General features: G+C 67.9%; 48 protein-coding genes, 1 tRNA gene and 1 pseudogene (1 of these 50 only partly in view). 19 read left to right on the forward strand and 31 right to left on the reverse strand.

Translation table 11 applies throughout. From position 1 onward, the window contains the following. Nucleotides 1-75: 75 nt before the first annotated feature. Nucleotides 76-282: a hypothetical protein gene (locus tag QTI51_RS12235; RefSeq protein ID WP_116907133.1), complete on the forward strand. Its 207-nt coding sequence runs from the start codon at nt 76-78 to the stop codon at nt 280-282. Nucleotides 283-351: 69 nt separating this feature from the next. Here QTI51_RS12235 and QTI51_RS12240 read toward each other — a convergent pair whose 3' ends face one another. The 10 genes and pseudogenes from QTI51_RS12240 to QTI51_RS12285 all read right to left on the reverse strand — a co-directional run bounded on the left by QTI51_RS12240 (nt 352) and on the right by QTI51_RS12285 (nt 18,775). Continuing rightward, the gene (locus QTI51_RS12240; protein WP_116907132.1) at nt 352-675 is read right to left on the reverse strand and encodes a cell envelope biogenesis protein TolA; all 324 of its coding nucleotides are present in this window, start codon (nt 673-675) and stop codon (nt 352-354) included. A gap of 153 nt (nt 676-828) precedes the next feature. Continuing rightward, nucleotides 829-6,054, reverse strand: a complete 5,226-nt coding sequence (locus QTI51_RS12245; RefSeq protein ID WP_503011503.1) for a malto-oligosyltrehalose synthase — start codon at nt 6,052-6,054, stop codon at nt 829-831. A 1-nt stretch (nt 6,055) separates the two neighbouring features. Continuing rightward, nucleotides 6,056-7,975 carry a malto-oligosyltrehalose trehalohydrolase gene (gene treZ, locus QTI51_RS12250; RefSeq protein ID WP_503011504.1) on the reverse strand — a complete coding sequence of 640 codons (1,920 nt, stop codon included), beginning with the start codon at nt 7,973-7,975 and terminating at the stop codon, nt 6,056-6,058. Continuing rightward, nucleotides 7,972-9,834, reverse strand: a complete 1,863-nt coding sequence (gene glgX, locus QTI51_RS12255; protein WP_503011505.1) for a glycogen debranching protein GlgX — start codon at nt 9,832-9,834, stop codon at nt 7,972-7,974. The genes treZ and glgX overlap by 4 nt, the downstream gene beginning before the upstream one ends. 100 nt (nt 9,835-9,934) lie before the next feature. Further along, nucleotides 9,935-10,135 (reverse strand): annotated as a pseudogene (locus QTI51_RS39075) (hypothetical protein); the annotation flags it as partial. 60 nt (nt 10,136-10,195) lie between these two features. Then, nucleotides 10,196-10,966: a mechanosensitive ion channel family protein gene (locus QTI51_RS12265; RefSeq protein ID WP_116907129.1), complete on the reverse strand. Its 771-nt coding sequence runs from the start codon at nt 10,964-10,966 to the stop codon at nt 10,196-10,198. Between the two features lie 27 nt (nt 10,967-10,993). Next, nucleotides 10,994-14,359 carry a maltose alpha-D-glucosyltransferase gene (gene treS / locus QTI51_RS12270; RefSeq protein ID WP_116907128.1) on the reverse strand — a complete coding sequence of 1,122 codons (3,366 nt, stop codon included), beginning with the start codon at nt 14,357-14,359 and terminating at the stop codon, nt 10,994-10,996. Between the two features lie 14 nt (nt 14,360-14,373). Next, nucleotides 14,374-16,425, reverse strand: coding sequence for an alpha-1,4-glucan--maltose-1-phosphate maltosyltransferase (locus QTI51_RS12275; protein ID WP_286515770.1), 2,052 nt, complete (start codon nt 16,423-16,425; stop codon nt 14,374-14,376). Next, nucleotides 16,422-18,338: a 1,4-alpha-glucan branching protein GlgB gene (gene glgB / locus QTI51_RS12280; protein ID WP_286515769.1), complete on the reverse strand. Its 1,917-nt coding sequence runs from the start codon at nt 18,336-18,338 to the stop codon at nt 16,422-16,424. The genes QTI51_RS12275 and glgB overlap by 4 nt, the downstream gene beginning before the upstream one ends. 170 nt (nt 18,339-18,508) lie before the next feature. Then, entirely contained in the window at nt 18,509-18,775 is a 267-nt protein-coding gene (locus QTI51_RS12285) for a hypothetical protein (RefSeq protein ID WP_116907125.1), read from the reverse strand. 277 nt (nt 18,776-19,052) lie between these two features. On the opposite strand from QTI51_RS12285, the gene QTI51_RS12290 reads away from it, so the two are divergent. Together QTI51_RS12290 and QTI51_RS12295 are read left to right on the forward strand one after the other, a co-directional pair. After that, entirely contained in the window at nt 19,053-20,705 is a 1,653-nt protein-coding gene (locus QTI51_RS12290) for an alpha/beta hydrolase (RefSeq protein ID WP_286515767.1), read from the forward strand. Between the two features lie 133 nt (nt 20,706-20,838). After that, nucleotides 20,839-21,468: a LysE family translocator gene (locus QTI51_RS12295; RefSeq protein WP_116907123.1), complete on the forward strand. Its 630-nt coding sequence runs from the start codon at nt 20,839-20,841 to the stop codon at nt 21,466-21,468. Here the strand turns inward: QTI51_RS12295 and QTI51_RS12300 are convergent, their stop codons facing one another. Then, nucleotides 21,469-21,672: a hypothetical protein gene (locus QTI51_RS12300; protein ID WP_132748687.1), complete on the reverse strand. Its 204-nt coding sequence runs from the start codon at nt 21,670-21,672 to the stop codon at nt 21,469-21,471. 470 nt (nt 21,673-22,142) lie between these two features. Between QTI51_RS12300 and QTI51_RS12305 the strand changes: the two genes are divergently transcribed. Beyond that, nucleotides 22,143-22,643: a pyridoxamine 5'-phosphate oxidase family protein gene (locus QTI51_RS12305; RefSeq protein ID WP_116907121.1), complete on the forward strand. Its 501-nt coding sequence runs from the start codon at nt 22,143-22,145 to the stop codon at nt 22,641-22,643. Between the two features lie 17 nt (nt 22,644-22,660). Beyond that, nucleotides 22,661-24,967 carry a hypothetical protein gene (locus QTI51_RS12310; RefSeq protein WP_286515765.1) on the forward strand — a complete coding sequence of 769 codons (2,307 nt, stop codon included), beginning with the start codon at nt 22,661-22,663 and terminating at the stop codon, nt 24,965-24,967. Here QTI51_RS12310 and QTI51_RS12315 read toward each other — a convergent pair. Together QTI51_RS12315 and QTI51_RS12320 are read right to left on the reverse strand one after the other, a co-directional pair. Continuing rightward, the gene (locus QTI51_RS12315) at nt 24,927-25,145 is read right to left on the reverse strand and encodes a hypothetical protein (protein ID WP_116907120.1); all 219 of its coding nucleotides are present in this window, start codon (nt 25,143-25,145) and stop codon (nt 24,927-24,929) included. The genes QTI51_RS12310 and QTI51_RS12315 overlap by 41 nt on opposite strands. A 187-nt stretch (nt 25,146-25,332) precedes the next feature. Continuing rightward, on the reverse strand, nt 25,333-25,566 hold the full coding sequence (locus QTI51_RS12320; RefSeq protein WP_286515764.1) for a hypothetical protein: 234 nt from the start codon (nt 25,564-25,566) through the stop codon (nt 25,333-25,335). Nucleotides 25,567-25,798: 232 nt separating this feature from the next. Between QTI51_RS12320 and QTI51_RS12325 the strand changes: the two genes are divergently transcribed. The 6 genes from QTI51_RS12325 to QTI51_RS12350 all read left to right on the forward strand — a co-directional run bounded on the left by QTI51_RS12325 (nt 25,799) and on the right by QTI51_RS12350 (nt 29,956). Continuing rightward, nucleotides 25,799-26,071 carry a hypothetical protein gene (locus QTI51_RS12325; RefSeq protein ID WP_116907119.1) on the forward strand — a complete coding sequence of 91 codons (273 nt, stop codon included), beginning with the start codon at nt 25,799-25,801 and terminating at the stop codon, nt 26,069-26,071. A gap of 66 nt (nt 26,072-26,137) precedes the next feature. Beyond that, the gene (locus tag QTI51_RS12330) at nt 26,138-26,653 is read left to right on the forward strand and encodes a hypothetical protein (protein WP_132748684.1); all 516 of its coding nucleotides are present in this window, start codon (nt 26,138-26,140) and stop codon (nt 26,651-26,653) included. Nucleotides 26,654-26,711: 58 nt separating this feature from the next. Then, complete coding sequence (gene kdsA / locus QTI51_RS12335; RefSeq protein WP_116907117.1) at nt 26,712-27,557, forward strand: 3-deoxy-8-phosphooctulonate synthase; 846 nt, start codon at nt 26,712-26,714, stop codon at nt 27,555-27,557. A gap of 149 nt (nt 27,558-27,706) precedes the next feature. Beyond that, on the forward strand, nt 27,707-28,084 hold the full coding sequence (locus QTI51_RS12340; protein WP_116907116.1) for a hypothetical protein: 378 nt from the start codon (nt 27,707-27,709) through the stop codon (nt 28,082-28,084). Nucleotides 28,085-28,164: 80 nt separating this feature from the next. Beyond that, nucleotides 28,165-29,133: a S1C family serine protease gene (locus tag QTI51_RS12345; RefSeq protein ID WP_116907115.1), complete on the forward strand. Its 969-nt coding sequence runs from the start codon at nt 28,165-28,167 to the stop codon at nt 29,131-29,133. A gap of 193 nt (nt 29,134-29,326) precedes the next feature. After that, on the forward strand, nt 29,327-29,956 hold the full coding sequence (locus QTI51_RS12350) for a DUF4337 domain-containing protein (RefSeq protein ID WP_116907114.1): 630 nt from the start codon (nt 29,327-29,329) through the stop codon (nt 29,954-29,956). Nucleotides 29,957-30,003: 47 nt separating this feature from the next. On the opposite strand, the gene QTI51_RS12355 is transcribed toward QTI51_RS12350, so the two are convergent. Both QTI51_RS12355 and QTI51_RS12360 read right to left on the reverse strand, forming a co-directional pair. Beyond that, nucleotides 30,004-30,588 (reverse strand): lipocalin family protein, encoded by a 585-nt coding sequence (locus tag QTI51_RS12355; RefSeq protein ID WP_116907113.1) that lies wholly within the window; start codon nt 30,586-30,588, stop codon nt 30,004-30,006. 130 nt (nt 30,589-30,718) lie between these two features. After that, nucleotides 30,719-32,281: a diguanylate cyclase domain-containing protein gene (locus QTI51_RS12360; RefSeq protein WP_286515763.1), complete on the reverse strand. Its 1,563-nt coding sequence runs from the start codon at nt 32,279-32,281 to the stop codon at nt 30,719-30,721. Between the two features lie 285 nt (nt 32,282-32,566). Between QTI51_RS12360 and QTI51_RS12365 the strand changes: the two genes are divergently transcribed. After that, entirely contained in the window at nt 32,567-33,133 is a 567-nt protein-coding gene (locus tag QTI51_RS12365; protein ID WP_116907112.1) for a thioredoxin family protein, read from the forward strand. A 177-nt stretch (nt 33,134-33,310) separates the two neighbouring features. Here the strand turns inward: QTI51_RS12365 and QTI51_RS12370 are convergent, their stop codons facing one another. After that, complete coding sequence (locus tag QTI51_RS12370; RefSeq protein WP_116907111.1) at nt 33,311-34,051, reverse strand: response regulator; 741 nt, start codon at nt 34,049-34,051, stop codon at nt 33,311-33,313. Between the two features lie 256 nt (nt 34,052-34,307). Between QTI51_RS12370 and QTI51_RS12375 the strand changes: the two genes are divergently transcribed. After that, nucleotides 34,308-35,681, forward strand: coding sequence for an ATP-binding protein (locus QTI51_RS12375; protein WP_116907110.1), 1,374 nt, complete (start codon nt 34,308-34,310; stop codon nt 35,679-35,681). 142 nt (nt 35,682-35,823) lie between these two features. Next, nucleotides 35,824-37,611, forward strand: coding sequence for a cytochrome c biogenesis protein DipZ (locus QTI51_RS12380; protein ID WP_116907109.1), 1,788 nt, complete (start codon nt 35,824-35,826; stop codon nt 37,609-37,611). A 30-nt stretch (nt 37,612-37,641) separates the two neighbouring features. Here QTI51_RS12380 and QTI51_RS12385 read toward each other — a convergent pair whose 3' ends face one another. Beyond that, nucleotides 37,642-39,099 (reverse strand): HD domain-containing phosphohydrolase, encoded by a 1,458-nt coding sequence (locus QTI51_RS12385; protein WP_286515760.1) that lies wholly within the window; start codon nt 39,097-39,099, stop codon nt 37,642-37,644. A gap of 77 nt (nt 39,100-39,176) precedes the next feature. After that, complete coding sequence (locus QTI51_RS12390) at nt 39,177-39,956, reverse strand: alpha/beta fold hydrolase (protein WP_116907108.1); 780 nt, start codon at nt 39,954-39,956, stop codon at nt 39,177-39,179. A 245-nt stretch (nt 39,957-40,201) separates the two neighbouring features. On the opposite strand from QTI51_RS12390, the gene QTI51_RS12395 reads away from it, so the two are divergent. Continuing rightward, nucleotides 40,202-40,399 (forward strand): hypothetical protein, encoded by a 198-nt coding sequence (locus tag QTI51_RS12395; RefSeq protein ID WP_132748681.1) that lies wholly within the window; start codon nt 40,202-40,204, stop codon nt 40,397-40,399. Nucleotides 40,400-41,204: 805 nt separating this feature from the next. Here the strand turns inward: QTI51_RS12395 and QTI51_RS12400 are convergent. The 11 genes from QTI51_RS12400 to QTI51_RS12450 form a co-directional block, all read right to left on the reverse strand. After that, nucleotides 41,205-41,281: transfer RNA gene (locus QTI51_RS12400), tRNA-Pro, on the reverse strand. Nucleotides 41,282-41,301: 20 nt separating this feature from the next. After that, nucleotides 41,302-41,772, reverse strand: coding sequence for a MerR family transcriptional regulator (locus QTI51_RS12405; RefSeq protein ID WP_116907107.1), 471 nt, complete (start codon nt 41,770-41,772; stop codon nt 41,302-41,304). 64 nt (nt 41,773-41,836) lie between these two features. Further along, nucleotides 41,837-42,208 carry an integration host factor subunit alpha gene (locus tag QTI51_RS12410; protein WP_116907106.1) on the reverse strand — a complete coding sequence of 124 codons (372 nt, stop codon included), beginning with the start codon at nt 42,206-42,208 and terminating at the stop codon, nt 41,837-41,839. A gap of 5 nt (nt 42,209-42,213) precedes the next feature. Further along, entirely contained in the window at nt 42,214-44,655 is a 2,442-nt protein-coding gene (gene pheT, locus QTI51_RS12415) for a phenylalanine--tRNA ligase subunit beta (RefSeq protein ID WP_116907105.1), read from the reverse strand. A 38-nt stretch (nt 44,656-44,693) separates the two neighbouring features. Further along, a complete protein-coding gene (gene pheS / locus QTI51_RS12420) occupies nt 44,694-45,770 on the reverse strand; it encodes a phenylalanine--tRNA ligase subunit alpha (RefSeq protein ID WP_116907104.1) in 1,077 nt (358 codons plus the stop codon). Nucleotides 45,771-45,882: 112 nt separating this feature from the next. Beyond that, nucleotides 45,883-46,242 carry a 50S ribosomal protein L20 gene (gene rplT, locus QTI51_RS12425; protein ID WP_007832499.1) on the reverse strand — a complete coding sequence of 120 codons (360 nt, stop codon included), beginning with the start codon at nt 46,240-46,242 and terminating at the stop codon, nt 45,883-45,885. 24 nt (nt 46,243-46,266) lie between these two features. Next, nucleotides 46,267-46,470, reverse strand: coding sequence for a 50S ribosomal protein L35 (rpmI, locus tag QTI51_RS12430; protein WP_007832497.1), 204 nt, complete (start codon nt 46,468-46,470; stop codon nt 46,267-46,269). 155 nt (nt 46,471-46,625) lie between these two features. Next, entirely contained in the window at nt 46,626-47,249 is a 624-nt protein-coding gene (gene infC / locus QTI51_RS12435; RefSeq protein WP_116907103.1) for a translation initiation factor IF-3, read from the reverse strand. A 101-nt stretch (nt 47,250-47,350) separates the two neighbouring features. Then, nucleotides 47,351-49,258 (reverse strand): threonine--tRNA ligase, encoded by a 1,908-nt coding sequence (gene thrS / locus QTI51_RS12440; RefSeq protein ID WP_116907102.1) that lies wholly within the window; start codon nt 49,256-49,258, stop codon nt 47,351-47,353. A 358-nt stretch (nt 49,259-49,616) separates the two neighbouring features. After that, complete coding sequence (aceA, locus tag QTI51_RS12445; protein ID WP_116907807.1) at nt 49,617-50,948, reverse strand: isocitrate lyase; 1,332 nt, start codon at nt 50,946-50,948, stop codon at nt 49,617-49,619. 206 nt (nt 50,949-51,154) lie between these two features. After that, nucleotides 51,155-51,571: a gamma-glutamylcyclotransferase family protein gene (locus tag QTI51_RS12450; protein ID WP_116907101.1), complete on the reverse strand. Its 417-nt coding sequence runs from the start codon at nt 51,569-51,571 to the stop codon at nt 51,155-51,157. A gap of 39 nt (nt 51,572-51,610) precedes the next feature. On the opposite strand from QTI51_RS12450, the gene QTI51_RS12455 reads away from it, so the two are divergent. Continuing rightward, nucleotides 51,611-52,543, forward strand: coding sequence for a DMT family transporter (locus tag QTI51_RS12455; RefSeq protein WP_116907100.1), 933 nt, complete (start codon nt 51,611-51,613; stop codon nt 52,541-52,543). A gap of 155 nt (nt 52,544-52,698) precedes the next feature. Further along, nucleotides 52,699-53,166 carry an SWIB/MDM2 domain-containing protein gene (locus tag QTI51_RS12460; RefSeq protein ID WP_116907099.1) on the forward strand — a complete coding sequence of 156 codons (468 nt, stop codon included), beginning with the start codon at nt 52,699-52,701 and terminating at the stop codon, nt 53,164-53,166. Between the two features lie 76 nt (nt 53,167-53,242). Here QTI51_RS12460 and QTI51_RS12465 read toward each other — a convergent pair whose 3' ends face one another. Further along, the gene (locus tag QTI51_RS12465; RefSeq protein ID WP_116907098.1) at nt 53,243-53,986 is read right to left on the reverse strand and encodes an AraC family transcriptional regulator; all 744 of its coding nucleotides are present in this window, start codon (nt 53,984-53,986) and stop codon (nt 53,243-53,245) included. A gap of 103 nt (nt 53,987-54,089) precedes the next feature. Between QTI51_RS12465 and QTI51_RS12470 the strand changes: the two genes are divergently transcribed. Continuing rightward, nucleotides 54,090-54,371, forward strand: a complete 282-nt coding sequence (locus QTI51_RS12470; RefSeq protein ID WP_116907097.1) for a hypothetical protein — start codon at nt 54,090-54,092, stop codon at nt 54,369-54,371. On the opposite strand, the gene QTI51_RS12475 is transcribed toward QTI51_RS12470, so the two are convergent. Continuing rightward, entirely contained in the window at nt 54,349-56,088 is a 1,740-nt protein-coding gene (locus QTI51_RS12475; protein WP_116907096.1) for a thiamine pyrophosphate-binding protein, read from the reverse strand. The genes QTI51_RS12470 and QTI51_RS12475 overlap by 23 nt on opposite strands. Before the next feature lie 94 nt (nt 56,089-56,182). Between QTI51_RS12475 and QTI51_RS12480 the strand changes: the two genes are divergently transcribed. Next, nucleotides 56,183-56,778, forward strand: the 5' portion of a protein-coding gene (locus QTI51_RS12480; protein WP_116907095.1) for a TetR/AcrR family transcriptional regulator. The gene runs 97 nt beyond the window's last position; 596 of the gene's 693 nt are visible here — the first part of the coding sequence; it begins with the start codon at nt 56,183-56,185; its stop codon lies off the right edge, out of view.

Here is a 56,778-nt window from a genome sequence, read left to right on the forward strand (position 1 = left end):
AGAGGGAAGGCCACGGCAGCGTGCCGTCGCTGCGGGCCTACAGACAAGCGGCCCGCTTTGCGCCATGTTGAAGCCATGACACACCCCATCGAACTCACCATCGAGGAGCCGCTGCCGGGAGCCTTTGTCTGGCAGCTGCTCGAAACCGACGAACAGGGCACGCACCCGCGCGTGCTCAACAAGGCGTACGACGCAGCGGAGAGCTACGAGCTCGCGCTGTCGGCGGGCCAGCGCGCTTTGAAAAGCGCGATCCGCGACCGCGCCCCTTCCAACCGGGGCTGACGCCCGCGGCCCGCGCCGCGAACGTCCACCACCGTCAAAGCAGCGGAAGAGCGCCCGGAAGAGCCCCCATCACTTGGGCGTGCCGCCGGGCACCGGCTTCGGCTTGCCGGGGCGACGCTCGTCGCGCGTCTCGGCGCGGGCTTCGCCGGCGACGGCCGCGCGGTCGTTGCCGATGGCGCCGCCTTCAGGCGTCCTGCTTTCATCGCCGGCTTGGGGCTTCACCATGCCGGGTGCGCGGCGGTCCTTGCGGGCCTCGCCTGCGCGCTCGGACTTGCCGGTCGCGTAGCCCGGCGTGTTCGGCGGCACGTTGGCGCCGGGTGGGTTCGACTGGGCGAAGGCGCCGGTGGCGGCCATGAGGCCGGTGACGATCAGTGCGGGCACAAGTTTCTTCATCGAAAGCTCCTGGGTAAATAGAGAGGGGGTAGAGAGGGGGTAGGGAGGGGTGGGTTGGAGAAACGAAAGCAGACCCCGCAGGGTCACTGCGCCAACCCCCGCGCTGCGTAGGAGATCGTCGCGTCCGCATAGGCGCAAATCACGACGTCAGCTTCACGACGCAGGCTTCACCACGCTGAACGCGGCCCACGGCACATGGCGCAGCGCCGTGGCCAGTTCCAGCCCACCAGCGCCGGCGGTGAAGCGCTCGCCGGTCAGCACGTTCTCCAGCACCGCGCCTTCCAGCCCCGCGGGCAGGCGCACCGTGGTGCCGCGCCAGGCATCGCCTTGCGGCAGCACCGGAACCGGGCTCTCGCCCGGGCACAGGCCGACGAACAGCCGCCCCGCCACCACCACCAGCGTCTGGTCCTCGTGCTGCCGTGCAAAGGCCACCACGTGCCGCGCCAGCGCGCCTTCGGCCGCCAGCCCTTCGTAGCTGCCTTCGCGGAACAGCGCGGGCTGCGCGCGCCGCAGCGACAGCAGCCGCCAGATGAACCACAGCTTCGCGCGGCCGTCGTGCGGTGCCGCGGCCAGCGCGCGGACCTGCGCGGCAAGGCCTTCAGGACTACCATGGCCACCCTGGCCACTCTTTCCAGCCCGATCGGCCATGTGCTTCAACGCATGCAGCTGCCCCTGCCGCAGCGCGTAGTCCACCGGCCGCCGGTTGTCGGGGTCGACCAGGCTCAGCTCGATCAGCTCGCTGCCCTGGTACAGGTCGGGCACGCCCGGCGAGGCGTACTTCAGCAACGTGAGCGTGAGCCCGTTCCACGCACCGAACCAAGAGAGCCGGTCGGCCAGCCGCTGGATGTCCGACAGGCAGGCGCCCTCTTCCATGTTGGCGACGATGGCGCGCACGTAGCCTTCCAGCGCGGCCTCGTACTCCGCGTCGGGCTGGGTCCAGCGGGTGCGCAGCTTGGCCTCGCGCGCGGCCTTCTGCATGTACTCCCAGATGCGGTCGGCAAAGGCGGGGGCGGTGGCCTCGTCGAGCCCGCCTGAACCGCCGGAACCGTCGGACCCGGTGAAGGGCAGCGTGCCCAGCAACGTCTGGTACAGCAGGTACTCGTCGGCGCGCGAGGGCGCGTCGTCGCACTCCAGCTTGCGCCGTGTGTCGCGGCACAGGCCGTGCCAGCGCGTGAGCGCCAGCACCCATTCGTTGGGCATTTCGGAGAGCACGTCGATGCGGTTGCGCACGTCCTCCGAGCGCTTGTTGTCATGCGTCGAAGTCGCCAGCATGGTGTGCGGCCAGCGCAGCGCGCGGTCGGTGCTCAGCGCATGGAACTCGTCCACACCGATGCCGAAGCGGTCGGGCTCGCCGCCCACCTCGTTGAGCGAGCTGAGCGGAAAGTAGCGGTAGAAGGCCGTGTCTTCCACCCCCTTGGCCGTGACCGGCGCGCTGAACTGCTGGAAGCGCACCGCAAAGCGGCGCACCCGTTCGGCCAGCGCCGGCGGCGCGCCCTCCACCGCCACGCCGCGCAGCGCGCGCCGCAGGAAGCCGAAGACCGAGCGGTCGGCGTCGCTGCTCTGGCGCTCGGCGGCGGCCGTGGCCTCGTCGATGAAGCGCTCGTCCTGCGCGGAAGGCGCATCGATGATGTACGTGCGGTACACCGGCATGCAGGCCGCCACGTCGGCCAGCGCGCGGCGCAATGCATTCAGCGTGTAGTCGCGCGTGCGGCGGTCGGCGCGCGCAATGCGCAGCAGCTCGCTCGACAGCATGTTCAGCTCCGACGACAGCGCGTTGCGCATCACCTCGCGCCGCCCCGCCTGCGACAGCGCATGAAAGCTCTGCACCTCGCCCGTGAACCGCCGCCACGCATGGCCGATGGTTTCTTCGGCCGTGGTGTCGACCAGCACGCCGTTGGCCACGTTGGCGAAGCGGTAGCCGGTGGTGCCGTGCACATGCCAGCCCTCGGGCACCTCCTCGTCGTTGGCCGCGATTTTTTCGGCGACTACGTACAGCGGGCGCGCCGGCCGGCCCTGCGCGTCGTGCGCGGGCAGCACCAGCCCGGCGCGGCGCGCGTAGCCCTGCTGCAGCTTCTCGAAGTAGCGCGCGGGATCGTACAGGCCGTCGGGGTGGTCGATGCGCAGGCCGTCCACCTTGCCGGCGGCGGCCAGGTCGAGCGCGAACGACTGCGTGGCCTCGAACACGTCGTCGCGCTCCATGCGCACCGCCGCCAGGTCGTTGATGTCGAAGAAGCGCCGGTAGTTGATTTCGTCGGCCGCCACGCGCCAGTACGCCAGCCGGTAGGCCTGCGCCTCGACCAGCGCATGCAGTGCGTCCCGCGCCGCCGGCGTGGCCAGGTTGAACTCGGCCACGGCCGCGGCCAGCGCCGCGGCGACCGAGGGGTGCCGCTGCGCGAGCCGCGCCAGCCGGGCCTTGAGCAGCTCCTTGTCGCGCGCGCGCTCGGCCCGCGCCTCGGGCTCGGTGGCGTCGCGCCCCGGCAGGTGGCCGAAGGCGGTGGCCACGCTCGCGAGGCTGGCGGCGGCATCGGTCGATTCGTCGAGCTGCGCCAGTGCGCGCGCCAGCACCGCCGGATAGCGCTCGGGCGCCAGCGGAAAACGGTGGTCGAAGTACATCAGCGCGAAGCCACCGGCCTCGGGCTCGAAGTGCAGCACCAGCTCGCCGCTGGCCAGCACCTCGCCGTAGTGGCCGCCCAGCACGGGCAGCAGCACCTTGCCGGTGAGCTCGACGTTCAGCGGCTGCCAGTCGATGTCGAAGTGCTGCGCGTAGAGCGAGGCCGGGCCGTTTTCCAGCACGTCCATCCACCACGCGTTATCAGCGCCGAACACGCCCATGTGGTTGGGCACCATGTCCAGCAGCTGGCCCATGCCGTGCGACTGCAGCGCGTCGACGAAGCGCGCAAAGCCCTCTTCGCCGCCCAGCTCGGGGTTGACCTCGTCGTGCGCCACCACGTCGTAGCCGTGCATGCTGCCGGCGCGGGCGCGCTGGATGGGCGAGCAGTACACGTGGCTCACGCCCAGCTCGGCCAGGTAAGGGAGCACGCGAATGGCGTCGTCGAAGCCGAAGTCCTTGTGGAACTGCAGCCGGTAGGTGGCGCGCGGCACGGTGGCCTGCACGTCTTGCGGCGCGAGCACACCGGTGGCCGAACGCAGCCCCGGGCGCACCGCCCGCAGCTTCGCGGCGATGCCCTGCATGCGCTCGCCCTCGGCCAGCGCGCGCGACGCCACCGGCAGCTTGCGCCGCCAGTTGGGCTGCTCGCTCACAGTGCCGGGCATGTTGGCCTGCTCGACCACGCCGGCGGCGTCTTCGAGCTGCACCATCATCAGCGCCGAGGGCGCGGCGCCCAGGTAGGCGTGCACCGCTTCCACGATGCGGGTAGAAGGCAGCGCCTGCCCCGCGGCCGCGGCCACCTCCTCGCGGCTGAGCAGCCCGCCGCGCTCGGCCGCGAGCATCAGCTGGATGCGCTCCTGCGCGCGGTCGAGCAGCTGCTTGTCGAACACGCGCTCGTCGGGGAACAGGCCCAGCTCGAGCCGCACGCGCAGGTCGTGGCCGGCCCACCAGCCCGCGAAGGTGGCCAGGTCGTGCGTGCTCACCGCCACCAGCGCGGCCGGCGGGTAGGCCTCCGGCGGCTTGAAGCCGCCGGCGTGGTGCTCGTGGTGCTGGCCGTCGAACTTCTCGAAGTACAGCAACCGGTACGAGAGCACGTCGGCCTTGGCCAGCGCCTCGCGCACGGCGTCTTCCACCGTGCCCAGGTCTTCGCCCACCACCATGCAGCGGTGGCGGTGGCTCTCGATGGCGACGATGGCCAGCATCTCGTCCAGCGGGTAGTACACGTAGGCACCGTCGTGCGCGCCGCGGCCCGGCGGAATCCAGAACAGGCGCATGAGCCCCATCACGTGGTCGATGCGCAAGGCGCCCGCGCCGCGCATGCCGGCGCGCAGCGTGTGCATGAAGAAGCGGTAGCCGTCGGCACGCAGGCTGTCGGGCCGCAGCGGCGGCAGGCCCCAGTTCTGGCCGGCGGGGTTGAACTCGTCGGGCGGCGCGCCGATGCTGGCGCCCGGCGCGAGCACGCCTTGCGCGGTCCAGGCGTCGGAGCCGGCGCGGTCGACCGACACCGCCAGGTCCACGTACAGGCCGATGCCCATGCCCACCGCCTCGCAGCGCGCCGAGGCCTGCGCCAGCTGGCGCGCGGCCTGCCACTGCAGGAACTGGTGGAACTGCAGGCGCTGCGCATGCTGCACGGCAAAGGCCGTGACCTCGGCCGAGTCGGGGTCGCGGTACGCCACAGGCCACACGGGCCAGCCCCACAGGCCGCTGTCGGTGGCCAGGAAGTGCGCGTGCAGCGTTTCGAACAGCGCGTGCTGGCGCAGCCCCTCGCCGCGCTCGGCCACGAAGGCCAGGAACGCCAGGCCGTCTTCGTCGGGCGCGGCCAGCTCCGGCAGGTGCGCTTCGCGAAAGTGCTCGAAGAGCAGCTCCAGCACCTCGAACTTGGCCGCCGCCACGCCGGGCAGGTCGACCAGCGCCTCGGCGCGCAAAGCGGCCAGGCGCTCCTGGAACGCGGGCGAGCGCACCAGGTGGCGCGCGGGCTCGCAATCGGCGAAGCCGTCGACCGCTTCCACGTCGATGTACAGCACGTTGAGCTGCTCGCGCGACGACGGGCTGTACGGGCTCGCATGCGCCGGGTTGGCCGAGAACAGCGCATGCAGCGGGTTGAGCCCGACGATGTCCGCGCCCTGCGCGGCCATGAGCGTGACCAGTTCGTCGAGGTCGCCGAAGTCGCCGATGCCCCAGTTGCGCGGTGAGCGCAGGCTGTAGAGCTGCACCGCCGGGCCCCACACGCGGCGGCCGTCGCGCACGGCCGGCGGCCGGTAGCAATGCCCCGGCGTGGCCAGCACCAGCGTCTCGCCGGGCAGGCCGTCGATGCGCAGGCGGTGGTAGCCGGCGGCCAGCGGCAGGCTCATGGGCAGCGTGCGTTCGCACAGCCATGCGCCGCCGTGCTCGGTGCGCGCGGTTTCGTGCAACGCGTGCGCATCGGCCTCGCCCTGCTGCGTGAGGCCGGCTTCGTCGGTCAGTTGCCAGCGCAGCGTGCGCGTGGCCAGCGGCAGGCGCAACGGCACCTGCCAGTGCGTGGTGCCCGCGGGCACCACCGCCACCGGCGGCAATGCCTGCGCCCAGCGCGCGCGGTGCACGGCCTCGAGCGCGCGGTGCGCGTCGGCGGCGCTGTCGATGCGCACGCCGAACTCCGCCAGCAGCGCGCGCAGGCTCTGCGTGCTGGCCTCGCGGCGGGTGCCGAAGGCGTCGTTGTAGGCGGTGGCGATGCCGTGGTGCTCGCACAGCGCCACCAGCGCGCCGGCCGCGTCGCGCAGGAAGGTTTCGTTCACGTCATTCACCGCGCGCGTCCTCCAGCGTGACGAACACCGCGCCGTGGTCGAGGCGCAGCGAAGCATTGCCTGCATGGCCTTCCCCTGCACCGCTTTCTTCATGCACGCCGTGACGGTAGACCACAGCGCCCGGCGAACCGGCGAGCGGCGTGGTCTGCTGCCTGCCGAAATGCGCCAGCATGTGCAGGCGGGCCGAACCGGTCCCTCCGCCCTGCGGCCCCAGGTCCCAATGCACGCGCAGCGTGTCGTTCTCGCAGAAGAACACGCCCGCGCCGGTGGAGCCGGCCAGGTGCGGCACGATCATCTTGTGGCGCAGCGCCAGCAGCTGCTGCACCTCGCTGAACTGCTCGAAGTGCGCGCGCGCGCCGCGCTCGCGCCAGTTGAGCTTGGACGCGAGAAAGGTCGCCTCCGCGTTCGGGTCGGGGATGCGCGCACGCGCCGCCTCGTCCTTGAAGGCCGCGAAGCCGCCGAACTCCGAGCGCCGCCCGTTGGACACCGCCTCGGCCAGCTCGGGCCCGAAGTCGCAGAAGTACAGGAACGGGGTGGACGCCGCGAACTCGTCGCCCATGAACAGCATGGGCACGTGCGGCGACAGCAGCAGGCAGGCCATGGCCGCGCGCACGCGCACCGGGTCGCCCAGCGCATGGATGCGCTCGCCGAAGGCGCGGTTGCCCACTTGGTCGTGCGTCTGCAGGAAGGAGACGAAGGCCTGCGACGGCAGCCGCGTGCTGGGCTCGCCGCGCCGCTCGCCGTTGCGGAACGCCGAGGGCTGCCCCTGGTAGATGAAGCCTTCGGCCAGCGACAGCGCCAGGCTGCACACGGGGTTGTCGGCGTAGTCGGCGTAGTAGCCGTCGCGCTCGCCGGTGGCCAGCACGTGCACCGCGTGGTGCAGGTCGTCGTTCCATTGCGCGGTGCCCGCCACGGGCAGGCCGTGGCCGTCGCGCGCGAGCATCGAGGCCTGGTTGGTGTCGTTCTCCAGCACCAGGTGCACGTGGCGCTCGCGGCCCGGGCCGGCCAGCACGGCCTCGCGAATCTCCTGCACGATGTGCGGGTGCGAGCTGTCGCGAATGGCGTGGATGGCGTCCATGCGCAGGCCGTCGAAGCGGAACTCCTCGATCCAGTAGAGCGCGTTGTGCACGAAAAAGTCGCGCACCGTGCGCGCGCCCGGCCCGTCGAAGTTGATGGCCGCGCCCCAGGGCGTGCGGTGCTCCGGGTTGAAGAACTCGGGGCAGTAACCATGCAGGTAGTTGCCTTCGGGCCCGAAGTGGTTGTAGACCACGTCGACCAGCATCATCAGCCCCAGGCCGTGCGCCGCGTCGACCAGCGCCTTCAGCTCGTCGGGCGTGCCGTAGGACGCATCGGGCGCGAACTGCAGCACGCCGTCGTAGCCCCAGTTGCGCTTGCCCGGAAAGTCCGCGAGCGGCATCAGCTCCACGGCGGTCACGCCCAGCTCGGCCAGCTCGCCCAGCCGCTCGCGCGCGGCGTTGAAGGTGCCTTCGGCCGTGAAGGCGCCGATGTGCAGCTCGTACACCACCGCCTCTTCCCACGGGCGGCCGCGCCAGGCGGCGTCTTTCCATGCGTAGCGGCGCGGGTCGATGACCACGCTGGGGCCGTGCACGTCTTCGGGGTTGAAGCGCGAGGCCGGGTCGGGCACGGCGGAGCCGTCGGGCAGCTCGAAGCGGTAGCTGTCGCCGTGCGCCGCGCCGGCCAGGTCGAGGCGGTGCCAGCCTTCGGCGTCTCGCGCCATGCGGTGCGCGGCATGTTCGCCACCCGACGCGTTCAGCGGCCGGTGCGCGAGCAGCACCCGCTGCTGCGAGGGCGCCCACAGGGCGAAGGCGACGCCGCCGTCGTGCGCGGTGGCGCCGAAGGGCATCGAATGGGCGTGATGAGCGCGGGGATGGGGGTGGGTCGACATGGTCATGGCCGTACGTCCGGCCGACTCAGCACGACGAGCGAGCGGCATTGAAGCGGGTAAGTGGGCTCGGCCCATGCGGGCGCGAGTGCGGAGGCGTCTTCGGTGGTGGGCGGCGGCGAGGTGCTGGCGGTGTCCACCAGCAGGCGCCAGGCGCCGTGCGGCATCGGCGGCAGGGTGAACGCGATCTCGTCGTGGTGCGCGTTGAACAGCAGCAGAAAGTCGTCGTCGTGCTGCGTTTCGCCGCGCGGCCCGCGGTCGGCGATGCCGCCGCCGGGGATGTACATCGCCATGCAGCGGGCGTTGGTGTCGCTCCAGTCTTCGGTGCGCATTTCTTCGCCGTCGGGCTTGAGCCAGTGCACGTCGGTCACGGTCTCGCCCGCGGCCGGCTTGCCCGCGAAGAAGGTGCGCCGGCGGAACGACGGGTGCGCGCGGCGCAGCGCGATCATGCGTTCGACGAAGGTGGTGAGCGCCAGGCGCTCGGGCGTGGCCGACCAGTCGAGCCAGCCGAGCGCGTTGTCCTGGCAGTACACGTTGTTGTTGCCCTGCTGCGTGTGGCCGCGCTCGTCGCCGGCCAGCAGCATGGGCACGCCCTGCGACAGCAGCAGCGTGGCCAGCAGGTTGCGCTTCTGGCGCTCGCGCAGGGTGATGACTTCGGGGTCTTCGGTGGGGCCTTCCACGCCGCAGTTCCACGACACGTTGTGGCTGTTGCCGTCGCGGTTGTCCTCGCCGTTGGCCTCGTTGTGCTTGTCGTTGTAGGACACCAGGTCGTGCAGCGTGAAGCCGTCGTGCGCGGTGACGAAGTTGATGCTGGCGCTGGGCTGCTTGCCCGACCAGCCGTACAGGTCTTCGGAGCCGGTCACGCGCTTGGCCATTTCGCCGATGAGGCTGCCGTCGCCCTTCCAGAAGCCGCGCATGCCGTCGCGGTACTGGTCGTTCCACTCGGCCCAGCCCAGCGGAAAGTTGCCCACCTGGTAGCCGCCATGGCCCAGGTCCCACGGCTCGGCGATGAGCTTCACGCGGTTGAGCGTGGGGTCTTGCCGGATGGCGTCGAAGAAGCCGCCCAGGTTCTCCACCTTGCCGGCCTCGCGTGCCAGCGCGGAGGCCAGGTCGAAGCGGAAGCCGTCGACGTGCATTTCCTCGGCCCAGTAGCGCAGCGAGTCCATCACCAGCTGCAGCGCATGCGGGTGCTCCAGGTTCACGGTGTTGCCGCAGCCGGTGAAGTCGTCGTAGTAGCGGCGGTTGTCTGCGTTGGCGATGTAGTACGAGGCGTTGTCCACCCCGCGCATCGACAGCGTGGGCCCGAGCTGGTTGCCTTCGCAGGTGTGGTTGTAGACCACGTCCAGGATCACCTCGATGCCCGCGGAGTGCAGCGTCTTCACCATGGTCTTGAACTCCTTCACCTTGCCGGAGGCGCTGTAGCGCATCTCGGGGGCGAAGTAGGCCAGCGTGTTGTAGCCCCAGTAGTTCTGCAGCCCCTTCTCGGCCAGGTGGCGGTCGTTGAGGAAGCTGTGCACCGGCAGCAGCTCCACCGTGGTCACGCCCAAGCGCTTCAGGTAGTCGACCACCGGCGCGCAGCCCAGCGCGGCGTAGGTGCCGCGCAGCTCGGGCGGCACGTCGGGGTGGGTCATGGTGAAGCCGCGCACATGCATCTCGTAGATGACCATGTCCTGCCACGGCACCGAGGGGCGGCGGTCGTCGCCCCAGGTGAAGGCGGTCTCGAGCACGCGGCCCTTGGGCATCAGCGGGGCGCTGTCGCGGCGGTCGAACGACAGGTCTTCGCGCTTGCTGCCCACGGTGTAGCCGTACAGCGCGTCGCCCCAGCGCAGGTCGCCCACCAGGTCCTTCGCATACGGGTCGACCAGCAGCTTGTGCGGGTTGAAGCGGTGCCCCTCCTCGGGCTTGTAGGGGGCCGTGCACGCGGTAGCCGTAGGCCTGGCCGGGCCGGGCCTCGGGCAGGTAGCAGTGCCACACGCCGTCGGTGCGCTCGCGCAGCACGATACGCTGCAGCTCGTGGCGGCCGCGCTCGTCGAACAGGCACAGCTCCACCTTCTGGGCGTGCTGGGAAAACAGCGCGAAGTTGACGCCCTCCCCGTCCCAGGTGGCGCCGCGGGGGTAAGGCTTGCCGGGCCAGATGGCCGTGATCGTCGGATTGGTTTTTCGTGTCATTCAGTGGCCAGGGCAATCACAGGCAGGCAGGCAAGGCAATCGGGGCAGCGGTCGCCGCGCTCAGCGCGGCGGCCGGTCGTCGTAGCGCGGCGGTGGCGACACGGTGTTCGGCGCCACCGGGGGAACCACGGGCGTCTCCTTGACGACCCGCGTGTCCTTCACCACCACCTGGCGCGGCCACCAACGCTCGATCTGCGCCTTCGCCCAGTCCTTGCCGGCCAGGCCGAAGGCCAAAGCCAACGCAAAAACCACGCCCGCCAATATCACCAGGAAGCTTTCGCGCACGATGTCGCCGCCCACCTTGATCTGGTCGAGCGCAATGAGGATCACGAAGGCCATCACCGCGTACTGCGCCATCTTGGCGAACAGCATGGCGTCCTGCATCTTCACGCCGCGAAAGTAGCTGCCCACCGCGTCGCCCACGAACTTGGCGAAGTACGAGCCGAAGGCCAGCACCAGCAGGGCCACGGCCACGTTCGGCACGAACCACACGATGCGCCCCAGCAGGTCGGCGATGTAGCTCAGCCCCATGCCGTTGAAGGCGATGAGCAGCGACGCCAATATCACCAGCCAGTACGCCAGCACGCCGAACACGCTGCTGGTGTCGCCCTGCCAGCCGCCCTGGCGCAGGAAGTTGTCCAGCCCCGCGCGCTCGGTGAGCACGTTGAAGTTGATGGCGCGCAGCGCCTTGGTCACCGCGAAGCGCACCGCCTTGGCGATGACCCAGCCCACGACCACCACCACCAGCGCGATGAGCAGGCGCGGAATGAATGCCCCGACCTGGTAGAGGATGGCGCGCAGCGGCTCCAGGTGAATGCCGAAGTTTTCCATGATGAGTCTCTTCCGGTAAGTGGGGTATCAAGCGCGCGCGGGGCGAATCAGCGCCAGCACGCCGTGCAGCGGCACCTGCACCCAGTCGGTGCGGTTGTTCAGTTCGTAGCGCAGTTCGTACAGCGCCTTCTCCAGCTCGAACAGCGAGAGCAGCTCGGCGTCGAGCGGCAAGCCACCGGTCGCATCACCCGGCGCGGCGATGGCCTCGGCGTAGCCCTTCAGGAAGGCGTCGCGCGTGGCCTGCTCCCAGGCGATGGCCGGCGCGGCCAGCTTCTCGGCCTCGTCGGGGCTTTGCGCCACGCGCCGCAGCGCCGACCAGCGCGCGTAGTTGAACGAGCGCAGCATGCCCGCCACGTCGCGCAGCGGCGAGCTCTTGGCGCGCCGCTCCTCGAAGCTGCGCGCGGGCTCGCCCTCGAAGTCGATGATGATGAAGTCGTTGTCCTTCACCAGCACCTGGCCCAGGTGGTAGTCGCCGTGGTAGCGGCTCTTCAGCGCCGCCGCGCCACCGCCCTTGCCCTCGCCTTCCCCCACGAAGCGCCGCTCCGCGATGTTCGCGTGCAGCGCCTCGCCGGCCGCGAGCAGCGTGTGGGCATCGGCCTGCGCCCCTGCAGGCAGCACGTCGATGCGATCGCGCAGCAGCGCCAGCGTGGCCGTGGCGTCGGTGGTGGCGTGCGTGCGGTAGCCCGCCACGTCGGTGGCCGACAGCGGCTCGGGGTCGAAGGCGGCGGCACCGGTGCGGGTGGCCAGCGCGCGGTGCAGCTCGCCGGTGCGCCGGCCCAGCGTGGCCATCAGCGCGAGAAAGCCGCCGTGCACGGCCAGCACGTCGGGCGCCGCCGTGGCGCCGTCGGTGGTGGCCACGTCGCGCAAAAAGCGCTCCAGGTAGCCCAGCGTGTAGTCCCAGCCGTCGCCCTGGTTGGCAACGTAGCTCTGCACCATGGCCAGCGTCATGGTGCGGCCGTCGTTGCCGATGTACTCCAGCGCGCCCAGCACGGGCACGCAGTTGGGGTACTCCACCTCGGTGAGGAAGCGGCCCATTTCCAGCTCGGGGTTGATGCCCTGGCGCACATGGCGATAGCCCTTCAGGAACAGGGTTTCGTCGAGCGTCACGGCCGTGTTGCTGCTCACGCCGCTGGGGCGGCCGACCGGCAGTGCGTCGATGTCGATGTTCAGCGTGCCGAACGCGGCCGTGGGCTTGAACACCAGCTTGCCGTTGCCCGTGGCCAGCTCGGCCCCTTGCGAGATGGCGCGCACCAGCTCGCGGCAGAAGGCCTCGTCGTAGAAGGCGTCGCCCATCAGCCCGACCTGCGCCTGCTGGCGCACCTTGGCGAGCGCGGCCTGCGCCACGCCGGCCATGCGCTCTTCGTCGCGCTCTTCCCAGGCCAGCGCCAGCGGCATGAAGTACGTGGCGCCGCCGGGCGGGCCGTCGAGCGCCAGCAGCGGCAGCATCCAGCTCTGGCCGTTGGCCTCCCACACGGCGTGGTCGACCATGCGGGCCCGCGCGATCGGCACGCCCTTGGAGGCGTACCAGCGCTGGATCTCGATGTGGCGCGGCAGCGTGTCCAGCTCGAACTGGTTGCGCATGCGCTCGGCCATGCCGATGCGCCACGGCATCACGCGGTCGCGGAAGAAGCTGGTCCAGCCGTCGAACAGCACCAGCGTGGGCCAGTCCTGCAGCGCCACGCCCTGGTCGTGCCAGCTGGGCGCGTCGGCCTCGGCCGTGAGCTTGAACCAGTAGAAGCCGTACGAAGACAGCGTGAGCAGGTACGGGAGCTCGCCGATGGGCGGGAACGGCGCGCGCCCCAGCATCTCGATGGGCACATGGCCCTTGAACTCCGACAGGTCGAGCTCCACCGGCTGCGCGGCGCGCGACAGGTTGAACACCGCCAGGATCACGTCGCCGTCGTGCTCGCTCAGGTAGGCCAGGATCTTGCGGTTGCCCGGCTTCAGAAAGCGCCGCTTGCCGCGCCCGAAGGCGTGGCTGGTCTTGCGCACGGCCAGCATGCGCTTGGTCCAGTTCAGCAGCGAGCTGGCGTCGCGCGCCTGCGTTTCCACGTTGAGCGCCTCGTAGCCGTACATGGCGTCCATGATGGGCTGCAGGTACAGGCGCTGCGGGTCGGCGCGCGAGAAGCCGGCGTTGCGGTCGGGGCTCCACTGCATGGGCGTGCGCACGCCGTTGCGGTCGCCCACGAACACGTTGTCGCCCATGCCGATCTCGTCGCCGTAGTAGATGATGGGCGAGCCCGGCATCGACAGCAGCATGCCGTTCATGAGCTTCACGCGGTCGAGGTCGTTTTCCATCAGCGGCGCCAGCCGCCGCCGAATGCCCAGGTTGATGCGCGCGCGCGTGTCGGCCGCGTACATGGTGTACATGTAGTCGCGCTCCTTGCTGGTCACCATCTCGAGCGTGAGCTCGTCGTGGTTGCGCAGGAAGATGGCCCACTGGCAGCCTTCGGGAATGTCGGGCGTCTGCGCCATGATTTCCACGATGGGGTGGCGGTCTTCCTGCGCGATGGCCATGTACATGCGCGGCATGAGCGGAAAGTGATACGCCATGTGGCACTCGTCGCCGTCGCCGAAATACTCGCGCACGTCTTCGGGCCACATGTTGGCCTCGGCCAGCAGGAAGCGGTTCTTGTATTGCGCATCGATGGCCGCGCGCAGCCGCTTGATGACCGCGTGCGTTTCCGGCAGGTTCTCGTTGCTGGTGCCGTCGCGCTCCACCAGGTAGGGAATGGCGTCGAGCCGGAAGCCGTCCACGCCCATGTCGAGCCAGAACTTCATCGTCTTCAGGATGGCTTCCATCACCGCCGGGTTGTCGAAGTTCAGGTCGGGCTGGTGGCTGAAGAAGCGGTGCCAGTAGTACTGCTTGGCCACCGGGTCCCAGGTCCAGTTCGACGTCTCGGTGTCGGTGAAGATGATGCGCGTGCCCTGGTAGATCTGGTCGGTGTCGCTCCACACGTAGAAGTTGCGCTCCGGCGAGCCGGGCGGCGCCAGCCGCGCGGCCTTGAACCACGGGTGGTCGCTCGACGTGTGGTTGATGACCAGCTCGGTGATCACGCGCAGGCCGCGCTTGTGGGCCTCGGCCATCATTTCGCGGAAGTCGGCCAGCGTGCCGTACTGCGGGTGCACGTCTTCGTACTCGGCGATGTCGTAGCCGTCGTCGCGCAGCGGAGACGGGTAGAAGGGCATCAGCCAGATGGTGTTGACGCCCAGGTCCTTCACGTAGTCGAGCTTGGCGGTCACCCCCTGGAAGTCGCCCATGCCGTCGTTGTTGGAGTCGAAGAAGGCCTTGACGTTGAGCTGGTAGATCACCGCGTCGCGGTACCACAGCGGATCGTCGCTGTTGTCGATCTCGACGGTTTCAAGGGCAATGTGCGAGACGGGTGCATTCATGGGCGGGCGACCTCTCAAAGAAAGTAGTCGAAGTCGCGCTCGTCGCCATGGCGCCGACGGACCACGAAGATGTGCGCGGGTGCGGTGTGCGGGTCGAGCCGCACGTAGTGCCAGTCGCCCTGCCAGATGAAGCGTTGCCCGCTGAGCAGGTCGTGCATCTGGAAGGAGCGCGAAGCCGGGCTCACGCCCACGCTGCCGGGCTCCAGCCCGACCCAGCCCGACTGCGGCGTGTGCGGGTCGAGGTTGACCACCGTGACCACCACGTTGCTGCCGTCGGCCGAGGTCTTGGCGTAGGCCAGCAGCTGCGGGTTGTCCACGTGCAGGAAGCGCAGCGTGCGGTCCCACTGCAGCGCGGGGTTCTCGCGGCGAATGCGATTCACCCGCGCGATGAAGGGCGCCAGGCTCTCGGGGTCGTCGTGGTTCCAGTGGCGCAGCTGGTACTTCTCGGAGTCGAGGTACTCCTCGCTGCCGTGCTCGCGCGGCAGATGCTCGCGCAGCTCGTAGGCCGGCCCGTAGATCCCGTAGCTCGCCGACAGCGTGGCCGCCAGCACCAGCCGCGACATGTACACCGACGCCTCGCCGCCCTGCAGCTGCTCGTGCAGGATGTCGGGCGTGTTGGGCCACACGTTGGGGCGGAAGTAGTCGATGCCGGGCGTGGTCGACAGCTCGGTGAAGTACTCGACCAGTTCCTCTTTGGTGTTGCGCCAGGTGAAGTAGGTGTAGCTCTGCGAGAAGCCGCCCTTGGCCAGCCGGTGCATCACCTTGGGCCGCGTGAAGGCCTCGGCCAGGAAGATGACCTCGGGGTGCGTGCGCTTGATTTCGGCGATCACCCACTCCCAGAACGGAAAGGCCTTGGTGTGCGGGTTGTCCACGCGGAAGATGCGCACGCCCTCGCCCACCCAGTGCTCGAACACGCTCTTCAGCTCGTTCCAGAGCCCGCGCCAGTCGTCGCTCTCGAAGTTGAAGGGGTAGATGTCCTGGTACTTCTTGGGCGGGTTCTCGGCGTATTGCACGCTGCCGTCGGGCCGCCATCGGAACCAGTCGGGGTGTTCTTTCACATACGGGTGGTCGGGCGCGCACTGGAAAGCGATGTCCAGCGCGATCTCCAGGCCGTGCTCGGCCGCGCGCGCCAGCAGCTGGCGAAAGTCTTCGGGCGTGCCCAGCGCGGGCAGGATGTGCTTGTGGCCGCCTTCGGCCGCGCCGATGGCCCAGGGGCTGCCCACGTCGTCGGGCCCGCTCACCAGCTTGTTGTTCGGGCCCTTGCGCTGCACGCGGCCCACGGGGTGGATGGGCGGAAAGTACAGCACGTCGAAACCCATGGCGGCAATGGCCGGCAGGCGGGCTTCCACGTCCTTGAAGGTGCCGTGCACGCCGGGCTCGGTGCCGGCCGAGCGCGGAAACAGCTCGTACCAGGTGCTGAAGCGCGCGCGCTCGCGGTCGGCCACCAGCGGCAGCTCAACCGGGTAGTGCGCCTCGTGGCGCCGGTCGGGGTGGCGGCGCGCGGTGTCGGCCAGCTCTTCGTCGAGCGCCAGGGCCTTGAGCGCCACGGCGTCGGCGCCGGGCGTGGCGGCCACGGCGTCGAGCTCGGTGGCCCAGCGCTGCAGCGCGGTCTTGTCGACGCCGTCGGCACGGCCGGCGGCCGCGGCGATTTCGAGCGCACCCACCTGCGAGGCGATGCGCACGTCGTCGGGATCGACGCGGCGCGTCATCTCGCTGCGCCACGACTCGAAGGGGTCGACCCATGCCACCGCGGTGTACACGTAGCGCCCGAGCGCGGGCGGCGAAAAGGCGGCCTCCCACACGTCGTTGCGCAGCGGCTTCATGGGCACTTCGCGGAACTCGGGCTGGTCCTGCGCGCGCCAGCGCAGCTGCACGCGCAGCACGTCGTGGCCGTCGGTGAAGCAGTGCGCGCGCACGCGCACGCGCTCGCCGGCCACGCACTTCACGGGAAAGCGGCCGTTGTCCACGGCGGGCAGCACGGCGTCGATCACGGCGCGCACGTTGCCGTGGTTATCTGCGATGTCGGTCGCCACGGGGGCGTGGCGGGTGGCAAAGATGTTCTTCATGGTGTGGGCCGTTGCTCCAGGATCAGCGTCGAAAGGGGCGGCAGGGTCAGGCTCACCGACTGCATGCGGCCGTGCGATCGCACGGGAGCGGCCTCCACGCCGCCCAGGTTGCCCCAGCCCGCGCCACCGAATTCGGCCGCGTCGGTGTTGATGACTTCGCGCCAGAAGTTGCCGCCCAGCGTGCCTTTCGACCCACCGGGCACGCCCAGCACGTAGTTGGTGCGCGGCACCGGCGTCATGTTGCTCACCACCAGCAGCGGCGGGCTGCCGTCGGCGGACTTGCGCAGGAAGGCGAACACGCTCTTCTCTTCGTCGTCCGCGGTGAGCCACTCGAAGCCCGCCGCGGAAAAGTCGAGCTGGTGCAGCGCGGGCTGCTCGCGGTACACGCGGTTGAGCTGCGCCACCAGCCGCTGCAGGCCGCCATGGCCCGCCTGCTCGGTGACGAACCACTCGAGCTCGCCGTCGTGCGTCCACTCGCGCCGCTGGCCGAACTCGCCGCCCATGAACAGCAGCTTCTTGCCCGGGTGCGCCCACATGAAGCCGAACAGCGCGCGCAGGTTGGCGAACTGCTGCCAGTTGTCGCCCGGCATCTTGTTGACCAGCGAGCCCTTGCCGTGCACCACCTCGTCGTGCGAGAGCGGCAGCACGAAATTCTCGTGAAAGGCGTACACCAGCGAGAAGGTCAGCTTGTGGTGGTGGTACTTGCGATTGACCGGGTCTTCCTTCATGTAGGCCAGGGTGTCGTGCATCCAGCCCATGTTCCATTTCTCGCCGAAGCCCAGGCCGTCCATGTCGGTGGGGCGGGACACGCGCGGCCAGGCGGTCGACTCTTCGGCCACCGTGACGGTGTCGGGAAACTCGCGGTACACGGCGCGGTTGAGCGTCTGCAGGAAGTCGATGGCCTCCAGGTTCTCGCGCCCGCCGTGGCGGTTGGGAATCCACTCGCCGTGCTTGCGCGCGTAGTCGAGGTAGAGCATGGAGGCCACCGCGTCCACGCGCAGGCCGTCCAGGTGGTACAGGTCGAGCCAGAACAGGCCCGACGACACCAGGAAGCTGCGCACCTCGGGGCGGCCGTAGTTGAAGATGGCCGAGCTCCACTCGGGGTGGAAGCCCTGGCGCGGGTCGGCATGCTCATACAGGTGCGTGCCGTCGAAGTAGCCCAGCCCGTGCTCGTCGACCGGAAAGTGCGAGGGCACCCAGTCGAGCAGCACGCCGATGCCCTGCTGGTGCAGGTAGTCGACCATGTACATGAAGTCCTGCGGCGAGCCGTAGCGTGCGGTGGGCGCGAAGTAGCCGGTGGTCTGGTAGCCCCAGGAGCCGTAGAACGGGTGCTCGGTCACGGGCATGAGCTCCACATGCGTGAAGCCCATCTTCGTGACGTACGCGCCGAGTTCGTGCGCCAGCTCGCGATAGCTCAGGAACTGCCCGTCGTGCCGGCGCCAGGAGCCCAGGTGCACTTCATAGACCGACTGCGGCGCGTCGAGCGCGTTGTGCGCGCCGCGCCGCGCCATCCACTCGTCATCGTTCCACTGGTACGACAGTTCGCAGATGCGCGAGCCGGTGGCCGGCGGCAACTCGGCACTGAAAGCCACCGGGTCGGCCTTGTCGACGGCGTAGCCGCCGAAGCGCGAGCGAATGCGGTATTTGTAGGTCTGCCCGAGCGCGGCTTGCGGCACATGGCCTTGCCAGATGCCCGTGTGGTCGGGGCTGGGAGAGAGCGGGTCGGCGTCGCCGGACCAGTAGTTCCAGTCGCCCACCACCGAGACCGACTCGGCATTGGGCGCCCACACCGCAAAGTTCACGCCGCCACCCGGCTGCGGGTGCGCCCCGAGCAGGTCGTACAGGCGGGAATGAGTTCCTTCGTGGAAAAGGTAGGCGTCTCGCTCGCCTTGGAGTGAATGGTTCAGAGGCACCGGCGTTCCTTGATGTGAAGGCCAGCGACACGGCTGTTCAAGGAACGACTGCGTTGTTCGTCTGGCGGTGTCTCAATCTGCGGCGACACCGCGTGCCGTGGTTACGGTCTGCACCGACTTGGCTTGTCGGAGAGTTGCCCGAATGTCGGCTTCGGATTCTTGAGGCGGCCTCAGGCGTGCAGCGCGAAATCGTCGACCGTGAGCGTGATCGCCCGGCCCGGCTCGGCCCGGTAGCGCGCGATGGCCGCGGGCTCGATCACCGGGAAGTGCCGGCGGCACACGTCCAGCAGGCGCTCGCCGACCTCGCGTTCGCCGAAACCGTCGTGCAGCGTGTGCTCGGAAATCTGCGCGATCACGCGCGGGCCGCCCGGGCCTTCGGGGTAGACGGCGAAGCGCACGCTCGCCGTGTCGAAGCAGTAGATGCCTTCGAAGTTCATCTGTCTTGTCTCCTGGCTTGTCGTCGTGTCATCTGCGTGTCATCCGCGGGTTCGGGGCGCTGTCGATGGGTCTGCGTCGACCCGAACCGGGTCGGATTGAGCGCGCGCGCCGCACCGTTTGAGAGTGGACATTCGCGCATGCGCGTGCAGGAAATTTCCTACAGCCGACAGCGCCTGCGCTTGCACGCACAAGGCGTGTTGGCTTTGGTTACGCGGTGTGAATGCGGCGAAGATCGGGCCTCCAGATTTCCTGCTCTTCACCGGAGCCACCGTCTTGATGACTGAAGCGATCACGCGCGCCGCACTCCCCCTGGTCGCCGCGCTCCTGCTCGGCGCCTGCGCCTCGGGCACCACCGAGGCCCAGCGCCAGGCCGCGGCCAGCAAGCCCCCGCCCACCGACTGCACCGCCTGGGTGGGCACCGACCGCAACGCGAACATGGGGGGCTACCTGCTAGGGCAAGGTCCGAAGGGAACCGGCGCCAAGGTCTGCGTGCCGGTGCTCATGACGGCCAACCCCACGCCGGCCGGCTACGCGGGCGGCGACTACCACGTGAGCGAGTTCAGCGACGAGAAGCTCAAGGCCCGCTGGCGCGCCTGCAAGGAAGACGCGGCCTGCTTCAAGCGCATCGACGCGCAGATGCAGCGCTGGCTGCCGCCCAACAAGGAGCGCGCCACGCGCTCCACCGGCGTGGTCGACCCCTCGGGCAGGATCGACCCGGACGGCCAGGTCGACCTGAAGAAAATCCGCCGCCCGGCCTTCTTCGCCAAGGCGCCCTACCGCGAAGGCATCGCGGAGGCCGACGCGCGCACCTCCATCGTCGAGTTCACCGTGCCGCGCGACACCTTCGAGCGCATCGACCTGAAGATGACAGGCGACATCAAGCTGCGCGGCTGGTACATCGAGGGTACGGGCGTGAGCGACGGCAAGGGCAGGAAGACGCGCGCGCTGGTCATCATGGCGCCGGGCGGCGGCGGGCAACTCACGGCCATCCAGCACCCTGACGAGGTGGCCTACCGCACCGACGCGAAGACGGGCAAGACCGTGCCCGTGAGCTTTCCCAACGCCACCACCGAGACCATGGGCCAGCGCTGGTGGCGCGAGAACCTGTACGCGCTGAACCAGGCCGGCTACGACGTGCTGGCCTACGACCGCCGCGGCGAGGGGCTGTCGGGCGGCTTCAGCGACACCAACACGCTGGAACAAGGCGAGGACGTGTTCCGCGCGCTCACCGCGCTGGACACCGGGCGCGGGCTGCGCATTCTCACGCCGCAGGGCGAGCTGCTCGCGGGCGACGCCACGCGCGGCCGGCTGCTCGCAGGCATGCCGGCCAGCGAGATTCCGCTGGTGCTGGGCGGCTATTCGCGCGGCTCCATGTCCACCGCCTGGGCCATGACGCGCAACTACGTGGCGCAGTGCAGCTTCGACATGCCCCAGCCCAGCTGCACGCCGCCCAAGGGGCTGCGCAACATTCGCGGCGCCATCCTGCTGTCGTCGTTCGCCAGCGGCGCGGGCTACGTGGGCGATTCGCCCGACCTCGCCGACCGTAACCTGTTCCTGGGCGGCATGGCGGCCGACCACCACATCGTTTTCTATCCCAACTCGTCGACGCTCGCGGGCATGGACCGCTGGCCCGCCGCCTTCTTCGGCAAGGGCCTGTGGGACCGCGCCGAGACGCTGGAGGGCACCGTGGCCGCGTACAACCGCATCCGCGGGCTGAAGGAGATCGTGGTGGCGCGCGGGCCGCATTCGATAGAGACCTGGCCCGAGTCCGACCGCGCCTACCTGCGCGAGCGCATGGTGGCGTACGCCAAGGCGCTGATCGTGGGCGGGCGCACCATTCCCGGCGCCAGGCCGTGGAAGGACTTCAGGTCGCTGGTGGCGACGACGCCGGATTCGTGGGAGCCGTCTTCGAAGCCCAAGGCGCCTTGAGAGGTCTGGAGCGGCCTTGAGGGGCCTTGAGCGGCATCGAGGAGGCCCGCTGGTGCATTCGGGCTGCGGCTTGCGTATCCTTGCGCACCCTGCCCCTGCCTTGTTGCTTCCATTGACTTGAAGGTCCGCCGCCATGTTTCCCACCGACGTACTCCTCGCCTACCTCGCCGCCTGCCTCGTGGTGGTGCTCGCGCCCGGGCCCGACAACATCCTGGCGATCAGCCGCGGGCTGAGCCAGGGCAAGGCGGCCGCGGCGCTGTCGTCCATCGGGGCGGGGCTGGGCATCATGTGCCACACCGTGGCCGCGGCGCTCGGGCTGTCGCTGGTCATCCAGGCGTCGCCGGTGGCGTTCTGGGCCGTCAAGGCGGTCGGCGGGGTGTACCTGCTGTGGCTGGGCTACAAGGCGCTGCGCTCGCGCAACCTGATTTCGTTCGAGCCGGGCGCGCACCAGTCGCTGCGCAAGGTGTTCTTCACCGGCCTGCTGTCGAACGTGCTCAACCCGAAGCCGGGCCTGTTCGTGCTGGCATTCCTGCCGCAGTTCGTGAGCGCGGCCCGCGGCCCGGTGGCCGTGCAGATGCTGGTGTACGGCGCCATCTTCGCGGTGCTGACCGCGCTCATCTTCAGCGTGCTGGGCGCCTTCGCGTTCAGGCTGTCGGGCTGGCTGAAGCGCCAACCGCGCGTGGGCACCGGGCTGAACGTGGGCGCGGGGCTCACCTTCATCGGCGCCGGGCTGTCGGTGCTGGCACTGCGGCAGCGCGCCTGATCAGTACTTTCTGGGGTTGTCGGGGCGGCGGTCGTAGCGGTCGGGTATGCCGTCGCCATCGCTGTCGCGGTTGACATCGCGGTTTCGCTCGTAGCGGTCCGGAATGCCGTTGTGGTCGCGGTCGCGGTTGCGCCGGTGGTCGTCGTGGCCGCAGCCCACCGCGAGGGTGGCGACGGCGATCATCAGGAAAAGGTGCTTCTTCAAGGGAGGGCCCGCGCGTGCGGCTGAGTGTGTCGGGCCGTCCAGTCTGCGGCGCGCGGCTGAAGGATCGCTGAGGGTTTGCTGAAGCCTTCATGAACTGAACCGAACCGGTAGCGCGCAAAAAAGAACCCGGCGCCAAGCCGGGTTCAAGCCTCGTCGCTGTCACGCTCCGAGGCCCTCGCAAAAGGAAGAGGAACAAATACGAGGAACGGATGACCGTCGACCTCCAAGTTAACGCGCGCGCCGCACGCCGATGACATGGGATGCCGACTCCGCCGGACGGACAAGACCTACGGCAGACCTACGGCAGCACGGGCCGTTGCGCGAACCGATGCACGCACAGGCCGCACCTGCGGCCAAAGCTGTCGGCGCCGGACGACACGCCAGCGCGGTGTGTGTCCTCAAGCCCCTCGCGGACCTGCCCTTACGGTGAAACCTTCATCGCCAACCTCAACACATCAGGAGCACCCGACATGACCGCCACCACCACCGACCAAAGCAAGCTCTGGGACCTCATCAAGGACACCCGCTTCGGCATGCTCACGCACCGCCACGACGACGGCCAGCTGCACAGCCACCCGCTGACCACGCAGAACAAGAACGGCGACGAGGCCGGCACGCTGTACTTCTTCGTGCCGAAGAACGGCGACATCGCGCGCCACGTGGCCACCGACCCGGTCGTGAACATCGCCTATGCCAACACCGACGACGACAGCTACGTGTCGGTGTCCGGCCGCGCCGCGCTGCTGGAAGACCAGGCGAAGAAGGAAGCGCTGTTCACCAAGGCCGCGCAGGCCTGGTTCCCCAACGGCGCCACCGACCCTAACCTGGGCCTGCTGGCCGTGAGCGTGCTCGGCGCCGAGTACTGGGACGTGGACGACAGCAAGATGGTGCAGCTCTACAAGATGGCCAAGGCCGCCATCACCGGCGAGCCGCCCAAGAACCTGGGCGAGCACAAGAAGGTCGCGGTCTGAGCGGAGGGCCGCCGACGATGACGCAAGCGCCGAGCACCGCAACCCCACCGAAGGTCGCCGACCGCCGCTCGATTCCCTCCACTCCCTCCACACCCCCCCACCGCTGGCAGTTCATTCGCGCGGGCGGCACCGACCAGGTCGTGTTCCGCTCTGGCGAGGACATCGCCCGCATCGGTGAACTCGACCAGAAGCTGTGGGTGGCGCTCGCCTGCCCCACGCGCGGCATCGACTTCGATCCGCGCACGCTCGACCTGATCGACGCCGACCGCGACGGCCGCGTGCGGCCGCCCGAGGTGGTGGCGGCGTGCGAGTGGGTGTGCGCGCGGCTGCGCAACCCCGACGTGCTGCTCGAGGGCAGCGACGTGCTCACGCTGGACGAACTCGACGACGGCAACCCCGACGGCGCCCGGCTGCGCGAAGAAGCGCGCCGCCTGCTGCAGATACAAGGCAAGCCCGACGCAGCGACGCTCACGCTGGCCGACATCGCCGATCGCGGCGAGCTGCTGGCCGCCATGCGCTTCAACGGCGACGGCATCGTCACGCCCGACACCGCGCAGGACGACACGGTGCGCGCCACCGTAGAGCAGGTCATGCACACGCACGGCAGCGTGCCCGACCGCCACAAGGCCACGCCCGGCATCGACCGCGCGCGGGCCGAAGCCTTCTTCGCCGAAGTGCAGGTCGCGCGCGACTGGCATGCGCAGGCCGACGCGGGCAACACCACATTGATGCCGCTGGGCGACCCCACGCTGGCGGCGGCCGACGCCACGAACAAGGTGCAGGCCAAGCTCGACGACTTCTTCGCGCGCTGCCGCGTGGCGGCCTTCGACGTGCAGGCCGTGACCGCGCTCAACCCCTCGCCGAAGGCCTACGACGAGCTGGGCGCCAACAAGCTCGACCTGCAGGCCCAGCCCATTGCCGACCTGCCGCTGGCACCGGTGACGCCGCGCTGCGTGCTGCCGCTGCACGGCACCAGCCTGAACCCCGCCTGGGCCGACGCCATCGAGGCCTTCACCTTGCGCGCTGTGGAGCCGTTGCTGGGCGCGGGCGCACCTGCAGAGCTGGCCGAAGCCGACTGGCTCGCCATCAAGCGCATGCTCGCGCCGCTGCAGGCGCTGATGGCCAAGCGCCCCGACAACTGGGCCGCCGCGCTGCCGCTGGACAAGCTCGACGCCCTGCTGCAAACGCGCGAGCCGCTGCTCGCGCTCATCAAGGACGACGAGGCGGCCGAAGAACACAACGCGCTGCTGGTCGACCTGGAAAAGCTCATTCGCCTACAGCGCGACCTGGTGGTGCTGCTGAACAACTTCGTGTCGTTCAAGGCCTTCTACCGGCGCGAGGGCGCCATCTTCCAGGCCGGCACGCTGTACCTGGACGCCCGCAGCTGCGAGCTCACGGTGCAGGTGCAGGACACGGCCAAGCACGCCGTGCTCGCGGGCCTGGCCAAGACCTGCCTGGCGTACTGCGACTGCACGCGCCAGGGCGCGAAGATGAGCATCGTCGCAGCCTTCACCGCGGGCGATGTCGACTTTCTGTTCGTGGGCCGCAACGGCGTGTTCTACGACCGCCAGGGCCGCGACTGGGACGCCACCATCACCAAGCTGATCGAGAACCCGACCAGCGTGGCGCAGGCCTTTTTCGCGCCCTACAAGAAGTTCGTGCGCGTCATCGAGGAGCAGGTGGCCAAGCGCGCCGCGGCGCAGGAGGCCGCGGGCCAGGGCAGCCTCACGAGCCTGGCCACGAAATTGACCACCGCCGACCAGGCCGCGGCGGCCGACGCCGCCAAGGTGCCGACCGCCGTGCCCCGCCCCGCGGGCCGTGTCGACGTGGGCACCGTCGCCGCCATCGGCGTGGCGCTGGGGAGCATCAGCGCGGTGCTGGTGGCCATCTTCGGCAAGTTCATCGACCTGGGGCAATGGATACCGGTGGCGCTGCTGGGCATCGTGCTGGCCATCTCGGGGCCGAGCATGCTCATTGCGTGGCTCAAGCTGCGCCAGCGCAGCCTGGGGCCGATTCTGGACGCGAGCGGCTGGGCCATCAACGGGCGCATGAAGGTGAATGTGCGGCTGGGCGGCATGCTGTCGCAGATGGCGCACGTGCCGCCGGGCGCCCGGCGCATCGCGCCCGACCCGTACCGCGACCGGCACGGCGCGACCGGCTTTGCCGCTGCAGCGGTGCTGGTGCTTGCGATGGCGGTGCTGGCGTGGCGCATGGACTGGCTGGACGATAGGCTGCCGACGGCGCTGCAGCATGGGCCCACGGCGGCGCTGTCTGCAACCGGCGCTAGCCATGCAGCAGCAGTTCGGCCCGTCCCCGGGGCGTGATGAGCTTGACGACGGCGGGCAGGCGCCCTTCCGCGTTTTCGTCGGTCGAGACGGGCGGCAACACCGCCTCCACCATGCCCGCCGCCACCAGCACGGCGATGCTGTTGATCTCGCTCCTGTCGTCTACCAGCAAAGGAAGGCCGGCGTGTTCGATTTTGCGAAGGTAGTCGAGTGGCATACGGGCCTTTTTTGCATGCATGCCCCGAGGGCGCCCACCGAAACCAGGCGAGCAAGCCTTCCGGACTGCAATGACCAACGGCGCGCACCTTACGCCCCGAGCGGCCGTCGCTCGGTGCGTTAACGCACGTACCGCAAGCGAGCGTCGCGGAGCCGCTGTGGATTCGGGAAAGCACTGTGGCGTGCTGTCACAGCGACGCCTCCACCAACGCGGCCCATTGCTCGAAGCTGTCGGCGGGCCAGTTGTTGTCCACCTTCAGCCGCTCCACCGCATAGGGGCGCGGCTTGCCGCCGTACCAGTTGAACCATGCGCTTCCCTCACCCGCCTCGCCCCTGGGCACGCAGGCGAGCGGCACGTCGAACTCGTAGATCACGAATTCGGTGCCCGCGGGGAAGTCGGATCGCTCGGGGAGCTTGGCCATGTGCAGGGTCGCCTTTTTTCGGTGGGGGGTGCATCGAAGGTAGCAGCACGCGGCAACGCATCGGCGATGTTTTCGGCATCTCTTCCGACAGGGGCCGCATGCGAAGCGCACTACATTTTTTACGAACCATTCGACCTTTGTTTCACCTTCGTTGCACACCCCGCGCATGAACTCATTTCGCTCGGCATCCCTCCTGAGATCCATCGCCCGCCCATCGCGACGCGAGCGCGTGATGGCTACCAAGGCCTTGCCCGATGCGCTTGCCCACTCGGAGCTGCACCACGGCGGTTGGGAAATTCACTACCGCGTGGAACCGGCCAGCGAAAAGTTCGCGGGCAGCGCGCGCATTCATTCCGGTGGCCATCCCGAGCCGCACTGCGAGCTGTCGATCTTCGAGCCGCAGTCGAACGCGCTGGCCTCCTTCGACCTGCTGCGCGAGCAGTGCCTGGCGTGGATCGAGGGGCGTGCCGAAAGCCCTTCGGCGCGATCGCTCTCGGCGGACTGAAGCACCGCCCAGGCAAGCCCCCCGGCGCGTTTTCGGGGCTGACGCCAAAGGCGTGGAGAATGCGAGATGACTCCCTCTTCCCCCGCCTTTCTTTCCCCGGACCATATTGCGGTGCTGCGCGCCGTGGCCCGCATGGACCTGTCGCTCGGCACCGTCATCGGTCAGAGCCTGGGTCGGCCGGTGTCCGACGACCTGGCGGAGTTGCGGCTCCAGGGTCACGTCCGCGAGGTTTCCAGCCCGCGGCACGACGGCACGCCCGGCCACCTGTACACCATCACCACCAAGGGCCGCGACGCGCTGCAAGGCCGCGACGAAGCACCGAACAACGCCGCGCCCACCCCCACCCTGGGCCCCCGCCCGCCCCTGCGTCGCGAGACCTACACCGGCAGCGAGATGCGCCCCTTCACCGGCCGCGCGGGCTCGATGGACGCGCTGAAGTACCCCAGCCGGGTCGGCAACCAGCTGCGCTACCGCGACGACGGCACGCCCCCGGCGAACACCGACACCAAGAATGGCACGGACGCCAAGGACGACAAGGCCGGCAAGGACAAGAAAAACGAGCCGCCGCGCCGCAAAAGCTGAGCCGGCCGGGGCCTGCTGAAGCGGACGGACAATAGGGCCAAACAGCCTGGAGAAAACCTTGTCTACCGTCACCATCAGCCCCAACGTCAGCGTCAGCAACACAAGCCCCTTCGTTCTCTTCGGCGGGGTCAACGTGCTGGAGTCCCGCGACCTGGCCCTGCGCAGCGCCGAGGAATATGTGCGCGTCACGCAGAAGCTGGGCATTCCCTATGTCTTCAAGGGCAGCTTCGACAAGGCCAACCGCTCGTCGATCCACTCGTACCGCGGCCCGGGGCTGGACGAGGGCCTGAAGATCCTGCAGGCCGTGAAAGACAGCTTCGGCGTGCCGGTGCTCACCGACGTGCACGAAATTGCACAGGCCGCCCCCGTGGCCGAGGTGGTCGACGTGCTGCAGCTGCCCGCCTTCCTGGCGCGCCAGACCGACCTGGTGGTGGCACTGGCCAAGACCGGCCGCGTCATCAACATCAAGAAACCGCAGTTCCTGAGCCCCTCGCAAATGCTCAACATCGTCGAGAAGTTCAAGGAAGCGGGCAACGACCGGCTCATTCTTTGCGACCGCGGCACCTGCTTCGGCTACGACAACCTGGTGGTCGACATGCTGGGCTTCGGCGTGATGAAGAAGATCACGCAAGACCTGCCGGTGATCTTCGACGTGACCCATGCGCTGCAGCAGCGCGAAGCCGGCGCCGCGGCCTCCGGCGGGCGCCGCGAACAGGTGGCCGACCTGGCACGCGCCGGCATGGCCGTGGGCCTGGGCGGCCTCTTTCTGGAGGCCCACCCCGACCCGGCACAGGCCAAGTGCGACGGCCCCAGCGCCCTGCCGCTGGACAAGCTGGAGCCCTTCCTGACCCAGCTGAAGGCGCTGGACGACCTGGTCAAGTCGTTCCCGGCATTGAAGATTTGAGCCGGTAGCCAAAAAAAGAATGGCTTCGTACTAAACATCTGGCCGGAATTTCCGATAGATCACTCAGGCGCCAAAACCCCGACACACAGCGGGACCGGCGCAGGCACCGCCCTCACGGCGCGGACGATCGAACAACGGAAAGGCCCGGCATGAACAGAGAAGCTTCGGCGCTCGGACACGACTTCTCCAGGTGGGCGCGCCTGACCGAGAGCTACGCCAAGGAGGTCGAGGCGCTGCGCCGCGAGGAGCCCGGCGCGTCGATGCGGCTCATGCGCATCGCCCACGCGCTGATGCAGCACCAGGACCCGTTCAGCGCCAACCCGCCGGACTCCGAGCACATGCCGCTGCCGCTGCGCTTTGCACCGCCCAGGCCGCCCCGGTCTTCAGGCGCGGCCCGTCCCGGCGCCCCCGCGTGGAGCAGCCCGCTACGCAAGGCGCTGAGCGGCTTCAGGGAGCGCCTGCGCAGCCGCGGAGCGGGCTCCGGCCGCACAGACGCACAGGGCTCCCCCCCGTCACCACTGGCTTGAAAAGCCCGCGCGCCGCCGCCATTTCCCTGGAAACATTTCCCTGAAATCTTCTTCGGGACCTGGCGACTGAAAGGTGCTCCATGGGCGCGCGCGACGAATTCCTTCTCGACTCTTACTCGGCCACCGTCACACAGGTGGCCCACACGGCCAGCGCGGCGGTCGCGCACATCAAGGTCAAGAAACCGGGCCAGCGGGGTGCTGCCTCCGCCCAGGGCGCGGTGCACGGCAGCGGCTCGGGCTTTCTGTTCACGCCCGACGGCTTCACCCTCACCAACGCCCACGTGGTCGAAGGCGCGAGCGAGCTGCGCGCCGCCTTTGCCGACGGCACCGAAAGCATCGCGCGGCTGGTGGGCATCGACGCCTCCACCGACATCGCGGTGCTGCGCATCGAGTCGCACCCCGCGGCCTTCCTGCCGCTGGGCAGCTCGGCGGCGCTGCAGCCCGGCCAGGTGGCCGTGGCGGTGGGCAACCCGCTGGGCTTCGACTTCACCGTGACAGCCGGCATCGTGAGCGCGCTGGGCCGCAGCCTGCCCTCGCGCGGCGGCCGGATGATCGAGGACGTGATCCAGACCGACGTGGCGCTCAACCCCGGCAACTCCGGCGGCCCGCTGCTGGACAGCGCGGCCAACGTCATCGGTGTGAACACCGCCGTCATTCCCTCGGCCCAGGGCCTGAGCTTTGCCGTGGCCATCGACACCGCGCGCTGGGTGGCCGGCGAGTTGATGCGCCACGGCGCCGTGCGCCGCGGCAAGCTGGGCGTGCAGTGCGCGGCCGTGGCCCTGCCCCGGCGCTGGGTGCGCGAAAACGATTGGCCCGTGGCCACCGGCGTGCGGGTGGTCGAGGTGGTGGCCGGCTCGGCCGCCGCGCGCGACGGCCTGCGCAGCGGCGACATCCTCGTGGGTTGCGACGGCACGCCGCTGGCGCAGCTGTCAGACCTGCTGAAGCGGCTGGCGGGCGAAGGCTATGGAAAGCCGCTGTTGCTGAAGCTGCTGCGGCCGGTGGCGGGCACGCTGACGCCGTTCTACCTGACGGTCGCGCCCGGGGGCTGAGCTCTAAAGCAAAGAGGAAAGAGCGACCGAAGAGCGAGGGAAGACCGAGGGAAAGCGCTTAGGAGAACCCGCGCCGCGCTGTAGGCGCCAGGGTGTCGGCGAACGTTCATGAAGACCGGGCATGCTCACGCGCGCCCGACGCTTTTCTCCAGAGAGTCTGTCGACTCGCCCCTCCCGCTACCCAAAGGATTCCATGTCAGGACACGGCTTTCACGTGCACGGCCCGCACGACCACGAACTCGAACACGCCGCATCGGGCGGCCACGGCAACGACCACGGGCACGGCTCGGAAGACGCCGCGGCGCAGGGCGGCGGCATGAGCATGACCAGCAAGATCGCGGTGTGCACCGCGGTGATCGCCACCGTGGGCGCCATCTTCTCGTACATGGGCGGGGCCACGCAGGCCAACGCCGGCCTCTACAAGAACAACGCCGCCATCAAGAAGACCGAGGCGTCGAACCAGTGGAATTACTTCCAGTCGAAGAGCACCAAGCAGGCGCTGGCCGAGTTCGCGCGCGACACCGCCACCGACGACACCCGCCGCCAGGGCTGGCAGGTGAAGGTGGCGCGCTACGAGCAGGAAAAAACCGACATCCAGACCGCCGCGCGCAAGCTGGAAGACGAGTCGAACCGCTGGGACGCGCAGTCTGAAGAGCAGATGCACCAGCACCACCGCTGGGCGCAGGCGACCACCGTGCTGCAGGTGTCCATCGCGCTGGCCGCCATGGCGCTGCTCACCAAGAAGAAGTGGCTGGAGCGCGGCATGTTCGGCGTGGCCGCGGCCGGGCTGGCCATCGGCGTGCTGGCGGCGCTGCACATCTAGCACGGGCTGCGCGCAGCCACGCGAGAAGACGGACGCGGGGCTGCTTCCTACTTCCTGGCTGCGTCCGCATCTTCCGGCCACTGCTGCGGCACGCGGCGCAGCTTGTCGACCGCGTAGCCCAGCGTCTTCAGCTGCGTGACCGCGGCCTGGTACACCGGCTCCGACACCGTCGGCGTGCGCGCCATGATCCAGGCGTAGTCGCGGTCGCTGCGGCCGATGATGGTCAGCTGGTAGTCGCGGTCGATGTCCACGATCACGTACTCCGCCTTGATGGGCCAGATGAACTGCATGCCCCACACCGCATTGCTGGTGCCGGGCACCACGGTGCCGGTGGGGTTCATGGTTTTCAGCGGGCCGTCGAAGCCGCCTTCGCGGTAGCGAAAGCGCGTGTCGATGCTGCCGTCGGGCTTCAGGCTGTACGACTCCACGGCGTTGAAGGCGTCGCGCTCGGGCCGCGTGGGAATGTTGCCGATGACGTACCAGTCGCCCATGAAGCGTTGCAGGTCGACCTGCTTCACAGGCGTGATGGTCGGGGGCGACACGGCGCAGCCGGTCATCATGAAAGCGGCCGCCACGCCCAGCACCATGTGCAGCGGGGGGCTGGCAAGAAGGGTTCGCAGGGTACGGGTCATGTCCTCGGCTCCGGTGTTTTGAAAAGCCACCCTAGCGCGCCGACCCACCGCGCCGCGTCGGACGGGACGCCTTGGAGCCGCTGCCAATACCCCGGCCACGACCGGCCATTACCCGCACCGACCGGCAACGCTACAGCGTCTGCCACCCCGACATCAACCGCCTGGCCGATCGCTCGCCCGCCACCACGTAGCTGCCGCGCCCGCCCTGCTTGGCCTGGTACATGGCCTTGTCGGCGGCGCCGAGCAGGGCCTGCGGGGTTTCGTCGCCGCTGCCCAGCGCGATGCCGATCGACACGCCGATGGAAATGCGCGAGTCGCGCAGCTGCAGCGGCACGGCAATGGCTTCGATGCAGCGCTGCGCCAGCGTCAGCGCCGCGCCCTGGGCCGGGTCTTCGAAGTCGGCGGCCAGCAGCACGAACTCGTCGCCGCCCATGCGCGCCACGGTGTCGGTCTCGCGCACCAGGCCGAGCAGGCGGCGCGCAATTTCCTGCAGGGCCTGGTCGCCGGCCTCGTGGCCCAGCGTGTCGTTGAGGTTCTTGAAGCCGTCCAGGTCGAGGTACAGCAGCGCCACCTGGCTCACGTTGCGCTTTGCGCGCACCAGCGTCTGCTGCAGCCGGTCGTCCAGCAGCTTGCGGTTGGGCAGGCCGGTAAGGCTGTCGTGGTGGGCCATGCGCGCCAGCGCCGCCTGGTTATCGACCAGCTTGGCCAGCAGCCGGTTGAAGGCCTGCGTGAGGTGGCCGATTTCGTCGTTGCGCACCACCCGCAGCGGCGTGAGCGCGAGCTCGCCACGGGTCATGCGGTCGGCCTGGTCGGCCGCGCGCAGCAGGGGCCGCAAGAGCCACACCAGCACCAGGCCGATCACCGCCAGCACGACCAGCACCGCGGGCGCGCGCTGCTGCAGGATGAAGCGCTGCATGCGCCCCACCGGCGCCAGCGCCTCCGCCACGGGCAGCCGCGCCACCACGAACCAGCCGGCGATGGGCACCGAGGCGATGGCCGAGATTTCGTCGATGCCCTTGGCATTGCGCGTGGTGCCGCTGCCGCGGTAGCCCTCCATGGCGCGGTCGTGCAGCAGGTTCACGCCCACGGGCGGGGTCGGGGTGAGCGACATCGAGGTGTCCGTCGAGGCCACGAAGAGCCGGTCGCGCGGCGACACCACCAGGATGCCGCCGGCATGGCCGACGCGTCCGCGCTGCAGGTGTTCGAGCAGGCCGTCGGCGTCGAGGTCGGCGGTGCCGGCGAGCACGGCCATCACCTGGCCGTCGCCGCTGCGCACGGGCACGGCCATGGGCAGCACCGAATGGCCCGACACGGGCACCGCCTGCGGGCGCCCCAGGCTGGAGCGCCCGGCGAGCGCGCCGGCGAATTCCGAGCCGTCCACGGGCACGCGCCCTTGCCCGTCGAGCCGGTTGCCGGCCGCGTCGGTCACCTGCAGGCCGAGCGGGAACACGGGGCTGAGCGAGCTGCGTTCCTCCAGCCAGGCGCGCAACGGCTCGGGCTGCGACAGCAGGCCCCGCGGCAGCGTGGCGGCCAGCCGGTCCAGGAAAAGCAGGCGTTCGCCCAGGTAGTTGTCGACGTCGCGGGCCACGTAGTCGGCCAGGGCCGTCTGTTGGGTGGCGACGGACTGCGTGAGGTCCGAGCGAAGGAAGCGGGTGAGCTGGAAGTAGCTCAGGGCCGTTCCCACCAACGCCATGAGAAGGCCCATCAGCATTAACCGAGCAACCAGGCTGTTGGCAGTTTTTCTGAATTTCACTCGGTTGAAACGTGGTGAGCCGGACAGGATGCGAACTTTAGCTTAACTGTCTGTCAGCCGGGGCGTCGGACCGGGATCCGGCTGTTTCGTGAAACGTAGTGTTCGCCCGGCGCCGCGCGGATACACAGGCATACGCAGTTCGCGCCGCGAGGGGGTCGTGCGTCGAAGAATCGGCCACGTTCACGCACCGATGAACACCGCCACTCTTCTTCCGAAGGAACCCCCATGCGCTTTCGCTCCCCTGCCCTTTTCTTCGCCGTCGCACTCACGGCGTCCGCCGCAGCCTTGACGATGTCGTTCGCCGCATCGCCGTGGGGTGGCGACATTGCCGCGGCCGACGCGCAGCCCGCGCCCGAGTTCCAGAACATCGACACGTGGCTCAACTCCCAGCCGCTGAAACTGCAGGAGCTGCGCGGCAAGGTGGTGCTGGTCGACTTCTGGACCTACACCTGCATCAACTGCCTCAACCACCTGCCCTACGTGAAAGACTGGAACGAAAAGTACAAGAACCAGGGGCTGGTCGTCGTCGGCGTGCACACGCCGGAGTTCGCGTACGAGAAGTCGACAAGGAACGTGAAGGACGCCATCCAGCGCCTGCAGATCAAGCATGCGGTCGCGCAGGACAACAGCTACGGCACATGGAAGGCGTTCAAGAACCAGTACTGGCCGGCGGTGTACCTGATCGACAAGCAGGGAAAGATCGTCTATTCGCACTTTGGCGAGGGCAGCTACGCCGCGACCGAGAAGAAGATCCAAGCGTTGCTTGCGGAGCCTTCTTCGAGCGGGTCTTGACGATGTATGCGCTGCTGTTCACACGCCCTGAACAACGGCAACAACAGCAACAGCAACAGCAAACGAAATGAAAAAACTCTGGTTCGCCCTGCTCTTCTTCGCGGGCGGAATCGCGCACGAAATGCGCAACCCCGTCAGCTGCCAATGCATCACGACACGCGCCAACGCGCGCCCGCGTCAGTCCAACGCTTCGACGGACGACGCGAACACATAGCCCTCGCTGCGCACCGTCTTGATGTAGCGCGGCTCGCGCGCATCGTCGCGCAGGCGCTGGCGCAGCCGGCTCACCAGCAGGTCGATCGACCGCTCGAACAACTCCGCCTCGCGACCCTGCGTCAGACTCAGCAACTGGTCGCGGCTCAACACCTTCTGCGGATGGTCGAGAAACACGCGCAGCAGCCGGTATTCGGCGCCGCTCAACGCCACCATCACGCCGCTGTCGTCCAACAGGTGGCGCGCGGTGGTGTCGACCTGCCAGTCGCCGAAGGCCAGCATCGTGGCCGACTCGGTCGCGTGCATGTTCGGCGGCAGCATGCGCGTGCGACGCAGCACCGAACGCATGCGCGCCAGCAGCTCGCGGGCCGAGAACGGCTTGGCCAGGTAGTCGTCGGCGCCCATTTCCAGGCCCAGGATGCGGTCGGCCTCCTCGCTGCGCGCCGTGAGCATCAGGATGGGCGTGGCCTTGTACTTGCCGGTGCGCAGGTCGCGGCACAGCGTGAGGCCGTCTTCGCCTGGCAGCATCAGGTCGAGGATGATGAGATCGAACGGGCCCGACTCTTCCAGCGCCGCGCGCATGTGCCGCCCCGTGGGCACCGCCACCACGCGCAGGCCGTTCTTGACCAGGTAGGTGGTGAGCAGCTCGCGGATTTCCCGGTCGTCGTCGACGATGAGGATGTGGTCGGAATTCTTGGGGATCATGGCCGTGCGGTGAGGCTGTTGCTTGTGTGCGGAAGCCGCAATGTAGCCCGGCCGCCGGGCGGGACAAGCGGGTTTGTATGCCTGTGTATCCCGCGGGGCGAGCGGCCACAGTACGTTGCGTGGGGCGAACGTGCGCAAGGCCGATGCAGGCCGGCACGGGCCGTGGCAGGTAATGTTGTATGTCCCGCCCGGCTGCCCGACACACTGCCATACAAACAACCGCGTCCCCGGCGGCGGCGGGTCTATAAACCAGCCCATGCCTACCTCCGCAAGCCTTTCCGCGAACACCGCTTCCGCTCCGGTTGCGCCCCCCGGCTCCGGCCTGCGCCGGCTGGTGCCGCGCACGCTGTTCGCCCGCGTGACGCTGATCATCGTCATCGGCCTGGCCATCGCGCAGCTGCTGACCTTCGCCTCGATCCGCTACGAGCGCGGCATCGCGATGCGCGAGCTGATGATGACGGGCATCGAGCGCGACATCGCCAGCTCGGTCGCCATCCTCGACCGGCTGCCCGCCGGCGAGCGCGAAGGCTGGCTGGCGCGGCTGGAGCGGCGCAACTACCGCTTCGTGCTGGGCGGCACCGCGCAGGGCACGGCGCCCGACACGCCGATGTCGCAGCAGTTCGCCACGGCCATCGCCGAGGCGATGCGGCCGTTCCGGATCGTCAAGGTGGCGCAGGTGGCCAACCCGCCGCAGGGGCTGCAGATTCAGGTGCGGCTGTCCGACGGGGCCAGCGTGATCGTGCATGCGCGCCGGGTCGACATGCCGGTGTCGAGCTGGGTGATGTGGCTGCTGTGGGTGCAGCTGCTGGTGCTGGCGGTGTGCGCCTGGTACGCGGTGCGGCTGGTGACGCGGCCGCTGGCGCAGCTGGCCCGTGCGGCCGACGAACTGGGCCCCGACCTGAAGGGCCAGCCGCTGGCCGAAGAAGGCCCGACCGAGGTGCGGCACGCCGCGCGCGCCTTCAACGCCATGCAGAAGCGCATCGCGGGCTACATGGCCGAGCGGGTGGAAATCCTGGCGGCCATTTCGCACGACCTGCAGACGCCCATCACCCGCATGCGCCTGCGCACCGACCTGATGGACAGCGAACCCGACCGCCACAAGTTTCGCCAGGACCTGGACGAGATGCACGCGCTGGTGCGCGAAGGCGTGACCTATGCGCGCACGCTGCACGGCGCCACCGAGCCGCCGCTGCGCGTGGACGCCGACGCGCTGTTCGAAAGCATGCTGGCCGACTACGAAGACGCGGGCCAGCAGGTGCGGCTGGAAGGCCGCATGGGCGCGCCCATCGTCACGCGGCCGAACGCGCTGCGCCGCATCGTGATGAACCTGATCGACAACGCGCTGAAGTTCGGCGACGACGTGCGCTTGCAGGTGCATGCCGAGGCAGGCAAGCTGGTGGTGGCCGTGGTCGACAACGGCCCGGGCATTCCGCCCGACGAACTGCAGCAGGTGCTCAAGCCCTTCTACCGCGTGGAAAGCTCGCGCAACCGCAGCACCGGCGGCACCGGCCTGGGCCTGGCGATCGCGCACCAGCTGGCGACCGCCATGGGCGCGGAGCTGGCGCTGCGCAACCGCAGCGAAGGCGGGCTGGAGGCGCGGCTGACGCTGGACATTCGCGCCGCGCCTTAAATCCGATTGCGCTGATCGCGCCGCGACTCGTCGCCGCACCCGTTCCCCGACCTTCCCCGCAAGCGGCTCGCATGGCGAGATCGTGAAGCCGCTGCTCGCTCTTTTTTCCACCCTGCCATCGCCCCTTCACCGGACCCGCACCATGTTCCTCCTCGTCGTCGCCTACCTGGGTGGTGTGCTCACCATCCTGAGCCCGTGCATCCTGCCGGTGCTGCCCTTCGTGTTCGCGCGGGCCGACCGGCCCTTCCGCTCGCACGGCCTGCCGATGCTGCTGGGCATGGCGCTGGCGTTCGCGGCCATTGCCACGCTGGCGGCGGTGGGCGGCGGCTGGGTGGTCACGCTGAACCAGTACGGGCGCTACGCGGCCATCGCGATGCTGGCGCTGTTCGGCGTGACGCTGCTGTTTCCGTCCGTGGCCGACCGGCTGAGCCGGCCGCTGGTGGCGCTGGGGCTGCGCCTGTCGGAGGCGGACCGGGCGCGCGCGTCGGTGTTCTCGCCGCTGCTGCTGGGCGTGGGCACGGGGCTGCTGTGGGCGCCGTGCGCGGGGCCGATCCTGGGGCTCATCCTGACCGGTGCGGCGCTGAACGGCGCGAGCATCGGCACCTCGCTGCTGCTGCTGGCCTATGCGGCGGGCGCGTGCACGTCGCTTGCGGCGGCGCTGCTGTTCGGCGGGCGGCTGTTCGCGCTGATGAAGGGGTCGCTGCGCACCGGGGAATGGGTGCGGCGCGTGGCGGGCGTGGCCGTGCTGGCCGGCGTGGGCGCGATCGCGCTGGGGCTGGACACGGGGCTGTTGAGCCAGGTGTCTTTCGGCACCACGTCGGCGCTGGAGAAGGTGTTGGTGGACAAGGTCGATATGAAGCGGCCCCAGCCGCTGTCGCAATCAGGCGTTGACCGCACCGGCCTCATGCTGACCGCCACCGCTCCCGAATCGGCCAAGCCCGCGCAAGCCCTGCCCGACGAAGGCCGCTTCGCGCCGCTCACCGGCGCCACCGAGTGGATCAACTCCGCCCCGCTCACGCCCGAGGCCTTGCGCGGCAAAGTGGTGCTGGTCGACTTCTGGACCTACTCGTGCATCAACTGCCTGCGCGCCCTGCCCTACGTTCGCGCCTGGGCCGAGAAGTACAAGGACGCGGGCCTGGTGGTGGTCGGCGTGCACACGCCGGAGTTCGCCTTCGAGAAGCAGCCGGCCAACGTGCGCCGCGCCACCCAGGACCTGGGCGTGGGCTTTCCGGTGGCGGTGGACAGCAACTACGCCATCTGGCGCGCGTTCGACAACCAGTACTGGCCGGCGCTGTACATCGTCGATGCGCAGGGGCGCATTCGCCATCACCAGTTCGGCGAGGGCAAATACGCGCAGTCGGAGCAGGTCATCCAGCAACTGCTGACGGAGGCCGGTCGGCCGGTCTCCGCATCCATCGGCGCCGGCACGCTCGTGGCACCCGAGGGCCAGGGCACGCAGGCCGCCGCGGCCGCGGTGCCGGCGCTCTCGGGCGAGACCTACCTGGGCTACGAGCGCGCGAACAGCTTCGCCTCGCCCGGCGGCATCGCGAGCGACCGGGCCCGCACGTACCAGGCGCCGGCGTCGCTGCGCACCAACCAGTGGGCACTCGACGGCGAATGGACGGTCGGCAGCGAGCGCGCGTTGCTCGGCCGTGCGAGCGGACGCATCGCCTACCGCTTTCATGCGCGCGACCTGCACCTGGTGCTCGGGCCCTCGGCCGACGGCAAGCCGGTGCGCTTTCGCGTGCGTGTCGACGGCAAGCCGCCGCTGGCGGACCACGGCACGGACACCGACGCGCAAGGCAACGGCACCATTGACGCGCAGCGGCTGTACCAGCTGGTGCGGCAACAGTCGAACGGGCCGGACCGGCTCTTCGAGATCGAGTTTCTCGATGCGGGTGCGCAGGCCTACGTGTTCACGTTCGGCTGAAGATCGTGTTCTTGCGCGGCGCTGGGCGGGTCAGAGCAGCCCGAGCGTCAGCGCCTTGAGCGTGGCCGCGGCGCGCGTGGTGCAACCGAGCTTGCGGAAGATGTTCTCCAGGTGCGCGCGCACGGTGCTCGGGCTGATGCCCAGCGAGCGCGCCGCCTCCTTGTTGCTTTCGCCGAGGCTGATGCGGCCCAGCACTTCGACCTCGCGGCGCGAGAGCAGCGCGGCGTCGTTCGACGACGGCACCGCAGCGGCCGCCCGGGGATGGCCGGTGAGCGCGGCGACGGCCGAGGCGTCGAGCCGGCCGGCGTCGGCCTCGGCGCGCAGGGCGCTCACCGCGTCGGCGTCGGGCAGCGCCGCCCTGCCCGGTCGGCCGGTGCACAGCGACACCCAGTGCGCGGCCGCGGCGAGCACGCGGCATTCGGTGTCGATGGCCGGCCCCTTCACGCCGCGAAAGAAGCCCGAGCCGTCGAGGCGCTCGTCCACGAAGGAAGCGAGTTCGGCCTCGGCGCGCAATGTGTCGATGCGGCGCGCGGCGCGTTCCGTCCAGTAGGGCACGAGGCGCAGCCGCTCGGCGTCGGCCTCGCTGCGCACGCCGGGCGTGTCCCACACGCTGTTGGGCACCGACGCACGGCCGATGCCGTGGATGAGCCCCGCGCGGTACACGCGCTGCTGCTGCGCCGCGTCCAGCCCCAGCTCGGCGGCGCAACGCCGCGCGGCTTCGGCCACGCGGCGCGAAAAACCGGTCATCCAGGGCAGCTTGAGGTCGATGACGTCGGCGATGAGCTCCAGCGGCGCGGTCGCGCCCTGCAAGGCACCGGGCGACGGCAGCGCCTCGGTCGCGGCGCCCTGCTCCAGCCCGTGCAGCCAGTCGACCGCGTGGCGCTGCACGGCGTCGACCAGGAAGGCGGGGTAGCGGGCATCGGCGCGCTCGGCGATGTAGCGCAGCGCATTGCTCAGGCCGTGCACGCGCGAGAGGATCTCGAGATCGCCCGCGATACTGACCAGGAACACCTCGCCGGGAATGCGCGAAGCGTCGAGCCCGTTCGGCTTGCCGCGGCCGTCGTAGGTTTCGAAGATGTGGCGCAATGGCAATTCCACCGCCGCGGGCATGCCGAGCGTGCGCGCGATGTCGCCCGACACCTCGCAGTGGATTTCCGCGAGCGGCCCCACGGAGCCCGCGAAGTCGGCCGCCGCGCGCGCCGAGCCGGTGGCGAGCATGGTGCGACGCCCGCCCACGTCGTCGCCCAGCAGGTCGGAGAACTCGGGCGCGTTGGCCGTGCAGCCCGACCAGCGCAGCAAGGACACGCAGGCCGCGTGGCCCTGCGTGGCTTCGCCCTGCCCGGTGGCCGCCGCGAGCTGCGAAGCCAGCCACGCGGTGCGCGTCGAATGGTCGACGGGCTGGCCCATGCTGAGATCGCCGACGAAGGCGAGCGCGCGGATGGCGTCGAAGACCTGGATGGGGGAAGAAGGCGGAGCGGAAGGCGACACGAAAAACGGCACGGAGGGCGAAAAAAGCCGAGGGCGGCGTGCCGGCGCCGCATGGCGCCGCGCCGGCACGCGCGAACTTACTTCGATTGGCGCACGGCGTCCAGGATCACTTCGGCCACCTTGGCGGGCTGCGATTGCTGCGGCACGTGGCTGCTGTTCACGCGCGTGAGGTGCGCGCCGATCTTCTTGGCCATGTCGAGCTGCAGCGCGGGCTGGATCATGTGGTCGGCGCCGGTGGCCAGGTACCAGGAGGGCTTGGTCTTCCAGGCGGCCACCGAGATCTTCTGCTCGAACGACTTGCCCAGGATGGGGCCTTGCGTGGCCGTCATCACGGCGGTGGCAGCAGCGGGCAGGTCTTGCGCGAAGTGCTTGCTCATGCCCTCCTTGGTGAGCGACAGGAAGCCGCTCTTGTCGGCCACGATGTGCGCGAAGCCGGGCGCCGGCGGGTAGTCCTTGCCGAGCTCGGCGCTGGTCTGGCCGGCGTCGGGCGCGAACGCGGCCACGTAGACCAGCGAGCTCACCTTGTCGTCGGCGCCGGCTTCGGTGATGACCGAGCCGCCCCACGAGTGGCCCACCAGCACCACCTTGCCGGGCTGCGCGTCGATGGCGCGCTTGGCGGCGGCCACGTCGTCTTCCAGCGAGGTCAGCGGGTTCTGCACGGCCACCACGTGCAAGCCCTTGGCCTGCAGCAGCGGAATGACCTTGGCCCAGTCGGAGCCATCGGCGAAGGCGCCGTGGACGATCACGACGCTGGGCTTGGCGGTGTCCTGCGCAGCCGGCGTGGCGGCCATGGTGGAGAACGACAGGCCGATCACGGATGCGGCGGCGGCGAGCTTGAAGCGTTGGGCGATTTTCATGACGGGGTCCAGTGACGGGAGTGAAGGGAAAGGAAAGGGAAGAGATGAAGGGAGAACCCGTACTGTCCGCTTCGGGCGATGGCCGCGCCATTGGACGAATGTCCGATCGGTGCCTGACCGAATACCGTGAATTGGGGAGTGCGAAGAAAGTAGTCAATTGCAACAATTGCTGCAAATGCACCGCGGGATGCCGAAGGCCGACAGAGCCAGGTTTGGTAGGTCAACGTGCGCAACCGGACGACTTGATGGCCAAACTTTTTTCCCTCTGCGCATGCGGCTCGGAGTACCTGCAGCGGATTCCGCGACGCCCATGGATGCGCCTGTTTCCGGGCCGGCTGCACTACCGGTGCTCGGTCTGCAAGCAGCACCACCTGGTTTCGGCGCACAAGGTGGACGAGGCCCGCGCCTCGCACGCGAGCAAGGGCGCGTACCGGAAGGAATAGTCGAACCCGACGCTCCCCATGTAAAAAGTCGTAAACCGATGGCGGGGTTGCGGCGTTGCTACGAAATGGCCATACCTCAGCCTTCCTTCGTAGCCTTCGCGTTCCTCGTGGGCGTTGCCGCAGGCGCGATCCTGATGAGCATGCTCGCGGTCGTTCGACATGAACGCGATCGCGCCGTGAAGGCGTTCGACGCGGCCCCCGCGCCCAAGCCGTGCCTGCGACCTGCACGCAGGTCGCGGCGCTATGCGAAACGGCGGACGTTTCCTCTGGCGCTGGCGACGGGGTCGCAGCAGAAGAACGCGCAAGCGCGCAGATGCGGCTGGCCTGTTGCGCGATCGGCGAAGTCTTAGACAGAAATCGCCGAGGAATATCGAAAACCCCTGCTATACTCGCCGCTTCGCTCAAAGATCCTGAGCGTTGCCTGGCCAGGCAAGCCGAATCTCATACCGGCGCGTCGAAGTTACTACGACGAGAAAAACAACAAGTGACTTCCGCAATTGAATATTTGCCGTAGCGTGGACCGCGTAAGAGTTCACGACCAAATTCAAAAGCCTGCCTTGTGCAGGCTTTTTCGTTGGTGCGTGGATTGCGGGTTGTTGAAGGCGATTGAGCCTTGGCCTGCGCGATCGCTCTTCCGTGATTTTCTCGACACGGAAGAATGCAGGAAGCCGCACGACGAACATTCCAGTCCACCCCTCGCCTCGATGGCGAACGCAGCGCGGATTGCTCGCGCCTTTAAATGCTTCGGACAAAGAAAAACGGGTTACGCCTTGTGAGCGTAACCCGTCGTTCTATCTACTGATTTTGGTCGGTGTGAAAGGATTCGAACCTTCGACCCCTTGCACCCCATGCAAGTGCGCTACCAGGCTGCGCCACACACCGAAGCTCTCGATTATAGCTGTCTAAATTGGGTGTCCGACAGTCAACAGCTCACGAATTTCAAAGAGTTCGCGGCGAAGGTGCAACAACTGCGAAAGATCGACCGTTTTTGCAGCCGCGGCAGCAGACGTCGGCGTGTCCTGAACCACGGCGGCATCGAATTCTTCCTGGTCGATCTCGATGGCTTCCATGCCTTCGAGCGGCACCTCGCCCGCCTTGCGGCGGTCGCGTTCGCCCTGCACCAGTTCCTGCAGCTTGTTGCGTGCACCGCTGATGGTGAAGCCCTGGTCATAGAGCAGGTCGCGGATGCGGCGAATCATGAGCACCTCGTGGTGCTGGTAGTAGCGGCGGTTGCCGCGCCGCTTCATGGGCCGCAGTTGCGTGAACTCCTGCTCCCAATAGCGCAGCACGTGCGGCTTCACGCCACAGAGTTCGCCCACTTCACCGATGGTGAAGTAGCGTTTGACTGGAATCGGCGGGAGCGTTTTCTCCATTGAAATCAAGACTGTGCGCGGGAAACCTTAGAGATTACTCCACGCAGGCGCACAGCGCCAAGCACTATTCGGCGCCCAGGCTCCACTCGACCTCGGACGCGCTGCCCTGGTCGATGCTGCCGTGAATCTGCTCCTTCAATTTCGCGCTTGCGTGGAAGGTCGCGACGCGGCGCTCGCCGATGGGAATGGCCTCGCCGGTGCGCGGGTTGCGGCCCGGCCGCGGCGCTTTCACGCGGATCTGGAAGTTGCCGAAGCCCGAGATCTTCACGTCCGTGCCTTCGATGAGGCTGTTGGCCACCAGCTCGAAGAATGCTTCGACCATGTCCTTGGACTCACGCTTGTTCAGCCCGATCTGTTCGAACAGCAGATCGGCCAGGTGCGCCTTGGTGAGCGCCGGCGTTTCGAGAGCCTCGAGCGTGAATTCGGCAGCGTTCATTCTCATCAACCCCTCAAGCGGCCGCCAAGCTTGGCGCCCAGTTGTTCGACGATGGCGCGCACGGCCAGCTCGACCTGCTCGTCCGTCAAGGTGGCGCTGTCGCTCTGGAAGCTCAGGCGAACCGCCATGCTCTTCTCCCCTTGCGCCAAGGCACCGGGCGCAGCCACCGCGCCGTCGCGCAAAGGCTGCGGGCGGTAGATGTCGAACAGCGTGGCGTCGCGCAGCAGTCCTTGCGCCGCAGTGGCCGCGCGAATGGCCTGCATCAACGCATCGTGCGTCACGGCTTCGGCCACCACGACGGCAATGTCACGCTCCACGGCCTGGTGCTTGGGCACCGGCTGCGCAACCGGCACGGGCCGCGCGGTAACGGCGTCGAGATCGAGCTCGAACAACACCGGTGCCTGCGAGAATTCCCACTTCTGGCGCCAGCGCGGATGCAACTCGCCGACGAAGCCGATGGCCTTGCCGTCGACCAGCACGCGTGCCGAACGGCCCGGGTGCAGCGCCGGATGCTCCGCCACTTCGAAGGTCGGAACCACGGGCGCGAGCAGCGCCTCGACGTCGCCCTTCATGTCGTAGAAGTCGACGCGCTGCGACTTGCCGTCCCAGCGTGATTCGTCGGCATCACCCCAGGCAAGGCCTGCCACGCGCATCGGCTGGTTCACACCGCGCACGGTGCTGTCGGTGGTGGCCACGCTGTCGTCGCGCAGGAACACGCGGCCCGCTTCGAACACGCGCACGCGCGGGGCCTTGCGGTCGAGGTTGAACTTGAGCACCTGCATCAGCGAGCCGAGCAGCGACGAGCGCATCACGCTCATCTGGCTCGCGATGGGGTTCAGCAGCTTGATCGGGTTGGCGTTGCCCGCAAGGTCATGCTCCCAATGCGCTTCGACGAAGCTGAAATTGATCGTCTCCTGATAACCCAGCGCGGCCAGGCTGCGGCGCACGGCAAAGCGGCTGCGCTGCGCCTCGGGCCGCACGCGGGCGGTGATGGGTGCGAGCGGCGCGGTGGTCGGCAGGTTGTTGAAGCCGATGAGGCGCGCCACTTCTTCGATCAGGTCTTCTTCGATCAGCAGGTCGAAGCGATGCGGCGGCGGGGTCACGGTCAACGTGCCCTCGCCTTCGGCGATGGCGAAGCCGAGGCGGTTCAGCGCGTCGGCGCACTGTGCCTGGGTCAGCGGCATGCCGATCACGCGCGCTGCACGCGCCACGCGCAGCGTGACGGGCACGGCCGCAGGCACTTGCAAGGTCTGGTCGTCGATGGCGCCGGCCTCGCCGCCGCAGATCTCGACGATCAGTTGCGTGATGCGCTCGATGATCTGCACGGTGCGGCTTGGATCGACGCCGCGCTCGAAGCGGTGGCCCGCGTCGGTCGAGAAGTTGAAGCGGCGCGAACGGCCTTGCACGGCCTCGGGCCACCAGAACGCGGCCTCCACGTAGATGTTGCGCGTGGCGTCGGACACCGAGGTGGCATCGCCGCCCATGATGCCGGCGAGCGACTCGACCTCGCGGTCGTCGGCAATCACGCCGACCTTGTCGTCGACGCTGATGGTGGTGCCGTTCAGCAGCTTGAGCTGTTCGCCCGCCTTGCCCCAGCGCACCGTCAGGCCGCCGTGGATCTTGTCGAGGTCGAAGATGTGGGTGGGCTGGCCGTACTCGAACATCACGTAGTTCGAGATGTCGACCAGCGGCGTCACGCTGCGCTGGCCGCAGCGCGCGAGGCGCTCGACCATCCATGCGGGCGTGCTCACCTGGGTGTTCACGCCGCGCATGATGCGGCCCGAGAAGCGGCCGCAGAGTTCGGGGGCTTCGACCTTGACGGGGAGCACGTCGGTGAACGACGTGGCGACCGCGGCGATGGCCGGGGTCTTCAGCGGCGCGCCGGTGAGCGCGGAAAGTTCGCGCGCCACGCCATACACGCTCAGGCCGTGCGCCAGGTTCGGCGTGAGCTTGAGCGTGAGCAGCGCGTCGTCGAGCTTGAGCACGTCGCGCACATCGGCGCCGATGGGTGCGTCGGCCGCGAGCTCGAGCAGGCCGCCGTGGTCTTCGCTCAGCTTCAGTTCGCGCGCCGAGCAGAGCATGCCCTGGCTCTCGACACCGCGCAGCTTGCCGAGCTTGATGAGGAAAGGCTTGCCGTCTTCACCGGGCGGCAGTTCGGCGCCGACCAGTGCGCACGGCACCTTGATGCCGACGCGCGCATTGGGCGCGCCGCACACGATGTTGAGCAGCTCGCCCTGCCCCACGTCCACCTGGCACACGCGCAGGCGATCGGCGTTGGGGTGCTGCACCGCTTCCTTGATTTCGCCGACCACGATGCGCGTGAAAGGCGGCGCCACCGGACGGCGCTCTTCGACCTCGAAGCCGCCCATGGTGAGCGTTTCGGCCAGTGTGGCGCTGTCGAGGGGCGGGTTGCAGAACTCGCGCAGCCAGGATTCCGGGAATTGCATCTCTTCGATCTCGATCTGGTTTTTCTATGGATGGGTGCTTACTGGAACTGCGAGAGAAAACGCAGGTCGCCGTCGAAGAAGAGGCGCAGGTCGTTCACGCCGTAGCGCAGCATCGTGAGCCGGTCGGGGCCCATGCCGAAGGCAAAGCCGATGTAGCGCTCGGGATCGAGGCCCATGTTGCGCACGACGTTCGGATGCACCTGGCCGGAGCCCGACACCTCGAGCCAGCGACCGGCGAGCGGGCCGCTCGCGAACTGGATGTCGATCTCGGCGCTGGGTTCGGTGAACGGGAAGAAGCTCGGGCGGAAGCGCAGCACGAGGTCGTCGCGTTCGAAGAAGGTGCGGCAGAAGTCGGTGAAGACGACCTTCAGGTCCTTGAAGCTCACGTTCTCGCCGAGCCACAGGCCTTCGCACTGGTGGAACATGGGCGAGTGGGTGGCATCGCTGTCGACGCGGTAGGTGCGGCCCGGCGCGATCACGCGAATTTCGGGCGCCTTCACGGTGCCGGTGGTGTCGGCAGCAGCAGCCGCGAATTCTGCGGCGTACTTCTTGATGTGCTGATGCGCATAGCGCACCTGCATCGGGCTGGTGTGCGGACGCAGGTTGTAGGGAATGCCGTCGTCGCCGTTCATGTCGACGTAGAAGGTGTCCTGCATCGAGCGCGCCGGGTGGTTCGGCGGGTTGTTCAGCGAGGTGAAGCTGTGCCAGTCGCTTTCGATTTCGGGGCCATCGGCCACGTCGAAACCCATGCTCGAGAAGATCTCCTCGATGCGCTCCAGCGTGCGGCTCACCGGGTGCAGGCCGCCGGGAATGCGGCGGCGACCGGGCAGGCTCACGTCCAGCGATTCGGCGCGCAGTTGCAGCGAGAGTTCTTCGTCCGCGAGTTGCTGGCGGCGCTCGGTCAAGGCGGCCTCGATGGCCTGCTTGCCCACGTTGATCGCGGCGCCGCGGGACTTCTTCTCTTCGACACTCAGCGCGGCCATGCCCTTCATCAGCTCGGTGATGCGGCCCGACTTGCCGAGGAACTGGGCCTTGGCGTTTTCGAGCTCGGCGGGCGTCTTCGCTTCGGCGAAGGCGGCGCGTGCGGTGGCGACCAGGGAGTCCAACTCGTTCATAGCAACAAAAATCTTCGAGGGGAAATAAAAAAGAGCTGGAGCCTTTTCAAGCGCCAGCCCTTGAGCCGTGGGCGCAGGAAGCTGCCCGGAGGCAGCAGCCTGCTGTGCAAAATCAAGCAGCCAGCTTGGCCTTGACCTGCTCCACGATGCCGGCAAATGCGGCCTTGTCGTGCACGGCGATGTCCGCAAGCATCTTGCGGTCGATCTCGATACCGGCCTTGCGGATGCCGTTGGCGAACTGGCTGTAGGTCAGGCCCAGTTCACGCGAGGCGGCGTTGATACGCGCGATCCACAGCTGACGGAACACGCGCTTCTTGGTACGGCGGTCACGGTAGGCGTATTGGCCTGCCTTCATCACCGCCTGTTTGGCGACGCGGAAGACATTGCCGCGGCGACCGCGGAAACCCTTGGCGAGTGCGAGAACTTTCTTGTGGCGGGCGCGAGCCGTTACACCACGTTTGACGCGAGGCATGTGTGTACTCCTTGTTCGTCTGAGTTAAATGCCACGGCCGGGCAGCATGGCGGCGACAGAAACCATGTTGGTCTCATGCACTGCGACTGCACCACGGAGGTGACGCTTGTTCTTGGTGGTCTTCTTCGTCAAGATGTGACGCTTGAAGGCTTGACCGCGCTTGACGGTGCCACCGGGACGAACGCGGAAACGTTTTTTCGCGCTGCTCTTGGTCTTCATTTTGGGCATGTGAATGCTCCTTTAGTTTGTGCTCGTGAGGCGCCGCGGAAACTCCACGGACTTGTTGGCCCCGAGACACTTCTTTATCCCGCCCCTGCCTGCGCTTCTTGCGAAACACCGGCAACGGCGAAATTCTTCAAACCACCTCTACTGCAACGCCAGATTCAGGCCGTTGCGGGCGATGCCGCCGGCGCCGCGGCGTCTGCCGCCGGCTTCGGTGCACCGCCACCGGCCTTCTTGCGGCCCGGCGCGATCATCATGATCATCTGCCGGCCTTCGAGCTTCGGAAACTGCTCGACCATAATCAGGTCGCCCAGCTCGTCGCGAATGCGCTGCAACAGCGCCAGACCGAGCTCCTGGTGCGTGATCTCGCGGCCGCGGAAGCGCAGCGTGATCTTGCACTTGTCACCTTCATCGAGAAAACGCTTGATGTTGCGCATCTTGATGTTGTAGTCGCCGTCGTCGGTACCGGGCCGGAACTTGATTTCCTTGACCTCGATGACCTTCTGCTTCGACTTCGCCTCGGCTGCCTTCTTCTGCTCGTGGTACTTGAACTTACCGTACTCGATCAGGCGGCACACCGGCGGGTTGGCCGCCGCGACGACCTCCACCAGGTCCACGTCGGCCTCACCGGCCAGGCGCAAGGCCTCGGAAAGGCTCATGACACCCAATGGCTCGTTTTCCGGGCCGACCAGGCGGACTTCCGGGGCCATGATTTCCCGGTTCAGGCGGTGTTGGCGTTCCTCGCGGTGGCGGCGGTCGCGAAATGCAGTAGCGATGGTCAGAATCCTTCAAAAATTGCTACAAAATCTGTAGCGAACGCCGCTCAGCCCTCGCGGACAAGCGGCACGATTTGGCAAGGAAACATATGGGGTGTTTCGCGGTCAAATCAACGCTTGTCGGCAACGTCCTGAACGAGCCGTTGCTGGAACGATTCGAGGGACATTGCACCGAGGTCTTGATTGCCCCGGGCGCGCACTGCGACGGCACCAGCCTCCTTCTCTTTGTCGCCTACGACAATGATGTAAGGGAGCTTTTGCAACGAATGCTTCCGTATTTTATACGTAATCTTTTCGTTGTGCAGGTCAAGCTGAACCCTAAGCCCTTGATTTTGCAGCGCTTTCGCCACGTCCCGGGCGTAATCGGCCTGTCCTTCGCTGATATTGAGCACCGCAACCTGCACCGGAGCGAGCCATGCAGGCAGCGCGCCGGAGTGGTGTTCGATGAGCATGCCGATGAAGCGCTCCAGGCTGCCGACGATCGCGCGGTGCAGCATCACGGGGTGCGCACGGCCGCTCGATTCCGTCACGTACTCGCCGCCCAGGCGCTCCGCCGTGTTGAAGTCGACCTGCATCGTGCCGCACTGCCACTGGCGCCCGATGGCGTCGCGCAGCGTGTACTCGATCTTGGGGCCGTAGAACGCGCCGTCGCCGGGAGCGATGACAAAGTCGACACCCGAGCGGCGCAGCGATTCCATCACCGCATGCTCGGCCTTGTCCCACAGTTCGTCAGAGCCCACGCGGTTCTCGGGGCGCGTCGCGACCTTGTAGAGGATGTCCGTGAAGCCGAAGTCGGCGTAGACCTTCTGCAGCTGCTCCGTGTACGCGATGCACTCGTCGAGGATCTGGTCTTCCGTGCAGAAGATGTGGCCGTCGTCCTGCGTGAAGCCGCGCACGCGCATGATGCCGTGCAGCGCGCCGCTGGGCTCGTTGCGGTGGCACTGGCCGAACTCGCCGTAGCGCAACGGCAGGTCGCGATAGCTGCGCAGGTCGCTCTTGAAAATCAGCACATGGCCCGGGCAGTTCATCGGCTTGAGCGCGTACTCGCGCTTTTCCGACTCCGTCGTGAACATGTTGTCGCGATAGTTCTGCCAGTGGCCCGTTTTCTCCCACAGGCTCTTGTCGAGGATCTGCGGGCCCTTCACTTCCCAGTAGCCCGTGTCACGGTAGATGCCGCGCATGTACTGCTCGACCTGCTGCCACACCGCCCAGCCCTTCGGGTGCCAGAACACCACGCCCGGCGCCACTTCGTCGATGTGGAACAGGTCGAGCTCCTTGCCGAGCTTGCGGTGGTCGCGCTTCTCGGCTTCCTCGATGCGCTGGATGTACTGGTCGAGCTGCTTCTTGTCGGCCCAGGCCGTGCCGTAGATGCGCTGCAGCTGCTCGTTCTTGGCGTCGCCGCGCCAGTAGGCACCGGCCAGCTTCGTGAGCTTGAAGACCTTCAGGAAGCGCGTGTTCGGCACGTGCGGGCCGCGGCACATGTCGACGTATTCCTGGTGGTAGTACAGGCCCATGGCCTGCTCGTCGGGCATGTCCTCGACCAGCCGCAGCTTGTACTCCTCGCCGCGCGACTTGAACACCTCGATGACTTCGGCACGCGGCGTCATCTTTTTCACGACGTCGTAGTCCTGCGCAATCAGCTCGCGCATGCGCGCCTCGATGGCGGCCATGTCTTCTGGCGTGAACGGGCGCTCGTACGAGATGTCGTAGTAGAAGCCTTCGTCGATCACCGGTCCGATGACCATCTTGGCCGTCGGGTACAGCTGCTTCACCGCATGGCCTACCAGGTGGGCCGTCGAATGGCGAATGATTTCCAGGCCCTCGTCGTCCTTGGGCGTGATGATCTGCAGCTTGGCATCGTGGTCGATGACGTCGCTGGCGTCAACGAGCCGGCCGTCGACCTTGCCGGCCACCGTCATCTTCGCGAGGCCGGGGCCGATGGACTGGGCCACTTCGGCCACCGAAACCGGGCCGGGGAACTCGCGGCGCGAGTTGTCGGGGAGCGTGATCTGGATCATGTGAAAACCTCGGGGAGAAAAACAAAAAAGCGCGGTGGAAGACCGCGCTTTGCTTGGTTGTAGAGCTGGAACAAACCAGCGTGCGCGGGGCTACCGGCCTTTTCCTTCAGTGAAGAAAAAGCCGTTGAATCCTTGCGGAGTAGTTCGCGGTGTCATAACCAAGGTGCCTTTCTCGCTCTTGTTGAGTGCAGAGTCCGCGATTCTAGCCTTTGCCCGCCCAAGCTGTGCACACGGCATTCTTCGCCTTGCACGCAACCCGGAACGCCGCCAAGCGACGATGCGAACACAAAAAAGCCCGGCACGCGGCCGGGCTTGAAGGTGACAGCGAAACCGCTGTCCATGAACCGATCCGAGCGGATCAGTGGAACTGTTCTTCTTCGGTCGAGCCCGACAGCGCCTTCACGCTGGACGAGCCGCCCTGGATCACGGTGGTCACGTCGTCGAAGTAGCCGGCGCCGACTTCCTGCTGGTGCGACACGAAGGTGTAGCCCTTGTCGCGTGCGGCGAACTCGGGCTCCTGCACCATGTTCACGTAGTGCTTCATGCCTTCGCCGCGGGCGTAGGCGTGGGCGAACTGGAAGGTGTTGAACCAGTTGATGTGGATGCCGGCCAGCGTGATGAACTGGTACTTGTAGCCCAGCGCGGACAGGTCTTCCTGGAACGAGGCGATCTGCTTGTCGTCGAGGTTCTTCTTCCAGTTGAACGAAGGCGAGCAGTTGTACGACAGCAGCTTGCCGGGGCAGGCGGCGTGCACGGCTTGCGCGAACTCGCGGGCGAAGCCGATGTCCGGCACGCCGGTTTCGCACCACACCAGATCGGCGTACGGGGCGTAGGCAACGCCGCGGCTGATGGCTTGCTCCAGGCCGTTCTTGACGCGATAGAAGCCTTCTTGCGTGCGCTCGCCGGTCAGGAAGGGCTTGTCGTTGGCGTCGTGATCGGAAGTGATCAGGTTGGCGGCTTCCGCGTCGGTGCGGGCCAGCACGATGGTGGGCACGCCCATGACGTCAGCGGCGAAACGTGCCGAGATCAGCTTCTCGCAGGCTTCCTGCGTGGGAACCAGCACCTTGCCACCCATGTGGCCGCACTTCTTCACGGCAGCCAGCTGGTCTTCGAAGTGCACGCCGGCAGCGCCGGAGGCAATCATGTTCTTCATCAGCTCGAAGGCGTTCAGCACGCCGCCGAAGCCGGCTTCCGCGTCGGCCACGACCGGCAGGAAGTAGTCGATGAATTCCTTGTCGCCCGGGTTGATGCCGCGGCCCCACTGGATTTCGTCTGCGCGGCGGAAGGTGTTGTTGATGCGACGGACCATCGTCGGCACCGAGTCGTAGGCGTACAGCGACTGGTCGGGGTACATCGTCTCGGAGGTGTTGCCGTCGGCGGCGACTTGCCAGCCCGACAGGTACACGGCTTCGAGGCCGGCCTTGGCCTGCTGCATGGCCTGGCCGGCGGAGATGGCGCCGAAGGCGTTCACGTAGCCCTTCTTGGCGCCGCCGTTGATCTTGTCCCAGAGCTTTTCAGCGCCGCGCTTGGCCAGCGTGTGCTCGATGGGGAACGAACCGCGCAGACGCACCACGTCGGCCGCGCTGTAGCCGCGCTTGACGCCCTTCCAGCGGGGGTCGGTGGCCCACTCTTTTTCGAGGGCGGCGATTTGTTGTTCGCGGCTGAGTTGTTCTGTGAGGGTCTGGGGCATGGTCACTCCGTGAGGTTGATTGAAGGTTGGGCGCTGCGGCCGTGGAGTTACTTTAATCCGGCAGTGGACTCTTATGTCTTATAGAAGACATATTTTTCAATCAACAAAATCAACTACTTACGTCGATATTTCTCAATGCAAAATTATTTTTCTCATATTGAGAAAAAATATTGCGCCGCAGCAGCCGTAGATTTCGCAATGCGCAATCAATCTTTCGTTGGTGAAAATGGCGAGCCGGTTTGCAGCGCCGCATGCGCAATCCAGTCCCCGCTGCCGATCACCGGCCGTCCCGCAATGCGCGACGGATGGATCTCGTAGACCAGGCAATCGACAGGTTCCTCACCGACCTCCACACGCACCCGCCGCTTGATGTATTCACCCGAATTGTCGTCGGCCACTTCCTCGAGCACATCGAGCGCCGCTTCGACCGCAGGCTCGACGACATACACCTCGCCCTTCACGCGCCCTGCCCCGCCCAGCACCACGCCCGGATACGTGCCCAGGTCGTACAGCGTGCCGGCAATGCTGGCCTCGCCCACGCACACAGGCTGCGGCCGGTAGCGCGCGATGTCGTTGCGCCCGCTGCGGCGCAGCGTGCCGTAAACAAAAACGTGGGGCATCATCGAAACCGCTTTCCTCGCAACAACAAGAACTTCAGTCTATTGAACTCCACCGCCCCCGCATCAGGCCGCCTCGTGGCCTACGGCTGCCTGGCACTGAGCATGTCGCTCGTCGGCGGCTACGTCGCACTCTCCAAACCGCTCGTTGCCGCCTTCCCGGTGCTGCTTCTCGCATGGCTGCGCTTCGGCATTGCGGCGCTGGCCATGCCGCACTGGCTCAAGCGCGCCCCCGACGAACCGCCCATGACCGCGCGCACGCGCTGGCTGGTGTTTCTCGAGTCGTTCCTCGGCAACTTCCTGTTCTCGATCTGCATGCTGTTCGGCGTCAGCATGACCAGCGCGGTGTCGGCGGGCGTGATCATGGCGTCGATCCCCGCGTGCGTGGCCGTCGCGAGCTGGCTCTTCCTGCGCGAGCGCATCACCGTGCGCATCGGCGCGGCCATCGTCTGCGCCGCGTTCGGCATCGGCCTGCTGGCGCTTTCTCCCGCTTCTGGAGCGCATGCATCGGCAACGCCCGCGGCCGCGCAATCGTCGATGCCGTGGCTGGGCAACCTGCTGGTGTTTTGCGCGGTGCTCTGCGAGACGGCCTATGCGGTGATCGGCAAGTCGCTCACCGGGCGCCTGGGGCCCAAGCGCATCGCCTCGCTCATCAACCTCTGGGGCTTCATGCTCTCGATGCCCTTCGGCATCTGGTTCGCGCTGCAGTTCGATTTCACCGCCGTGCGCTTCGGCACCTGGGCACTGCTGGTGGCGTACGCGCTCGCCGCGAGCATCTGGACGGTGTGGCTCTGGATGACCGGACTTCGCAACGTACCAGCCGCACAAGCGGGTGTTTTCGCCGTGCTGTTGCCGGTGAGCGCGGCCCTCGTGGGCGTGCTCGTGCTCGGCGAAAACCTGTCATCGCCACAGCTGCTTGCGTTCGTGATCGCACTGGTGGGCGTGATGCTCGCGACATGGCCGGCGCGCCGAACGTGAAAAACGAGGCTTCTCCCCTCTGAAAAAACAACAGCCCCCAATGAAAAAAGCGCTTTTTCCCTTGGAAACGCGTTTTTTCTCCTTTAGCATCCGCAATGCCACTGGAGACGCAAGTTTTTCATTGGTGAACGTTCAACCAAAAAAGGAAATCAACCATGGCAACTGCAAAGAAAGCTCCGGCAAAGAAAGCCGCCGCTCCCGCGAAGAAGGCTGCTGCTCCGGCTAAGAAGGCCGCCGCACCGGCGAAGAAGGCTGCTGCTCCGGCAAAGAAGGCCGCTGCTCCCGCGAAGAAGGCTGCGGCTCCTGCAAAGAAGGCTGCTGCACCGGCGAAGAAGGCTGCTGCTCCCGCAAAGAAGGCTGCTCCCGCCAAGAAGCGCACGCCCAACGCCGCGTTCATGAAGGCCCTGACCCCCAGCCCCGCGCTGGCCGCCGTGGTCGGCTCGACGCCGCTGCCGCGTACCGCCGTCGTGAGCAAGCTGTGGGACTACATCAAGAAGAACAACCTTCAAGACAAGGCCAACAAGCGCAACATCAACGCCGACGCCAAGCTGAAGGAAATCTTCGGCAAGGCCCAAGTGTCGATGTTCGAACTGGCCGCGCTGATCGGCAAGCACGTCAAGTAAGCACTCGGGGGCCTCGCGCTCCTGAATCAAAAAGCCCGCTTCATGCGGGCTTTTTTTTCGCCTGCCGCCAGGGCCCCTACCCCTCGAAGAAGCGCGCCGGCGTGCGGCCGAAGTGCTTGCGGAAGGCCTCGATGAAAGCACTCACCGAGCTGTAGCCCACCGTCAGCGCCACCGCCGTCACAGGCTCCTTCAGGCTCAGCAGCTCGACCGCCTTCAGCAACCGCGCCTGCTGACGCCATTGCGCAAAGCTCAGGCCCGTCTGCGCCGCGAAGCGCCGCGTGAGCGTGCGGCGCGCCATGCCGATGCGATCGGCCCATGCGTCGATGCCATCCGCCAGCGCCGGATCGTCGGCCAGCGCGGCCGCCATCGCGACCAGGCGCTTGTCCTGCGGCATGGGCAGGTGCAGAGACGGCCTGTCGCCCGCGGCAAGCTCGTCGACCAGCACGCCCACCAATCGCCCGCGGCGTGGCTCCAGCAGGGCATCGGATGCGTCCAGCGACGTCAGCCGGTCGACCAGCCCCTGCACCAGCGGCGTGGCCGCGAACACATGCGGCTCCTTCGGCAACGCTGCAGCAGCCGTTGCATCGAGGTGCAGGCTCCATCCCGCCGTGGCGCCGAAGCTCTGCGCCGCGTGGGCGCAGCGCGGCGCAATCCACCCGATCCAGCCCGGCGGCTGAACCCAGCGCCCCGAAGGCGTCTCGATGAGCTGCAGGCCCTCGCGCAGCGCGAACAGCTGCCCGGTGTCATGCGAGTGATAGGCGGTGACGCGCGGCGCCCCATGCACATCGAGCCAGAGCTTCGCCGGCGACTCAACGGCCATGGCTGGCCCGCCGGCGGTATCGATTGGCCCCGCGGCGCAAGCCCGAAGCGCGCGGCCTGCCTAGCATCGAGTTCATCTTCACCACCCCCTGAAAGGACCTCACATGCAAGCCCAAGACGTACTGCCCGACGGCCAGGACTTCACCGTCATCAACGGCACCACCCTGCGCAAGGGTTCGGTCGCGGCCTTCCTCGCCAACGCCCGCGTGCTCGAAGACGCGAACGCCTCGGCCGAAGACCGGCAGACCGCGCAGCAAGACCTGCGCTCGCTGATTCCCGCGCTCGAGACGCTCGGCCTCTTCGACATCTTCGAACTGCGTTCGCCCGCTTTGCGCGCAGAAGTGGACCGCCATCGCGCAACGCTCAGCCAGCAGCCCCGGACTTGAGCTCGGCCTGCTTCGCCGCGCGCGTGATCGACGCGAGCGTGCCGCGCGTGGTGATCACCTCGGGGTCGAGCGGAATCTCGATCAGCGTGCCCGTGTCGGCCGCCAGCGCGCGCAGCAGCGCGGCCTCGAACTGCCCGGTGGCCGTCACCCGCTCGGCCGCGTAGCCGTAGGCGCGCGCCAGGCCGCAGAAGTCGGGGTTGCGCAGCGCCGTGCCGCTGGTGCGTTCGGGGTACTCGCGCTCCTGGTGCATGCGGATGGTGCCGAACATGCCGTTGTTCAGCAGCACGATGATGCTCTTGCCGCCATGCTGCGACGCCGTCGCCAGCTCCTGCCCCGTCATCAGGAAATCGCCGTCGCCGGCAATCGTGAAAGCCACGCGCCCCGTCGCCAGGTTGGCTGCGATGCCGGCCGGCACGCCGTAGCCCATCGCGCCGCTGGTCGGCGCCAGCTGCGTCTTCGCGCCCTTGGTGAGCCCGTGGTAGCGAAAGTAGCGGTGCACCCAGCTCGCGAAGTTGCCCGCGCCGTTGGTGATGGCCGCGTCGGCGGGCAGGTGCTTCTGCAGCAGCGCGACGACCTCCGCCATGTCGACCGGCCCGCGTGGCGCGTCGGCGGGCATGCCGGCCAGCGCCTGAGGCACCAGGTTGGCCTCGTAGTCGTCATGGGCCTGCAGCGTCCATTCTTCCCACGGCAGCGTCGGCGGCGCGCTCAGCACCTCCAGGCTGCGCGCGGCAGCGCTCATGCCGGCGTTGATGGCCAGGTCGGCCTGGTACACGCGGTTGAGTTCTTCCGCGCTCGCGTGGATGTGCACCAGCGTCTGCCTGGCCTTGGGCGCTTCCAGCAGCGTGTAGCCGCCCGTCGTCATCTCGCCCAGGCGCGGGCCGATGGCGAGGATCAGGTCCGCGTCCTTCACGCGTTGCGCGAGCTTCGGGTTGATGGCGATGCCCACGTCGCCCGCGTACAGCGGGTGGTGGTTGTCGAAGGTGTCCTGAAAGCGAAAGGCGTTGGTCACCGGCAGGCGCCAGTTCTCCGCGAAGCGCTGCAGCGCGTGCGCGGCCTGCGTGGTCCAGCCGCCGCCGCCGGCAATCACCAGCGGACGCTGCGACTTCAGCAGCAGCTCGCGCAGCGTGCGCAGCGCGCCCGGGTCGCTCCAGGGCTCCACGGCTTCCACGCGCTTCAATGGCCGCGCGGCGGTCTCGCTGCGCAGCATGTCTTCGGGCAGCACCAGCACCACCGGCCCTGGCCGCCCGTTCATCGCGGTGGCGAAGGCGCGCGCGATGTACTCGGGAATGCGGTCGGCGTCGTCGATGCGCTCCACCCGCTTGGCGAAGCCCTTGGTGCTCGGCCCGAAGAAGCTGCCGTAGTCGACCTCCTGGAAGGCCTCGCGGTCGCGAAAGTCGCTGCCGACGTCGCCCACGAACAGCACCATCGGCGTGGAGTCCTGGAACGCGTTGTGCACGCCGATGGATGCGTTCGTCGCGCCCGGCCCGCGCGTGACGAAGCACACGCCCGGCCGCCCGGTGATCTTGCCGTGCGCCTCGGCCATGAAGGCCGCGCCGCCCTCCTGCCGGTTGACGATGAAACGCGCGCGCTCGCGGTACGCATGAAAGCCGTCGAGCACCGCCAGGAAGCTTTCGCCGGGCACGCCGAACGCGATCTCCATGCCCTGTTCGACCAGGCACTCCACGATCAGGTGGCCTGCGGGTTGTGATGTACTCATGAGAAGTAGAACCTCAGCTGCAAATGTCTTCGGCAATTATGTGCGTCCGCCTTTCGCGCCTTGCGTTAATTCCCCAATTGGTTAAATTCTCGCCATGAAGGCTCCCAAGGACCGCACCGCTCAAGCCAGCCCTGCCGGCAATCCCGCAGACACCATCGACGTGCTCGAACCCCGTTCGCGCGATGCCGATCGCTCGCAGCTCGCCATCCTCGCGTCGGCGCGCGACGAGTTTTCGGCACGCGGCCTGGCCGGCGCGCGCATGGACAGCATCGCCGAGCGCGCGGGCCTCAACAAGCGGCTCATCTACTACTACTTCGGCAGCAAGGACGACCTGTTCCTGGCGGTGCTGGAGCGCACCTACGCCGACATCCGCGAGGCCGAGCAGCGCCTGCACCTCGACGAGATCGAGCCGGTCGAGGCCATTCGCCAACTGGTGTCCTTCACCTGGCACTACTACCTCGAGCACCCGGAGTTCATCACCCTGCTCAACAGCGAGAACCTGCACTGCGCGGCGCACCTGAAGCGCTCCGAGCGCATCCAGGAAATGAACTCGCCGCTGGTGCAGCTGCTGGACACCGTGCTGGAGCGCGGCAAGAAGGACAACCTGTTCCGCGCCGGCGTCGACCCCGTGCAGCTGTACATCTCCATCGCGTCACTCTGCTACTTCTACCTGTCGAACAACCACACGCT

Origin of the sequence: Variovorax sp. J22G73 (assembly GCF_030317035.1) — a bacterium.
Lineage (GTDB): Bacteria > Pseudomonadota > Gammaproteobacteria > Burkholderiales > Burkholderiaceae_C > Variovorax.

What these genes read in the sequence shown, in the direction of transcription:
- QTI51_RS12235 (WP_116907133.1), top strand. Translation starts at nt 76, where the DNA reads ATGACACACCCCATCGAACTCACCATCGAGGAGCCGCTGCCGGGAGCC.
- QTI51_RS12240 (WP_116907132.1), bottom strand. Translation starts at nt 675, where the DNA reads ATGAAGAAACTTGTGCCCGCACTGATCGTCACCGGCCTCATGGCCGCC.
- treZ (WP_503011504.1), bottom strand. Translation starts at nt 7,975, where the DNA reads ATGACCATGTCGACCCACCCCCATCCCCGCGCTCATCACGCCCATTCG.
- QTI51_RS12265 (WP_116907129.1), bottom strand. Translation starts at nt 10,966, where the DNA reads ATGGAAAACTTCGGCATTCACCTGGAGCCGCTGCGCGCCATCCTCTAC.
- treS (WP_116907128.1), bottom strand. Translation starts at nt 14,359, where the DNA reads ATGAATGCACCCGTCTCGCACATTGCCCTTGAAACCGTCGAGATCGAC.
- QTI51_RS12275 (WP_286515770.1), bottom strand. Translation starts at nt 16,425, where the DNA reads ATGAAGAACATCTTTGCCACCCGCCACGCCCCCGTGGCGACCGACATC.
- QTI51_RS12285 (WP_116907125.1), bottom strand. Translation starts at nt 18,775, where the DNA reads ATGAACTTCGAAGGCATCTACTGCTTCGACACGGCGAGCGTGCGCTTC.
- QTI51_RS12290 (WP_286515767.1), top strand. Translation starts at nt 19,053, where the DNA reads ATGACTGAAGCGATCACGCGCGCCGCACTCCCCCTGGTCGCCGCGCTC.
- QTI51_RS12295 (WP_116907123.1), top strand. Translation starts at nt 20,839, where the DNA reads ATGTTTCCCACCGACGTACTCCTCGCCTACCTCGCCGCCTGCCTCGTG.
- QTI51_RS12305 (WP_116907121.1), top strand. Translation starts at nt 22,143, where the DNA reads ATGACCGCCACCACCACCGACCAAAGCAAGCTCTGGGACCTCATCAAG.
- QTI51_RS12310 (WP_286515765.1), top strand. Translation starts at nt 22,661, where the DNA reads ATGACGCAAGCGCCGAGCACCGCAACCCCACCGAAGGTCGCCGACCGC.
- QTI51_RS12315 (WP_116907120.1), bottom strand. Translation starts at nt 25,145, where the DNA reads ATGCCACTCGACTACCTTCGCAAAATCGAACACGCCGGCCTTCCTTTG.
- QTI51_RS12320 (WP_286515764.1), bottom strand. Translation starts at nt 25,566, where the DNA reads ATGGCCAAGCTCCCCGAGCGATCCGACTTCCCCGCGGGCACCGAATTC.
- QTI51_RS12325 (WP_116907119.1), top strand. Translation starts at nt 25,799, where the DNA reads ATGGCTACCAAGGCCTTGCCCGATGCGCTTGCCCACTCGGAGCTGCAC.
- QTI51_RS12330 (WP_132748684.1), top strand. Translation starts at nt 26,138, where the DNA reads ATGACTCCCTCTTCCCCCGCCTTTCTTTCCCCGGACCATATTGCGGTG.
- QTI51_RS12340 (WP_116907116.1), top strand. Translation starts at nt 27,707, where the DNA reads ATGAACAGAGAAGCTTCGGCGCTCGGACACGACTTCTCCAGGTGGGCG.
- QTI51_RS12345 (WP_116907115.1), top strand. Translation starts at nt 28,165, where the DNA reads ATGGGCGCGCGCGACGAATTCCTTCTCGACTCTTACTCGGCCACCGTC.
- QTI51_RS12350 (WP_116907114.1), top strand. Translation starts at nt 29,327, where the DNA reads ATGTCAGGACACGGCTTTCACGTGCACGGCCCGCACGACCACGAACTC.
- QTI51_RS12355 (WP_116907113.1), bottom strand. Translation starts at nt 30,588, where the DNA reads ATGACCCGTACCCTGCGAACCCTTCTTGCCAGCCCCCCGCTGCACATG.
- QTI51_RS12360 (WP_286515763.1), bottom strand. Translation starts at nt 32,281, where the DNA reads ATGGCGTTGGTGGGAACGGCCCTGAGCTACTTCCAGCTCACCCGCTTC.
- QTI51_RS12365 (WP_116907112.1), top strand. Translation starts at nt 32,567, where the DNA reads ATGCGCTTTCGCTCCCCTGCCCTTTTCTTCGCCGTCGCACTCACGGCG.
- QTI51_RS12370 (WP_116907111.1), bottom strand. Translation starts at nt 34,051, where the DNA reads ATGATCCCCAAGAATTCCGACCACATCCTCATCGTCGACGACGACCGG.
- QTI51_RS12375 (WP_116907110.1), top strand. Translation starts at nt 34,308, where the DNA reads ATGCCTACCTCCGCAAGCCTTTCCGCGAACACCGCTTCCGCTCCGGTT.
- QTI51_RS12380 (WP_116907109.1), top strand. Translation starts at nt 35,824, where the DNA reads ATGTTCCTCCTCGTCGTCGCCTACCTGGGTGGTGTGCTCACCATCCTG.
- QTI51_RS12390 (WP_116907108.1), bottom strand. Translation starts at nt 39,956, where the DNA reads ATGAAAATCGCCCAACGCTTCAAGCTCGCCGCCGCCGCATCCGTGATC.
- QTI51_RS12395 (WP_132748681.1), top strand. Translation starts at nt 40,202, where the DNA reads ATGGCCAAACTTTTTTCCCTCTGCGCATGCGGCTCGGAGTACCTGCAG.
- QTI51_RS12405 (WP_116907107.1), bottom strand. Translation starts at nt 41,772, where the DNA reads ATGGAGAAAACGCTCCCGCCGATTCCAGTCAAACGCTACTTCACCATC.
- QTI51_RS12410 (WP_116907106.1), bottom strand. Translation starts at nt 42,208, where the DNA reads ATGAACGCTGCCGAATTCACGCTCGAGGCTCTCGAAACGCCGGCGCTC.
- pheT (WP_116907105.1), bottom strand. Translation starts at nt 44,655, where the DNA reads ATGCAATTCCCGGAATCCTGGCTGCGCGAGTTCTGCAACCCGCCCCTC.
- pheS (WP_116907104.1), bottom strand. Translation starts at nt 45,770, where the DNA reads ATGAACGAGTTGGACTCCCTGGTCGCCACCGCACGCGCCGCCTTCGCC.
- rplT (WP_007832499.1), bottom strand. Translation starts at nt 46,242, where the DNA reads ATGCCTCGCGTCAAACGTGGTGTAACGGCTCGCGCCCGCCACAAGAAA.
- rpmI (WP_007832497.1), bottom strand. Translation starts at nt 46,470, where the DNA reads ATGCCCAAAATGAAGACCAAGAGCAGCGCGAAAAAACGTTTCCGCGTT.
- thrS (WP_116907102.1), bottom strand. Translation starts at nt 49,258, where the DNA reads ATGATCCAGATCACGCTCCCCGACAACTCGCGCCGCGAGTTCCCCGGC.
- aceA (WP_116907807.1), bottom strand. Translation starts at nt 50,948, where the DNA reads ATGCCCCAGACCCTCACAGAACAACTCAGCCGCGAACAACAAATCGCC.
- QTI51_RS12450 (WP_116907101.1), bottom strand. Translation starts at nt 51,571, where the DNA reads ATGATGCCCCACGTTTTTGTTTACGGCACGCTGCGCCGCAGCGGGCGC.
- QTI51_RS12460 (WP_116907099.1), top strand. Translation starts at nt 52,699, where the DNA reads ATGGCAACTGCAAAGAAAGCTCCGGCAAAGAAAGCCGCCGCTCCCGCG.
- QTI51_RS12465 (WP_116907098.1), bottom strand. Translation starts at nt 53,986, where the DNA reads ATGGCCGTTGAGTCGCCGGCGAAGCTCTGGCTCGATGTGCATGGGGCG.
- QTI51_RS12470 (WP_116907097.1), top strand. Translation starts at nt 54,090, where the DNA reads ATGCAAGCCCAAGACGTACTGCCCGACGGCCAGGACTTCACCGTCATC.
- QTI51_RS12475 (WP_116907096.1), bottom strand. Translation starts at nt 56,088, where the DNA reads ATGAGTACATCACAACCCGCAGGCCACCTGATCGTGGAGTGCCTGGTC.